This window comes from Streptomyces sp. NPDC005774 (assembly GCF_042871645.1).
In the GTDB taxonomy this organism is placed as follows: Bacteria; Actinomycetota; Actinomycetes; order Streptomycetales; family Streptomycetaceae; genus Streptomyces; species Streptomyces pratens.
This window is the reverse complement of the sequence record NZ_JBIAIV010000041.1, coordinates 1-55,609: the sequence shown is the minus strand read 5'-3', so window position 1 is coordinate 55,609 and position 55,609 is coordinate 1. Positions and strand designations below refer to the sequence as shown.

General features: G+C 71.3%; 48 protein-coding genes, 3 tRNA genes, 5 pseudogenes and 1 riboswitch. Of the genes and pseudogenes, 22 read left to right on the top strand and 34 right to left on the bottom strand.

Translation table 11 applies throughout. From position 1 onward, the window contains the following. The first annotated feature begins 17 nt into the window (after nucleotides 1–17). Both ACFYQA_RS29195 and ACFYQA_RS29190 read left to right on the top strand, forming a co-directional pair. Nucleotides 18–977, top strand: a complete 960-nt coding sequence (locus ACFYQA_RS29195; RefSeq protein WP_388923949.1) for an AraC family transcriptional regulator — start codon at nucleotides 18–20, stop codon at nucleotides 975–977. A 99-nt stretch (nucleotides 978–1,076) separates the two neighbouring features. Next, nucleotides 1,077–1,796, top strand: coding sequence for a transposase (locus ACFYQA_RS29190; RefSeq protein WP_388923946.1), 720 nt, complete (start codon nucleotides 1,077–1,079; stop codon nucleotides 1,794–1,796). Nucleotides 1,797–1,800: 4 nt separating this feature from the next. On the opposite strand, the pseudogene ACFYQA_RS29185 reads toward ACFYQA_RS29190, so the two are convergent. After that, nucleotides 1,801–2,265 (bottom strand): annotated as a pseudogene (locus tag ACFYQA_RS29185) (IS3 family transposase); the annotation flags it as partial. A 172-nt stretch (nucleotides 2,266–2,437) separates the two neighbouring features. After that, on the bottom strand, nucleotides 2,438–2,710 hold the full coding sequence (locus tag ACFYQA_RS29180; protein WP_388923943.1) for a transposase: 273 nt from the start codon (nucleotides 2,708–2,710) through the stop codon (nucleotides 2,438–2,440). 105 nt (nucleotides 2,711–2,815) lie between these two features. Between ACFYQA_RS29180 and ACFYQA_RS29175 the strand changes: the two are divergent. Further along, nucleotides 2,816–3,148: pseudogene (locus ACFYQA_RS29175) on the top strand (tyrosine-type recombinase/integrase); the annotation flags it as partial. 99 nt (nucleotides 3,149–3,247) lie between these two features. On the opposite strand, the gene ACFYQA_RS29170 reads toward ACFYQA_RS29175, so the two are convergent. The 3 genes and pseudogenes from ACFYQA_RS29170 to ACFYQA_RS29160 form a co-directional block, all read right to left on the bottom strand. Beyond that, nucleotides 3,248–3,321 (bottom strand) — tRNA-Pro (locus ACFYQA_RS29170). 160 nt (nucleotides 3,322–3,481) lie between these two features. Then, a pseudogene (locus ACFYQA_RS29165) lies at nucleotides 3,482–4,484 on the bottom strand (VOC family protein). A gap of 49 nt (nucleotides 4,485–4,533) precedes the next feature. Further along, nucleotides 4,534–5,175 carry a GntR family transcriptional regulator gene (locus ACFYQA_RS29160; protein WP_388923940.1) on the bottom strand — a complete coding sequence of 214 codons (642 nt, stop codon included), beginning with the start codon at nucleotides 5,173–5,175 and terminating at the stop codon, nucleotides 4,534–4,536. Nucleotides 5,176–5,383: 208 nt separating this feature from the next. Here ACFYQA_RS29160 and ACFYQA_RS29155 point away from each other — a divergent pair, with 208 nt between their 5' ends. Next, the gene (locus ACFYQA_RS29155) at nucleotides 5,384–6,547 is read left to right on the top strand and encodes a Gfo/Idh/MocA family protein (protein WP_388923937.1); all 1,164 of its coding nucleotides are present in this window, start codon (nucleotides 5,384–5,386) and stop codon (nucleotides 6,545–6,547) included. A 4-nt stretch (nucleotides 6,548–6,551) separates the two neighbouring features. Here the strand turns inward: ACFYQA_RS29155 and ACFYQA_RS29150 are convergent, their stop codons facing one another. Together ACFYQA_RS29150 and ACFYQA_RS29145 are read right to left on the bottom strand one after the other, a co-directional pair. Continuing rightward, nucleotides 6,552–7,163 (bottom strand): TMEM175 family protein, encoded by a 612-nt coding sequence (locus ACFYQA_RS29150; RefSeq protein ID WP_388923934.1) that lies wholly within the window; start codon nucleotides 7,161–7,163, stop codon nucleotides 6,552–6,554. 239 nt (nucleotides 7,164–7,402) lie between these two features. Then, nucleotides 7,403–8,437, bottom strand: coding sequence for a LacI family DNA-binding transcriptional regulator (locus tag ACFYQA_RS29145; protein ID WP_388923931.1), 1,035 nt, complete (start codon nucleotides 8,435–8,437; stop codon nucleotides 7,403–7,405). Nucleotides 8,438–8,553: 116 nt separating this feature from the next. Here ACFYQA_RS29145 and ACFYQA_RS29140 point away from each other — a divergent pair, with 116 nt between their 5' ends. From ACFYQA_RS29140 to ACFYQA_RS29130, 3 genes are all read left to right on the top strand, one after another. After that, nucleotides 8,554–9,741: a phytanoyl-CoA dioxygenase family protein gene (locus ACFYQA_RS29140; protein WP_388923928.1), complete on the top strand. Its 1,188-nt coding sequence runs from the start codon at nucleotides 8,554–8,556 to the stop codon at nucleotides 9,739–9,741. Nucleotides 9,742–9,818: 77 nt separating this feature from the next. Continuing rightward, nucleotides 9,819–10,595 carry an SDR family oxidoreductase gene (locus ACFYQA_RS29135; protein ID WP_388923925.1) on the top strand — a complete coding sequence of 259 codons (777 nt, stop codon included), beginning with the start codon at nucleotides 9,819–9,821 and terminating at the stop codon, nucleotides 10,593–10,595. A 78-nt stretch (nucleotides 10,596–10,673) separates the two neighbouring features. Beyond that, nucleotides 10,674–11,678, top strand: a complete 1,005-nt coding sequence (locus tag ACFYQA_RS29130; RefSeq protein ID WP_388923922.1) for a Gfo/Idh/MocA family oxidoreductase — start codon at nucleotides 10,674–10,676, stop codon at nucleotides 11,676–11,678. Nucleotides 11,679–11,768: 90 nt separating this feature from the next. On the opposite strand, the gene ACFYQA_RS29125 is transcribed toward ACFYQA_RS29130, so the two are convergent. From ACFYQA_RS29125 to ACFYQA_RS29105, 5 genes are read right to left on the bottom strand one after another with little or no spacing between them, the layout of a single operon-like run. Continuing rightward, entirely contained in the window at nucleotides 11,769–12,788 is a 1,020-nt protein-coding gene (locus tag ACFYQA_RS29125) for a Gfo/Idh/MocA family protein (RefSeq protein WP_388923919.1), read from the bottom strand. A gap of 38 nt (nucleotides 12,789–12,826) precedes the next feature. Next, on the bottom strand, nucleotides 12,827–13,729 hold the full coding sequence (locus ACFYQA_RS29120; RefSeq protein ID WP_055626128.1) for a sugar phosphate isomerase/epimerase: 903 nt from the start codon (nucleotides 13,727–13,729) through the stop codon (nucleotides 12,827–12,829). 1 nt (nucleotide 13,730) lies between these two features. Beyond that, entirely contained in the window at nucleotides 13,731–14,642 is a 912-nt protein-coding gene (locus ACFYQA_RS29115; protein WP_388923916.1) for an ATP-binding cassette domain-containing protein, read from the bottom strand. A 5-nt stretch (nucleotides 14,643–14,647) separates the two neighbouring features. Further along, complete coding sequence (locus ACFYQA_RS29110) at nucleotides 14,648–15,724, bottom strand: ABC transporter permease (RefSeq protein ID WP_388923913.1); 1,077 nt, start codon at nucleotides 15,722–15,724, stop codon at nucleotides 14,648–14,650. Further along, nucleotides 15,724–16,746 carry a sugar ABC transporter substrate-binding protein gene (locus tag ACFYQA_RS29105; protein WP_388923910.1) on the bottom strand — a complete coding sequence of 341 codons (1,023 nt, stop codon included), beginning with the start codon at nucleotides 16,744–16,746 and terminating at the stop codon, nucleotides 15,724–15,726. The genes ACFYQA_RS29110 and ACFYQA_RS29105 overlap by 1 nt, the downstream gene beginning before the upstream one ends. 318 nt (nucleotides 16,747–17,064) lie before the next feature. On the opposite strand from ACFYQA_RS29105, the gene iolC reads away from it, so the two are divergent. From iolC to ACFYQA_RS29075, 6 genes are all read left to right on the top strand, one after another. Then, nucleotides 17,065–18,063, top strand: a complete 999-nt coding sequence (gene iolC / locus ACFYQA_RS29100) for a 5-dehydro-2-deoxygluconokinase (RefSeq protein ID WP_388923907.1) — start codon at nucleotides 17,065–17,067, stop codon at nucleotides 18,061–18,063. A 13-nt stretch (nucleotides 18,064–18,076) separates the two neighbouring features. After that, entirely contained in the window at nucleotides 18,077–18,952 is an 876-nt protein-coding gene (locus ACFYQA_RS29095) for a deoxyribose-phosphate aldolase (RefSeq protein ID WP_388923904.1), read from the top strand. Between the two features lie 14 nt (nucleotides 18,953–18,966). Then, nucleotides 18,967–19,884, top strand: a complete 918-nt coding sequence (gene iolB / locus ACFYQA_RS29090; protein ID WP_388923901.1) for a 5-deoxy-glucuronate isomerase — start codon at nucleotides 18,967–18,969, stop codon at nucleotides 19,882–19,884. Continuing rightward, entirely contained in the window at nucleotides 19,881–21,752 is a 1,872-nt protein-coding gene (iolD, locus tag ACFYQA_RS29085; RefSeq protein WP_388923898.1) for a 3D-(3,5/4)-trihydroxycyclohexane-1,2-dione acylhydrolase (decyclizing), read from the top strand. The genes iolB and iolD overlap by 4 nt, the downstream gene beginning before the upstream one ends. Before the next feature lie 87 nt (nucleotides 21,753–21,839). After that, nucleotides 21,840–23,333: a CoA-acylating methylmalonate-semialdehyde dehydrogenase gene (locus tag ACFYQA_RS29080; RefSeq protein ID WP_388923895.1), complete on the top strand. Its 1,494-nt coding sequence runs from the start codon at nucleotides 21,840–21,842 to the stop codon at nucleotides 23,331–23,333. A gap of 122 nt (nucleotides 23,334–23,455) precedes the next feature. Further along, on the top strand, nucleotides 23,456–24,241 hold the full coding sequence (locus tag ACFYQA_RS29075; protein ID WP_388923892.1) for a GntR family transcriptional regulator: 786 nt from the start codon (nucleotides 23,456–23,458) through the stop codon (nucleotides 24,239–24,241). 98 nt (nucleotides 24,242–24,339) lie between these two features. On the opposite strand, the gene ACFYQA_RS29070 is transcribed toward ACFYQA_RS29075, so the two are convergent. Continuing rightward, nucleotides 24,340–25,491, bottom strand: a complete 1,152-nt coding sequence (locus ACFYQA_RS29070) for a hypothetical protein (protein WP_388923889.1) — start codon at nucleotides 25,489–25,491, stop codon at nucleotides 24,340–24,342. 1,405 nt (nucleotides 25,492–26,896) lie between these two features. Here ACFYQA_RS29070 and ACFYQA_RS29065 point away from each other — a divergent pair. Continuing rightward, nucleotides 26,897–28,213, top strand: a complete 1,317-nt coding sequence (locus ACFYQA_RS29065; protein WP_388923886.1) for a hypothetical protein — start codon at nucleotides 26,897–26,899, stop codon at nucleotides 28,211–28,213. A gap of 11 nt (nucleotides 28,214–28,224) precedes the next feature. On the opposite strand, the gene ACFYQA_RS29060 is transcribed toward ACFYQA_RS29065, so the two are convergent. Next, nucleotides 28,225–28,298, bottom strand: a tRNA-Pro gene (locus tag ACFYQA_RS29060). 108 nt (nucleotides 28,299–28,406) lie between these two features. On the opposite strand from ACFYQA_RS29060, the gene ACFYQA_RS29055 reads away from it, so the two are divergent. Next, nucleotides 28,407–28,970 (top strand): DUF309 domain-containing protein, encoded by a 564-nt coding sequence (locus ACFYQA_RS29055; RefSeq protein WP_388924010.1) that lies wholly within the window; start codon nucleotides 28,407–28,409, stop codon nucleotides 28,968–28,970. Nucleotides 28,971–29,665: 695 nt separating this feature from the next. Further along, on the top strand, nucleotides 29,666–31,069 hold the full coding sequence (locus tag ACFYQA_RS29050; RefSeq protein ID WP_388923883.1) for a diacylglycerol/lipid kinase family protein: 1,404 nt from the start codon (nucleotides 29,666–29,668) through the stop codon (nucleotides 31,067–31,069). A 29-nt stretch (nucleotides 31,070–31,098) separates the two neighbouring features. Here the strand turns inward: ACFYQA_RS29050 and ACFYQA_RS29045 are convergent, their stop codons facing one another. Continuing rightward, a complete protein-coding gene (locus tag ACFYQA_RS29045; protein ID WP_388924007.1) occupies nucleotides 31,099–31,914 on the bottom strand; it encodes a sulfite exporter TauE/SafE family protein in 816 nt (271 codons plus the stop codon). A gap of 242 nt (nucleotides 31,915–32,156) precedes the next feature. Here ACFYQA_RS29045 and ACFYQA_RS29040 point away from each other — a divergent pair, with 242 nt between their 5' ends. The 3 genes and pseudogenes from ACFYQA_RS29040 to ACFYQA_RS29030 all read left to right on the top strand — a co-directional run bounded on the left by ACFYQA_RS29040 (nucleotide 32,157) and on the right by ACFYQA_RS29030 (nucleotide 34,043). Then, nucleotides 32,157–32,639, top strand: coding sequence for a Dps family protein (locus tag ACFYQA_RS29040; RefSeq protein WP_388923880.1), 483 nt, complete (start codon nucleotides 32,157–32,159; stop codon nucleotides 32,637–32,639). Nucleotides 32,640–32,807: 168 nt separating this feature from the next. Continuing rightward, nucleotides 32,808–33,394 (top strand): annotated as a pseudogene (locus ACFYQA_RS29035) (SAM-dependent methyltransferase). 112 nt (nucleotides 33,395–33,506) lie between these two features. After that, nucleotides 33,507–34,043 carry an NUDIX hydrolase family protein gene (locus ACFYQA_RS29030; RefSeq protein WP_386392885.1) on the top strand — a complete coding sequence of 179 codons (537 nt, stop codon included), beginning with the start codon at nucleotides 33,507–33,509 and terminating at the stop codon, nucleotides 34,041–34,043. 84 nt (nucleotides 34,044–34,127) lie between these two features. Here the strand turns inward: ACFYQA_RS29030 and ACFYQA_RS29025 are convergent, their stop codons facing one another. The 3 genes from ACFYQA_RS29025 to ACFYQA_RS29015 all read right to left on the bottom strand — a co-directional run bounded on the left by ACFYQA_RS29025 (nucleotide 34,128) and on the right by ACFYQA_RS29015 (nucleotide 35,839). Continuing rightward, entirely contained in the window at nucleotides 34,128–34,820 is a 693-nt protein-coding gene (locus ACFYQA_RS29025) for a GPP34 family phosphoprotein (RefSeq protein ID WP_388923877.1), read from the bottom strand. Nucleotides 34,821–35,000: 180 nt separating this feature from the next. Continuing rightward, a complete protein-coding gene (locus ACFYQA_RS29020) occupies nucleotides 35,001–35,624 on the bottom strand; it encodes a GyrI-like domain-containing protein (protein WP_388923875.1) in 624 nt (207 codons plus the stop codon). Nucleotides 35,625–35,765: 141 nt separating this feature from the next. Beyond that, a tRNA-Pro gene (locus tag ACFYQA_RS29015) sits at nucleotides 35,766–35,839 on the bottom strand. A 143-nt stretch (nucleotides 35,840–35,982) separates the two neighbouring features. Here ACFYQA_RS29015 and ACFYQA_RS29010 point away from each other — a divergent pair. Then, nucleotides 35,983–36,702, top strand: a complete 720-nt coding sequence (locus ACFYQA_RS29010; RefSeq protein WP_388923872.1) for a transketolase — start codon at nucleotides 35,983–35,985, stop codon at nucleotides 36,700–36,702. Between the two features lie 68 nt (nucleotides 36,703–36,770). After that, entirely contained in the window at nucleotides 36,771–37,718 is a 948-nt protein-coding gene (locus ACFYQA_RS29005; protein WP_388923869.1) for a transketolase family protein, read from the top strand. A gap of 22 nt (nucleotides 37,719–37,740) precedes the next feature. On the opposite strand, the gene ACFYQA_RS29000 is transcribed toward ACFYQA_RS29005, so the two are convergent. The 12 genes from ACFYQA_RS29000 to ACFYQA_RS28945 all read right to left on the bottom strand — a co-directional run bounded on the left by ACFYQA_RS29000 (nucleotide 37,741) and on the right by ACFYQA_RS28945 (nucleotide 50,846). Beyond that, entirely contained in the window at nucleotides 37,741–38,100 is a 360-nt protein-coding gene (locus ACFYQA_RS29000) for an MmcQ/YjbR family DNA-binding protein (RefSeq protein ID WP_388923866.1), read from the bottom strand. Between the two features lie 175 nt (nucleotides 38,101–38,275). After that, nucleotides 38,276–39,181 carry a LysR family transcriptional regulator gene (locus tag ACFYQA_RS28995; RefSeq protein ID WP_388923863.1) on the bottom strand — a complete coding sequence of 302 codons (906 nt, stop codon included), beginning with the start codon at nucleotides 39,179–39,181 and terminating at the stop codon, nucleotides 38,276–38,278. Between the two features lie 87 nt (nucleotides 39,182–39,268). Beyond that, entirely contained in the window at nucleotides 39,269–40,468 is a 1,200-nt protein-coding gene (locus ACFYQA_RS28990; protein ID WP_388923860.1) for a glycine C-acetyltransferase, read from the bottom strand. 97 nt (nucleotides 40,469–40,565) lie between these two features. After that, nucleotides 40,566–41,594, bottom strand: a complete 1,029-nt coding sequence (tdh, locus tag ACFYQA_RS28985; RefSeq protein WP_386392926.1) for an L-threonine 3-dehydrogenase — start codon at nucleotides 41,592–41,594, stop codon at nucleotides 40,566–40,568. 187 nt (nucleotides 41,595–41,781) lie between these two features. Then, entirely contained in the window at nucleotides 41,782–42,357 is a 576-nt protein-coding gene (locus tag ACFYQA_RS28980) for a GAF domain-containing protein (RefSeq protein ID WP_388923857.1), read from the bottom strand. Nucleotides 42,358–42,419: 62 nt separating this feature from the next. Further along, a complete protein-coding gene (locus tag ACFYQA_RS28975; RefSeq protein ID WP_388923854.1) occupies nucleotides 42,420–43,037 on the bottom strand; it encodes an ATP/GTP-binding protein in 618 nt (205 codons plus the stop codon). After that, a complete protein-coding gene (locus ACFYQA_RS28970; RefSeq protein ID WP_332433092.1) occupies nucleotides 43,015–43,386 on the bottom strand; it encodes a DUF742 domain-containing protein in 372 nt (123 codons plus the stop codon). Before ACFYQA_RS28970 ends, ACFYQA_RS28975 begins: the two co-directional genes overlap by 23 nt. A 2-nt stretch (nucleotides 43,387–43,388) precedes the next feature. Then, on the bottom strand, nucleotides 43,389–43,823 hold the full coding sequence (locus tag ACFYQA_RS28965) for a roadblock/LC7 domain-containing protein (RefSeq protein ID WP_332432067.1): 435 nt from the start codon (nucleotides 43,821–43,823) through the stop codon (nucleotides 43,389–43,391). A 98-nt stretch (nucleotides 43,824–43,921) separates the two neighbouring features. Further along, entirely contained in the window at nucleotides 43,922–46,342 is a 2,421-nt protein-coding gene (locus tag ACFYQA_RS28960; RefSeq protein WP_388923849.1) for an ATP-binding protein, read from the bottom strand. 751 nt (nucleotides 46,343–47,093) lie between these two features. Beyond that, nucleotides 47,094–48,320 carry an MBL fold metallo-hydrolase gene (locus tag ACFYQA_RS28955; RefSeq protein WP_388923846.1) on the bottom strand — a complete coding sequence of 409 codons (1,227 nt, stop codon included), beginning with the start codon at nucleotides 48,318–48,320 and terminating at the stop codon, nucleotides 47,094–47,096. Nucleotides 48,321–48,774: 454 nt separating this feature from the next. Next, nucleotides 48,775–49,560, bottom strand: a complete 786-nt coding sequence (locus tag ACFYQA_RS28950; RefSeq protein ID WP_388924002.1) for an SGNH/GDSL hydrolase family protein — start codon at nucleotides 49,558–49,560, stop codon at nucleotides 48,775–48,777. A 311-nt stretch (nucleotides 49,561–49,871) separates the two neighbouring features. Beyond that, nucleotides 49,872–50,846, bottom strand: coding sequence for a peptidoglycan DD-metalloendopeptidase family protein (locus ACFYQA_RS28945; protein WP_388923843.1), 975 nt, complete (start codon nucleotides 50,844–50,846; stop codon nucleotides 49,872–49,874). A 4-nt stretch (nucleotides 50,847–50,850) separates the two neighbouring features. Continuing rightward, a riboswitch (cyclic di-AMP (ydaO/yuaA leader) is annotated at nucleotides 50,851–51,013 on the bottom strand. A gap of 505 nt (nucleotides 51,014–51,518) precedes the next feature. Between ACFYQA_RS28945 and ACFYQA_RS28940 the strand changes: the two genes are divergently transcribed. Continuing rightward, nucleotides 51,519–52,316 carry a tyrosine-protein phosphatase gene (locus ACFYQA_RS28940; RefSeq protein WP_388923840.1) on the top strand — a complete coding sequence of 266 codons (798 nt, stop codon included), beginning with the start codon at nucleotides 51,519–51,521 and terminating at the stop codon, nucleotides 52,314–52,316. A gap of 75 nt (nucleotides 52,317–52,391) precedes the next feature. Here ACFYQA_RS28940 and ACFYQA_RS28935 read toward each other — a convergent pair whose 3' ends face one another. The 4 genes and pseudogenes from ACFYQA_RS28935 to ACFYQA_RS28920 form a co-directional block, all read right to left on the bottom strand. Then, nucleotides 52,392–52,514, bottom strand: coding sequence for a DUF6126 family protein (locus ACFYQA_RS28935; RefSeq protein ID WP_055595265.1), 123 nt, complete (start codon nucleotides 52,512–52,514; stop codon nucleotides 52,392–52,394). Further along, a complete protein-coding gene (locus ACFYQA_RS28930; protein ID WP_388923837.1) occupies nucleotides 52,511–53,134 on the bottom strand; it encodes a helix-turn-helix domain-containing protein in 624 nt (207 codons plus the stop codon). The genes ACFYQA_RS28935 and ACFYQA_RS28930 overlap by 4 nt, the downstream gene beginning before the upstream one ends. Before the next feature lie 85 nt (nucleotides 53,135–53,219). Next, nucleotides 53,220–54,635: an aspartate aminotransferase family protein gene (locus ACFYQA_RS28925; protein WP_388923834.1), complete on the bottom strand. Its 1,416-nt coding sequence runs from the start codon at nucleotides 54,633–54,635 to the stop codon at nucleotides 53,220–53,222. Further along, nucleotides 54,632–55,309: pseudogene (locus ACFYQA_RS28920) on the bottom strand (transketolase C-terminal domain-containing protein); the annotation flags it as partial. The pseudogene ACFYQA_RS28920 and the gene ACFYQA_RS28925, both read right to left, overlap by 4 nt. Between the last annotated feature and the right edge of the window lie 300 nt (nucleotides 55,310–55,609).

Sequence of the window (55,609 nt, the reverse complement as noted above, 5' to 3'; positions counted from 1 at the left end):
TACGTATCGTCCAGGAGGTGTCGTCGGTGCTCGGATTTCGCGATCCAGTGGCTGATGCGATCGGCCTGCTCCGGCCCCGCACGGTGGTCGGGCCCAATCTCCGGGCCGCGGGAGAGTGGGCTTTGCGCTTCGACACGTTCTTGCACGTGCGGGTCGGGGGCCTCGTGCGCGGCACGTGCTGGTTGATCCTCGAAGGGCACGAGCCGGTGCTCCTGCAGGAGGGTGACACCTTCATGCTGGGCAACCCGCCGCCTTACGTGCTGGCCAGCACGCTCGACGCAAGCCCGCGCCCTGCGGAGCCGGTGTGGGCGGGTGCCGAAGACGGGTTCGTGCGGATCGGCCCGGAGTCCGAGGAGGACCTCTACCTCTGCGTCGGGCACATCGCGTTCGACGACAGGAACGCGGCCCTCCTGACCGATCTTCTGCCGCCGCTCGTGATCGTCCGCGTGGCCGATCCTCACGGCAGGCGGCTCGCGCAGCTGATCGATCTCCTGGCCACCGAGGTCGGGGGCGCCGCCGCCGGCGGCCCGCTGGTGCAGAACCACCTCGCACAGATCCTGCTCGTGTACATGCTGCGTGCTCACGCCGGTCAGACAGACCGGCCCACCGGCTGGATGGGCGCCCTGAACGAGGACGGCATCGGTGCCGCCCTGCGTGCCGTGCACGCGGACGTGGCCCACTCCTGGAGCCTCAAGGAGCTCGCCGAGATCAGCCACATGTCGCGTTCCGCGTTCGCCCGGGCCTTCAAGAGCCACGTCAGGGTCCCTCCGTTGGAGTACCTGATCCAATGGCGCATGAGCCTCGCGCGCGACGCCCTCGCCCGCGACACTCTGTCGATCTCCGAGCTCGCACGGGCCACGGGCTACCTGTCCGAGAGCGCGTTCAGCACCGCGTTCCGCCGTGTGGTCGGCTCATCGCCCGCACAGTTCCGGAAACAGGCACGGCAGCCACCGCGCTCGGCCGCGAACGGAAGCTGAAGGAGGCGTCCTGTGCTCAGCTTGACTCTGTCGGGGACCTTGGAGTTTCGCGGCGCGACAGCATGATCAACGGGCATGCTCGGGTGGTTCCGATAACCGATGCAGCCGTCGAGGTGCCCGCTGTCCCTCCGTCCCCGTTCCGGTGAGCAAGTCCCACCTCTGACCGCGCAGATCGCGCGGGCGAGCAACCCGGATGGCACGACGGCGATATGGGTGCGCGACCGGCTCGATGGGCTGTGGCGCGACGAGGACTTCGCCGACTGGTACCCGCGCGACGGGCGCCCCGGCCTCCCGCCCGCCCAGCCGGCCACCGTCTGCGTGCTGCAGTTCCTGCTGAACCTGTCGGACCGGCAGGCCACCGAGGCGGTCCACTGCCGCATCGACTCCAAGTACGCCCTGGCCATAGAGCTGGACGACCCCGGCCTCCACCACAGCGTGCCGGCCGACTTCCGTGACCGTCTCACCGAGGGCGACCGCGCCGACCGCCTCCTCGACCTCGCGCCGGCCCGTCTCAAGGAGGCCGGGCTGGTGCGTGAGCGCACCACACAGCGCACCGACTCCACCCACGTCCTGGCCGCGGTCCGCGACCTGACCCGCCTGGAGCTGATCACCGAGACGGTCCGCGCGGCGCTGGAAGAAGTCGCCGGCACCGCCGGGCACCTGCTGGACGATCTGGTCGATGTCAATCCCCTCGGACTGTGGAGATCTTCCGAGCGGCCGGCTCCAAGGTGGAGTTGGCGCGATGGTCGTACTCGTAGTCGGTCGGACTCCGGTATCCACACACGCTGTGTAGTCGGTGCGTGTGGTAGAAGCCGGTGATCCAGGTCGCGATCCGCAGTCGGGCCTCGGTGCGGGTGGCGAACGTGTGCCGGTGGACGTACTCGACCTCGAGCACGCTGTTGAACGCCTCGCTGACGGCGTTGCCGAAACACGACCCGACACGGCCCATGGCCTGCGTGACGCCCAGGCGCCGGCGGGCGCGGCGGAAGCGCCGGGAGTGGTATTCGCTGCCGCGGTCGCTGTGGAAGATCACGCCGCTGACGTCGCCGCACCACACCTGGTCCGGAGCGTCCGCGGTGAAGTCCCGCCGCACGAAGTCCGGGGCTGCGGGGCGCTTGCCGGGCCGGGTCAGCCCGCGCCGTCGGCGGATCTTCCGTCCGGCCCGGCCGAGTTCGGCCATCAGCCGGGCCACGGTGTTCACCGAGACGCGCCGGCCCTGGCGGACCAGGACGAGCCAGACCTTCGGAGATCCGTAGGTGCCGCCGGAGTCCTCGAAGACCTGCCGTATCGCGTCAACCGGCTGCCCCGCCGGACCTGCCGGGCAGTGGTGGGCTTGTCACGCCACTTGTAGAACCAGGACTCCGACACCCTCAGAACCCGGCAGGCCAGACGGTGCGGGACCTTGTGCCCGGTCCTCTGGTTACCGATGAACGCGGCCACGGCGGCCGGGTCCGTCTCGGTCACTTCACCCAGAGGACCATGCATCGCTTGAGGACATCACGCTCCATCTCCAGCTCGCGTATCCGCTTGTTCTTCTCGCTCATCTCCCGCCGCGGCCGCCCCAGCTCGGCGCGCTCTGCCTCGCGCATCCGCCCGCCCGGCGCGGGCTCGGCCGGCCGGTCGGACGACGCCGACCCGTTGCGCCGCCACCGCGACACCCAGCTGTGCAGCGTTCCGGAGTGGACACCGAGCTCCTCGGCGACCTCCGGGATCGGCCTGCCCGTCTCGATCACGATGCGTACAGCACCCTCGCGAAACTCAGGCGTGTACGTCCGTTGCTTGGACCCCATGAACCCCAACTTCCCCTGCAATCAAGGACTCCACGCTACGAGGGGAAGGACGCCCGCCTGTTCACCGGCCCGCGTGGCGGACGCATCTCCACCGCCGTCCTGCGCGACGCCACGCACTGGGACGACGTGGTCACCAAGCTCGGCTACGAGCACCTGCGCCGCCACGACCTCCGGCACACCGGACTGACCTGGTTCGCCGACGCCGGAGTCCAAGTACACGTCCTGCGCAGGATCGCCGGCCACGGATCACTGACCACCACCCAGCGCTACCTGCACCCGGACGTACACAAGATCACCGCCGTCGGGGCGGCGCTCTCCGCCCATCTCAGCGTGCTGCGCGCACCGCGCTCGCTGCCGAAACCGATCGTCATGACACGCTGAGGCCGGTCAAGCACGCCGGTCCCCAACTGGTCTCCGACAATGATCAAGGGCCGGTTTCGGATTGCTCCGAAACCGGCCCTGATCTGCGACTCTCACGAGTCGGGACGACAGGATTTGAACCTGCGACCCCTTGACCCCCAGTCAAGTGCGCTACCAAGCTGCGCCACGTCCCGATGCGTTCCGCGCGGCGTACCGCGTGATCACGCAGGTCAACCCTACCGCATACGGAAGGCGGTCCAGGGACGGAGGGCGCGGGGGCCTATGGCCGCGGCTCGGGCGGCGTGATTCCCGGCCCGGCCGCACTCTCCGTCGGCTCGCGCCGCACCTTTGATGTCACCGGCACTCCCCGTTCTCCGCGCCCGGCGGCCGTAGCGGCACGCCGTCGGTGTCGACCGGTGGGGTGCCGTGCGTGTGGAAGGACGCGATGGTGCGCAGTCCCCACGCCTGGCCCTTGGCCCGCTCGGCCTCCGTCCAGGTGATCAGCGGCCAGTCGGGCGCGAGCACCAGGCGGGTGAGGGGGTTGCACAACTCGACGCGGTTGCCGCCCGGTTCGTAGACGTAGAGGAAGAACGTCTGCTGGATCGCGTGCTTGTGGGGCCCCTTCTCGATGAACACCCCGGTGTCGACGGCGAGGTCGGCGGCGCGCAGGATGTCCTCGCGGGTGTCGGTGGCGAAGGCGACGTGGTGCAGCCGCCCGTTCGAACCTGTCCAGTCCTCGGTGTGGACGACGTCGTACGACTTGTGCGTGTACGTCAGCCGGCGGGCCGTGATCCGGCCGTTGTCGAGCCGGACCTGTTCGGTGGGGCGTGCCCCGAGGACCCGCTGCTGGAACTCCGCGTCGGCGAGGACGTCGGCGGCGAGGAAGTTGACGTGGTCGAGCCGCCGGACGCCCACGCCCCGGCCGGCGTTTGGCCTGCGGCTGGTTCTTCAGCGCGGGTTTCAGGTCGTCGGGGGCGCGGTAGTGCTCGCTCTCCCAGTACAGGGCGTGTTCGTGGCCGTCCGGATCGGTCGTGACGTACAGATTGCCGAGGCCCGGTTCGTCCTCGGTCCAGCGGCCGGAGCCGCCCGCCTCCTCGATCGCCCGGACCCGGCGGTGCAGGGCCTGTTCGCCGGAGGTCCGCAGGGCGAGCCGGCCGAGGCCGGGCCGCTCGCGTGCGGTGAGCACCAGGCTGTGCCGTTCGTAGTCGTCGAAGGTGCGCAGCCGGACCGTGTCGCCGTCCTGGCCGTTGACCGTGAGGCCCGGTCAGTCGGTGAAGAAGGCGACGCCGGCGTCCAGGTCCGGGGTGAAGAGCTGTACGTGTCCGAGGTGGGCGATGTCGCCGAGCGGCGGGGCCATCAAGGACCTCCAAGGGCAAGGGCTTGGACGGGGACTCGGGGACGTCCGGTCAGCCACGCAGGGCCTCGATCACGCTGGTGAGGTGGGCGCGCACGGCCGCCTCGGGGTCCCTGGCCCTGATCGCTTCGATCATGGCCAGATGCTCGACCAGGGAGTGCTGCGAGCGTCCCGGCCTGAGTGCCGACTGGAATCGGTGGCGGACCAGTTGGCCGTTGATGCGGTCCAGCAGGGCCACAGCCGTCCGCTGACCGGAGAATTCCTGGATACGGGTGTGGAGTTCCTGGTTGAGCTGGGAGTAGGTGAGGGGGTCGCCGTCGGCCACGGCCTTGGTCATCACCGTGCCCAGTTCGGTGAGCCGGTCCAGTTGCGCGTCGTCGGCCGTGGCGGCGGTCTTGGCGGCGCACAGTCCTTCGAGCGCCATCCGGCATTCGGTGATGGCGACCGCTTCCTCCACGGTCACCACCCGTACCCGTGAGTCGCGGTTGCGGATCCGCTCGACCAGGCCCTGGGCCTCCAGGTCGATGAGCGCGGCCCGGATGCCGGCCCGGGTCACCCCGGACTGCTCGGCGAGCTCGTTCTCCACCAGCCGCTGGGCCGGCGCCATGTCACCGCGCAGGATCGCTTGTCGCAGCTGCGCGAAGGCATGCCGCTTGGCCTGCTCTCCGGTGCTCGGGCGGCCTTGGTCGGGCATCGTCGCTCTCCCCCTGAGCGGGTGCCTGGTGACCCTGAGCCTGTCCAAACATAATAGTCAACAATTTCGTTCGCTCCATTGCGGACAAGTACTGCCCACCCGGCCCGCTCCTTGACACCCTCACCCGTGCACACTCAAGGTTTGTCTGGACAAGGATGGACGGAACAGGGAACGATCCGGGTACGGAACGGTCCGAGGAAGGGCTCTCATGGTGGATACGCTCGGTGTCGCCGTCATCGGATTCGGCTGGATGGGGCGGGTGCACACCCAGGCGTACGCGCGGGTGCCGCACCACTATCCGCAGCTCGCCCTGCGCCCGGAACTGATCACGGTCGCAGAGGAGGTGCCGGGCCGGGCCGAGGAGGCCGCCGCGCAGTTCGGGTTCGCCCGCACCACCCGCGACTGGCGCGACGTGGCCGCCGACCCGCGCATCCAGGCGGTCAGCATCACGGCCCCGAACTTCCTGCACCGTGAGATCGGCGTCGCGATGGCCGAGGCCGGCAAGCACATCTGGATCGAGAAGCCGGTCGGTCTCACCGCCGACGACGCCCGCGCGGTGGCGGACGCCGTCGAGAAGGCCGGCGTCCGCAGCGCGGTCGGCTTCAACTACCGCAACGCACCCGCCGTCGAGGCGGCCCGCGCGCTGATCGCCGCCGGCGACATCGGGACCGTCACCCATGTCCGCATCCGTCTGTTCAGCGACTATGCCGCCCACCCCGAGTCCGCCCTGACCTGGCGCTACGAGCGGGAGCGCGGCGGCAGCGGAGTGCTCGGCGACCTGGCCTCGCACGGCGCCGACCTGGCCCGCTTCCTGCTCGGCGACATCGCCTCGCTGACCGCCGACACGGCGATCTTCCTGCCCGAGCGGGCCCGCCCGGCCGGCGCCACGGCCGGCCACTCCCGCGCCGCCGGCGGCGAACTCGGCCCGGTGGAGAACGAGGACTACGTCAACTGCCTGCTGCGCTTCGCCTCCGGTGCGCGCGGGGTACTGGAGGCCTGCCGGGTCTCGGTCGGCGAGCAGAACAACTACGGCTTCGAGGTGCACGGCACCAAGGGCGCCGTGTTCTGGGACTTCCGGCGGATGAACGAACTCGGCGTCAGCCGCGGCACCGCCTACCAGGACCAGCCGGTGAGCACGGTTCATGTCGGTCCGGGCGACGGCGAGTTCGGCGCGTTCCAGCCGGGCGCGGCGAACGCGATGGGATACGACGACCTGAAGGTCATCGAGGCCCACCGCTTCCTGCGCTCCGTCGCCGAGGACACCGCGTACGGCGCCACGCTCACCGACGCCGTGCGCAGCGCGGCCGTACTGGACGCGATGGTGCGCTCGGCCGGGAGCGGGTCCTGGGTGACGGTGGACGCCTCCTCGTGACGCTTCAGCGGGCCGCGCTCTCCCGGCGGCCCAGCCAGACCTTCAGCGGCACCAGCACCAGCCACCACCACATGGCGGCGGGCCCGACGACCAGGGCCAGCGGGATGGTCACGAGGAACACCACCACCGTCGAGCCCAGGTCGGCGATGGAGAGCTTCTCGTCCCGCGCCGGGGCCGCGTCGCCGCGCAGCCAGGGGCGTCTGGCGAGGAGGACGGCCAGCGTGAGATGGACCCCGCCGAGTGCGGCGACCGCCGCCGAGTAGATGACCGCCGAGACGCGCTCGTCGCCGTACTCCGAGATCAGCGCGGTCGGGAACGGCAGCAGTGCCGCGATGCCCAGGCCGAGCACGGTCAGCGAGATCACCTGTCCGTCCACCTGCCGGACGGTGCGGAAGATCGCGCGGTGCTCGCGCCAGAAACCGGCCAGCACCACCAGGCTGACCGCGTAGGCGCCCAGGTTGGGCAGCAGCTCGCGCAGGGCGTCGTGGTACTCCTCGGGGCTCAGTCCCTGCGGCACGGAGAGGTCCAGGACAAGCAGGGTGATGGCGATGGCGAACACGCCGTCGGCGAGGGTCACCAGCCGCTCGGGCCCGCCTTCCGGGGTCGGTTTCCTCATGCGCACGACGGTAGGGGCTGTCCCGTAATCCGTGGTGGACCAGCGCGCGGCGTCGGATGCGGTGCATCGCAAGGCGGAGGGGCGTCCGCACACTGGATGTATGTGGACGTTCCGACAACGCGGCGAGGTGCCGTAGCCGGCGTCGCGCGCCCGCCAGGGATTACGGGACAGCCCTTAGGCAGCCCCGGCCCGCCGGACGGGGATACACGCCCGGGCCGCGGCTCCTTCACCGCGAGCCGTCACCCGGCCACCGTGCCGGGCGGCATGTTGTAGGGGGTGACCACCTGGATCGCGGAGGGGAGGGTGGGGCCGGCCGGCGGCAGGGCGCCGTGCGCGCGCATCACGATGTGGCAGGCCTCGCGCAGGTCCTGGCGCAGGTCGTGGTGGAGCACCGCGGACAGCCGGTGCTCGCGCAGCAGCCGGGCATTGTCGTGGTCGAGGTCGTGGGCCACGAACACGGCGCACTCCCGCCCGGCGTCCTCGAAGGCACGCAGGGTCGCGATGTTGCCGCCGCCGATCGAGTAGACGGCACTGATGTCCGGGTCATGGTCCAGAGCGGCCCGGACGAGGTCGTACTGGGTCGTGTCCAGGCCCTGGCCCTCGGCGATCTCGACGAGGGTGCGCCGGGGGTGGCGGGCGCGCATGGTGCTGCGGAAACCCATCTCGCGCTCCTCCTCGTTGCGGAAGGATCCGCTGCTGAGGCTGGTGAGCACATTGCCGGGCCGCTCCCCCAGCCACTGGCCCACGAGGTACGCGGCGGTCGCGCCGGCCGCCCGGTTGTCGCTGCCGACGCAGCCGACGCGGGCGCTGGTGGGCAGGTCGGTCACCAGGGTCACCACCGGGATGCCCGCGGCGGCGAGCCGTCCGACGGCCTCGGTGACCCCGGGGACGTCCGGCGCCTTGAGGATCACCCCCTGCGAACCGCGCCGGGCGATCCGGTCGAGGACGCCGGTCAGTCCGTCGGCCGGGCCGGTCTCGCGGAAGTGGAAGCGGGAGCGGACCACCGCCGGGTGCAGCGCGGGCAGTTCGGCCTCCAGAGCGGCCCGCACGGCGGTGGAGAACCGCTCGGGCGACTGCATCACGATGTCCACCATGAACGTACGGCCGACCAGCCGGACCTGGGTGCGCTGCCGGTCCAGGTCGGCGATCGCCCGGCGCACCTCCTGCGCGGTGCTGTCCCGTACTCCGCCCCGGCCGTTGAGCACCCGGTCGACGGTGGCCTCGCTCAACCCTGCCTGACGTGCGATTTCCCTGATCGGGAAGGGATGGCCCATACGACCGGCTCCTGAGAATCCTGAGGGGTTTTTGATGGCTGGCTGCTGGTTGCCCGAAGGCTTTGTACTGACAAGAATGACAGAGCCGAGTCCCCCCGTGACCCGAAAGGACGACCATGTCCTTCTCCACCGCTTCCACCCCGGTCCAGCCGTCCGCCGAGCAGCGGTCCTGGCTGTCCGAGCAGGACTGTGACCTGGACGCCTTCCGTGCCCTGGTCGAGCGGACCACGGACCGTGCCGCCCACCCGCTCGCGGCCGCCGTGGAACGGAACGTGCTGCTCTACGACGCCGACCGGCTCGCCCTCGCGGACCGCCGCGAGGCTCAGGCCGAGCTGGTGCGCGCCCTCACCGACGGCCCCGGCATCGTGGTCGTCCGGGGTGCCTTCCCCGACCCGGCGGTCGTGGACCGGGCCACCGCCGTGTTCGACGCCCTGATCGTCCAGCAGCGTGCCACGGGTGCCACCGCCGGCGACCACTTCGCCAAGCCCGGCGCCAACGACCGGGTGTGGAACGCCCTGGAGAAGGCCGCCCTCCACGACCCGCAGGCCTTCGCCGACTACTACGCCAACGACGTGATCGCCCTGGTGTCCGCGGCCTGGCTCGGCCCCGGCTACCAGGTCACCTCCCAGGTGAACGTGGTCAACCCGGGCGGCGCCGCCCAGACCGTGCACCGCGACTACCACCTCGGGTTCCTCTCCAACGAGGTCGCCGCCGCCTACCCGGCGCACGTGCACCACCTCTCCCCCGTGCTCACCCTGCAGGGCGCGGTCGCGCACTGCGACATGCCCGTCGAGTCCGGTCCCACGCTGTACCTGCCGCACTCGCAGAAGTACGGGCCCGGCTACCTCGCCTGGCGGCTCCCCGAGTTCCAGGAGCACTTCGAGGAACACCACGTGCAGCTGCCGCTCGCCAAGGGCGACGCGGTCTTCTTCAACCCGGCCCTGTTCCACGCCGCCGGCGCCAACCGCTCGGCGGACATCCGGCGCATGGCCAACCTGCTCCAGGTGTCCTCCGCGTTCGGGCGTGCCATGGAGACGGTGGACCGCGAGACCGTGACGGCGGCCGTCTACCCGGTGCTGCTCAAGGCGCGGGCCGAGGGCGCCGACGAGCAGTGGCAGGAGAACGTGATCGCGGCGAGCGCCGAGGGCTACCCCTTCCCCACCAACCTGGACAACGACCCGCCGGTCGACGGCATGGCCCCGCCCTCGCAGGCGGACCTCGTCCGGCGGGCGCTGCGCGAGGGCTGGACCGTGCGGACCCTGCGGGAGGCACTGCGGGCCGGCACCGGGCGGCGCGAGAGCTGACACCACGCTCCCCCACCCACCTTCCCACCCCACTCTCCCGCGCGACCGGCTCAGGAACGGAAAGGACCCCGAACGGCATGGGACTTCTCGACGACAGGATCGTCCTCGTCAACGGCGGCAGCCAGGGCGTCGGTGCCGCCGTCGCGCGGGCCGCGGTGCGCGAGGGAGCGGTGGTGGCCGTCACCGGGCGCCGCCCCGCGCCCGGTGAGGCCCTGGTGGCGGAGCTGGCCGCCACGGGCGGCAGGGCGATGTTCGTCCGCGCCGACCTGGCCGACGCCGGACAGGCCAAGGACTCCGTCGCCGAGGTGGTCCGGGCGTACGGCCGGGTCGACTGCCTGGTCAACTCGGCGGGGCTGACCTCGCGCGGAACGCTGCTGGACACCACCCCGGAACTGTTCGACCAGCACATCGCGATCAACCTCAAGGCCCCGTTCTTCGCCATGCAGGCCGCCGTGGCGGACATGGTGCGGCGTGAGGAGCCCGGCACGATCGTCAACATCATCACCTCGTCGGCACACGGCGGGCAGCCCTTCCTGGCCCCCTACGTCGCCGCGAAGGCCGGACTCGTCGGCCTGACCCGCAACGCCGCACACGCCCACCGCTGGGACCGGATCCGGATCAACGGGCTGAACATCGGCTGGACCGCCACCGAGGGCGAGGACGCCACCCAGCGCACCTTCCACGGCGCGGGCGACGACTGGCGCGAGCGGGCCGCCGCCCGGCTGCCGATGGGCAGACTCGGCCGGCCGGACGAGATCGCCGACTTCGTGGTCCTGCTGCTGTCCGACCGGTCCGGCGTGGTGACCGGCTCCGTGATCGACTGGGACCAGAACGTCCTCGGCGGCCTCGACTGACCGCCTCCCCCGCTCGTACGCCCCCCCCCACACGCCCCATACACCCCGCACACCCCGCACCCAAGGAGCACCACCCCCATGCGCATCGGAATCCTCGGCCTCGGCCGCATCGGCGCCTTCCACGCCGAGACCCTCTCCGGGCTCGACGCCGTCGAGTCGCTCGTCGTCTCCGACCCGTTCGCGGACGCCGCGAAGACCGCCGCCGAGCGGTTCGACGCCGAGGTCGCGGACTCCCCCGAGGCCGTGCTCGCGGCCGGCGTGGACGGCGTGGTGATCGCCGCGGCGACCGATGCCCACCTGGGGCTGATCCTCGCCTGTGTCGAGGCGGGCGTCCCCGTGTTCTGCGAGAAGCCGGTGGCCCGCACGATGGCCGAGGGCGTGCAGGTGCTGAAGGCGGTCGAGGGCCGGGACGTGCCGATCCAGATCGGCTACAACCGTCGCTTCGACGCCGGCTTCGTCGCCGCGCGGGAGGCCGTGCGGGGTGGGGAGCTGGGCAAGCTCCACACTGTGCGCTCGACCACGCTGGACCCCGCGCCGCCGCCGGCCGCGTACATCGCCGCCTCCGGTGGCATCTTCCGTGACTGCTCCGTGCACGACTTCGACATCATCCGCTGGGTGACCGGCCGCGAGGTGACCGAGGTGTACGCGGTCGGCGGCAACCGGGGCGCCGACTACATCAAGGAGGCGGGCGACGCCGACACCACCGGCGCGATCCTCACCCTGGACGACGGCACCATCGCCGTCGTCTCCAACAGCCGCCACAACGCCCGTGGTTACGACGTCCGCATGGAGATCCACGGCTTCACCGACTCCATCGCGGTCGGTCTGGAGGACAAGCTTCCGCTGCGGTCGGTGGAGCCCGGGGTGACCTTCCCTGCGGGCACTCCCCACGACTTCTTCATGGACCGCTTCACCGCCGCCTACCGCGCCGAACTCACCGCGTTCACCGAGGTCGTGGCCGGCTCCCGGCCGTCCCCGTGCACGGTGGCGGACGCCCTGGAGGCGGGCTGGATCGCCGAGGCGTGCACCCTGTCCCTGCACGAGCACCGCCCCGTCACCATCGAGGAGGTACGGCAGGCGTGAGCGGTGGTACGCGCTCCTCGACCCGGGTGACGTGAACAACGCGTGTGGGGCCGCCCTTCCGGAGGGCGGCCCCACACGCATCACGTCGTCTCACCCGTACAGCACGGGTTTCTCCGCCAGTTCGACCTCCACCCGGCCGCCCTCCTCCAGGGCCCGGACTCCGGCCTCGCAGACGGCGGCCGCCGCGTAACCGTCCCAGGTGCTGGGGCCGCCGACCTCGCCCCGGCGGGTGGTGTCGACCCAGGCCCGGAGCTCGTCGTCGTAGGCCTGGTCGAAGCGTTCGGTCCAGTCCTGGGTGATGGTGCCGCCCCAGCGGCCGGCCATGTGGGCGACCAGGTGGTGGTCGTCGCCGACGCGGGCGGTGCCGCGTTCGCAGACGATCTCGGCCTGGACCTGGTAGCCGAAGCCGCAGTTGACGAAGATCTCGACGTCGCTGAGCGCGCCGCCGTCGGTCTCCAGGACGACGAACTGCGGGTCGCGCAGCCCGTCGGGCGCCCCGGGGGAGGATCCGGGGGCGTGCACCGTGACCGCCGTGATCTCCTGGCCCAACAGCCAGCGGGTGACGTCCACTTCGTGGGAGACGGAGTCGGTGATCAGCATGGAGCTCGTGAAGAAGGGTGAACTGGCCACATTCCGGTGCCTGTTGTGCAGCATCAGGGGCCGGCCCAACTGCCCCGTCTCCAGCAGCGTCTTGAGGCGGACGTACTCGGCGTCGTAGCGGCGCATGAAGCCGACCTGGACGCGGCGGTGGCCGAGTGCCTGTTCGGCTTCGACGACGCGCAGCGCGGAAGCGGCGTCGGGGGTGAGCGGTTTCTCGCACAGGACGGGCAGGTCCCGCTCGAACGCGGCGAGCAGGGCGGCCTCGTGGGCCGGTCCCGGGGAGGCGATGAGTACGGCGTCGACGCCGGCCGCCGCCATCGCGGCGGCCGGGTCGGTGTGTACGGTGCAGCCGTCGATGCCGGCGGCCACCGTCTTGGCCCGTTCCGCGTCGGTGTCGGCGACGGCGGAGACCCGCGCGCCGCTGATGACCCGGTCGATCCGGCGCACGTGGTCCGCGCCCATGCGACCCGTACCGATGACGGCGATTCCCAGGGGTTCGTTCCCGTGCACGGTTCTCGCCTCCCTTTCCAGGGGGTCGGGCGCCGGGGTCAGGCGCCGCAGGAACGGAGGAACTTGCGGGTGCGCACCGCGATCGGCAGCGGCTTGTCCGGCTCGCAGGGGTACATGTCCTGCTCGACGATCGCGAACAGGTCCACGTCCAGCTTCTGGGCAGCGGTCAGGACCGCGCCCAGCTCCGGTACTCCGGCGGGCGGTTCGCACATCACGCCGCGCTGGACGGCGGGGCCGAACGGGATCTCGTTCGCGACCACGTCGGCGAGGATGTCCGGGTCGACCTGCTTGAGGTGCAGGTAGCCGATGCGTTCGCCGTAGGTCTCGATCAGTTTGACGCTGTCGCCGCCGCAGTAGGCGTAGTGCCCGGTGTCGAGGCAGAGGTTGACCAGGGAGGAGTCGGTGGAGTCGAGGAAGCGCTCGACGTGCTCCTCGGTGTCGATGTGGGTGTCGGCGTGCGGGTGGACGACGATGTCGAGACCGTAGGTGTCCCGTACCTCCCGGCCGAGGCGTTCCATGCCCTTGGCGAGGTGGCCCCACTGCTCGGTGGTGAGCTCCGGGGACTCCAGGATCTCGGCGGTCTTGTCGTCGCGCCAGAAGGACGGGATGACGACGAGGTGCTTGGCGTCCATGGCCCGGGTGAGCGAGGCGACCCGGCTGACCTGCTCCCAGGTGGACTCCCACTCGGAGGGGCCGCGGTGCAGTCCGCAGAAGATGGTGCCGGCGGAGACCTTGAGGTCCCGCTTCTTCACCTCGTCGGTCAGGCGGGCCGGGTCGGTCGGGAGGTAGCCGTAGGGGCCGAGTTCGATCCAGGAGTAGCCGGCTTCGGCGACCTCGTCGAGGAAGCGCTGCCAGGGCACCTGCTGCGGGTCGTCGGGGAACCAGACGCCCCAGGAGTCGGGGGCGGAGCCCACTCTGATGCGGTCGAGCGCGACTGCCATGTCAGGACTTTCCTTCCGGGGATGCCACTACGGGGGCCTGGAGGTCTCCCTCCTCGGGGAGCTCCTCGACGTCGACGCCGCGTACCTGTGCCAGCTCGTGCTTGAGGGCCGCGAGTTCGGTGCCGCCGGCCATGTGGTTGGTGAGTTCCTCCAGGGAGACCTCGCTGCGGGCGGCGGAGAGCTCCATGGTGCCCAGGCGCAGGACGCTGAAGTGGTCGCCCACCATGTAGGCGTGGTGCGGGTTGTGGGTGATGAAGATGACGCCGAGGCCGCGGTCGCGGGCGGCGGCGATGTACTTCAGCACCACACCGGACTGCTTGACGCCGAGCGCGGCGGTGGGCTCGTCCAGGATGAGGACGCGGGCGCCGAAGTAGACGGCGCGGGCGATGGCCACGCACTGGCGCTGGCCGCCGGAGAGGGTGCCGATGGGCTGATCGAGATCGTCGAGGACGATGCCCATGTTGCGCAGTTCCTCGTCCGCGGTCCTCTTCATCCGCTCGATGTCGAGACGGCGCAGCGGCCAGGTGCCCTTGGTCATCTCGGAGCCGAGGAAGAAGTTGCGCCACACCGGCATCAGGGGGACGACGGCGAGGTCCTGGTAGACGGTGGCGATGCCCTTGCCGAGGGCATCGCGCGGGGTGGAGAACCGCACCGGGGTGCCGTCGACGAGGAATTCGCCCTCGGTGTGCTGGTGCAGCCCGGAGATGATCTTGATGAGGGTGGACTTGCCGGCGCCGTTGTCGCCGAGCACGCAGGTCACCCGGCCGGGGTGGACGCTCAGGTCGACCCCGTGCAGGGCGCGGATGTTTCCGTAGGACTTGCCTGCCCCGCGGAGTTCGACCAGGGGGTGCTCCCCGTCCGGGGCGGTGTCCTGCAGGACGGCACCGTGGGTGCCGGTCGTGTCGTCGGTCATTGCGGTCACCTCCGGGTCGCCGTGCGCTGGACCCACAGATTGATGAGGACGGCGCCGAGGAGCATCACGCCGAGGAAGGCCTTGAACCAGTCCGGGTTCCAGCCGGCGTAGACGATGCCCTGCTGCACCATGCCGAACATGAAGGCGCCGAAGACCGGGCCGATCGCGGAGCCGTAGCCGCCGGTCATCAGGCAGCCGCCGATCACCGCGGCGGCGATGTAGATGAGCTCCTGGCCCACGCCCTCGCCGGACTGCACGGTGTTGAAGGAGAACAGCTGGTGCATGCCGACGAACCAGGCGCCGAAGCCGACCAGCATGTACAGGGAGATCTTGGTGAACGTCACCGGCACGCCGACGGCGCGGGCGCTCTCCTTGTTGCCGCCGACCGCGAAGATCCAGTTGCCGTACTTGGTGCGGAGCAGCACCCAGGCGGCGAGGGCGGCGAAGACGAGCCACCACACGATGGTGATCTTCACCTGGACGCCGCCCAGCTCGAAGCTGGAGGCGAAGAGGGCCTTGGCCTGGTCGAAGCCGTCCATGTCGCTGATGTCGTCGGTCGCGACGTTCCCGGTGACCGTCTTGGTCACGGCCAGGTTGATGCCCTGGAGGATCAGGAAGGTGCCGAGGGTGACGAGGAAGCTGGGCAGGCCCGTCTTCATCAGGAACCAGCCGTTGAACATGCCGATGGCGAGGGACACCGCGAGGGCGGCGATGACGCCCACCCAGATGTTCATGGACAGCTGGTAGGCGAGCATGCTCGCGGTGAGGGCCGAGGTGACCACGGCGACGCCGGCCGAGAGGTCGACCTCGCCGCCGATCATCAGCAGGGCCACCGGCAGGGCCATGATGCCGATGGTCGAGGACTGGTACAGGATGTTCGCCATCGAGCCGCTGTCCCGCATCGGCGGGGCCGCGATCAGGAAGAACACCAGAACGACCACGACGCCGAGGAAGACGCCGACCTCGGGACGGGCCAGCAGCCTCCGTACGGGTGTGCGCAGCGTGGTGCGGCCGTCGTTCGCCTTCGGGCCGGGGGCCGGCGGTGGGGTCACCGCCGGCTCAGCCTGTCGGGTCATGCTCATCACCGAGTGCCCTTCGCGGCGTACTCGGAGACCGCGTCGACGTTGGACTTGTCGACGAACGCGGGGCCGGTCAGCACCGGCTGCTCACCTCCGCCGCTGTAGTTGCCGTTGTTCTCGTAGAGCCACAGGCCGTCGATGGCCAGGTAGCCCTGGAGGTAGGGCTGCTGGTCCACGGCGAACTCGATGTCGCCGGCCTTGATCGCCTTGGTCAGGTCCTTGTTGAGGTCGAAGGTGGCGACCTTCGCCTTGCTGCCGGCGTCGCCCACCGACTGCACCGCGGTCGGCGCGAAGGGTGCGCCGAGGGTGGCGACGTAGTCGACGGAGGAGTCCTGCTTGAGCTTGGCGGTGATCGTCGACTTCACCGACGGCATGTCGATGCCGTTCACGTTGAGGATCTGGGTGTTGCCCTCGAAGGTCTTCTTCAGGCCGTCGCAGCGCTGGGTCAGGCCGACGTTGCCCTGCTCGTGGATGACGCAGACGGTGTTCTTGGCGCCGGCCTCGTTGAGCTTCTTGCCGAAGGCCTCGCCGGCCACGGACTCGTCCTGGCCGAAGAACTCCAGCAGGCCGAGGTCCTTCCAGTCGCTCAGTCCGGAGTTGATTCCGACGACGGGTATGCCCGCCTTCTCCGCCTTGCCGAGGACGCTCTTGAGCGCGTCCGGCTTGGCGAGGGTGACGGCGATGCCGTCGACCTTCTGGTCGATCGCGTTCTGCACCAGGTTGGCCTGGTTGCCGGCGTTCGGGTCGGCGGAGTAGATGAGCTTGACGTTGTCCTTGGCCGCGGCGGCCTCGGCGCCCTTGCGGACGATGTCCCAGAACGTGTCGCCGGGCCCCTGGTGGGTCACGAGGGCGACCGTCATCTGCGGCGTGTTCGCCTTGCCGGCCGACGCGCCGTCGCCACCGCTTTCGTCGGCCTTCTTGCCACCGGAGCCACTGGAGCAGCCGGCCAGGGTCAGGGCGGCCGCCGCGGCCACCGCGACGAAGGGCGCGATTCTGCGGGGGCGGTTGTGAGAAGAGCGGTCCATCTTTACCTGCACCTCACTGTGCTACGCGGAAAAAGGGCGGGGGTCCGAGGATCCTCCCCGGAGCCTCGGACGTCCGGGTCTGTGTCATCGTGCGAAACGACTGTCGTGTTGGGACGGGATCAAATCCCCTGGCACGCACTCTGTCAATACTTTGTTAAGACATCAGTTCACCAGCTAGTCCGAATGTAAGTACAAACTATTGACAGCACCGCCCTCCGAGACCTACACCTGAGAGGCGACAGGTCCCTGGATTCCAGTCCCCACCGTGGCAGGGCACCCCGGGACCCGCATCCCCAGCAGTTCGAGGAGCTTCGCTCGATGACCGACTCAGACGCACCACAGTATTTCGACCTGATCACCATGGGACGCATCGGGGTCGACCTTTACCCACTGGAGACCGGCGTTCCGCTGGCAAAGGTCGAAACATTCGGAAAGTTCCTCGGTGGTTCGGCCGCGAACGTCGCGGTCGCCGCCGCCCGGCTCGGCCGCTCGACGGCCGTGATCACCCGTACGGGAGACGATCCCTTCGGCACCTACCTGCACGAGGCCCTGAAGGACTTCGGCGTCGACGACCGGTGGGTCACCCCGGTCGCCGCGTATCCGACGCCGGTCACCTTCTGCGAGATCTTCCCGCCGGACGACTTCCCGCTGTACTTCTACCGCCGGCCCAAGGCTCCCGACCTGGAGATCCACACCGCCGAGCTGGACCTCGCCGCCGTACGCGAGGCCGGGATCTTCTGGATCACCGGCACCGGTCTGAGCGAGGAGCCGAGCCGCTCGGCGACGCTCGACGCGCTCGAGGCACGCGCCAAGGCGGGCACCACCGTGTTCGACCTGGACTGGCGTCCGATGTTCTGGCGCGACCCCGACGAGGCCCGCCCCTACTACCGCCAGGCCCTGCGGCACGCCACGGTCGCGGTCGGCAATCTCGACGAGTGCGAGGTCGCCACCGGAGTGCGCGAGCCCGAGGCCTGCGCCGAGGCGCTGCTGGCGGCCGGCGTGGAACTCGCCGTCGTCAAGCAGGGCCCCCGGGGCGTGCTCGCCGTGCACCGCGACGGCACCCGTGCCGAGGTGCCACCGGTCCCGGTCGACGTGGTCAACGGCCTCGGCGCGGGCGACGCCTTCGGCGGGTCGCTCTGCCACGGTCTGCTCTCGGGCTGGAACCTGGAGCGGACCATGCGCCACGCCAACGCCGCCGGCGCCCTCGTCGCCTCACGCCTGGCCTGTTCGTCCGCCATGCCCACCGAAGCCGAGGTGGCGGACCTCCTCGCGGGGGTCGTGCCGCCGGGCGGCACGAGCCTGCCGAGCCAGTCCTGAACGGAGTCCTTCCTTGAACCTCAGCATCTCCGACCTTCCCACGGTCCGGGCCCGGAATCCGCAGGCCGTCGCCGAGGCGGCGGCCCGCCGGGCCCGCCGTCCGCTGATCGGCGACAGCGGACGGCTGATGATCGTGGCCGCCGACCACCCCGCGCGGGGTGCGCTCGGCATCGGCGACCGGCGCCTGGCCATGGCCGACCGTGCCGGTCTGCTGGAACGGCTGTGCGTCGCACTGTCCCGGCCCGGCGTCGACGGGGTGCTGGCCACCGCCGACATCCTCGAGGACCTGCTGCTGCTCGGCGCGCTCGAGAACAAGGTCGTCATGGGGTCGATGAACCGCGGCGGTCTGGCCGGCTCGGCCTTCGAGATGGACGACCGCTTCACGGGGCACCGCCCCGAGGACATCGAGCGCTTCGGCTTCGACGCGGGCAAGCTGCTGGTCCGCATCGACTACGACGACCCGGGCTCCCTGAACACCCTGGAGTCCACCGCCCGCGCCGTCGACGCCATGGCCGAACGCCGGCTCCCGGTGTTCGTGGAGCCGTTCATCTCGCGCCGGGTCGACGGCAAGGTCCGCAACGACCTGTCCGCCGAGGCCGTCACCCGCTCCATCGCCATAGCCTCCGGCCTCGGCGGCACCTCCGCCTACACCTGGCTGAAACTCCCCGTCACCGAGAACGCCGACGACATGGCGGAGGTCCTGCGCGCCTCCACGCTGCCCGTCGTCCTGCTCGGCGGGGAGGTCGGCGACCAGGAGGCGGCGTACGAGCGGTGGGGCAAGGCGCTGAAGCTGCCCTCCGTACAGGGCATGGTCGTCGGCCGCTCACTGCTCTACCCGGCCGGGGGCAGTGTGGAGGAAGCGGTGGACACGGCCGTGAGCCTGCTGTGACCGGAAAGGCTGCCATGACACATCATCTTCCCGCGGACCGTGCCCCGGCCGGCCCGTACCTCGTCGACGTGACCCCCGAGTCGGCCGGCTGGGCACATTCCAGCCTGCGCGTGCTGGAACTGCCGCCGGGCGGTACGCACGCCTTCGACACCGGCGACAGCGAGTGGATCGTCCTGCCGCTCAGCGGCGGCTGCACGGTCTCCTCCGCCGACGACTTCGGCCACGACACGTTCGATCTCGCCGGCCGCACGAGCGTGTTCGACGGCGTCAGCGACTTCGCCTACGTACCGCGCGATGCCCGCGCGACCCTCACGTCGACGGGCGGCGGACGGTTCGCGCTCACCGGCGCCCGCTGCGACCGGCGGCTGCCCGCCCGCTACGGACCGGCGTCCGGCGTTCCCGTGGAACTGCGCGGCACCGGCAACTGCTCCCGCCAGGTCAACAACTTCGGGGCCGCGGCCCCCGCCGGAGGCGGTGACGGACAGGGCTTCGAGTGCGACAAGCTGATCGCGGTCGAGGTGATCACCCCGGGCGGCAACTGGTCGTCGTTCCCGCCGCACAAGCACGACGAGCACCGGCCGGGCGAGGAGTCCGTGCTGGAGGAGATCTACTACTTCGAGTTCGCGGACCACGACGGCATCCCCGGCCTCGGCTACCAGCGGGTCTCCCCGTCCGGGCCGGGCCGGGACACGGACGTACTGGCCGAGGTTCGCGACGGCGACGTGGTACTCATCCCGGACGGCTGGCACGGGCCGTCCATGGCCGTGCCCGGCCACCACATGTACTACCTCAACGTCATGGCGGGTCCCGGGGACGAACGCGCCTGGCTGATCTGCGACCACCCCGAGCACGCCTGGATCCGCTCCACCTGGCCGGACCAGCCCGTCGACCCCCGTCTGCCCCTCTACACCGCCCCCGAGAGGTCCGTATGAGCGCCGCCACCCGCCGACTGACGACCGCCCAGGCACTCGTGCGGTTCCTGGCCGCCCAGTACACCGAGCGGGACGGCGTACGGCACCGGCTGATCGCGGGCACCTGGGGCATCTTCGGCCACGGCAACGTGGCGGGCGTCGGGCAGGCGCTCGTCGAGTACGCCGATGTCATGCCGTACCACCAGGGCCGCAACGAGCAGTCCATGGTGCACGCGGCCGTCGCCCACGCCCGCCAGCTCAACCGGCTGTCGGCGCAGGCCGTGACCACGTCGATCGGCCCCGGCGCGACCAACCTGGTCACCGGCGCCGCGCTCGCCACCGTCAACCGGCTGCCGGTGCTGCTGCTCCCCGGCGACTACTTCGCCTCGCACGCGGCGGACCCGCTGCTCCAGCAGCTGGAGCACCCGGTCGAGGCGGACGTGTCCGTCAACGACACGCTGCGCCCGGTCTCCCGCTACTTCGACCGGATCAACCGCCCCGAGGCGCTGATCGCGTCCGCGCTGAACGCGATGCGGGTACTCGCCGACCCGGCCGAGACCGGCGCCGTCACCCTCGCCCTGCCGCAGGACGTACAGGCCGAGGCGTACGACTGGCCGGAGGAGTTCTTCGCCGACCGCGTCTGGCGGGTACGGCGTCCAGCACCGGACCCGGTCGAGCTGGAGGCGGCGGTCCGGGCCGTACGGGCCGCCCGGCGTCCGCTGATCGTCGCGGGCGGCGGGGTCCACCACAGCGAGGCCGAGGGGGCGCTCCGTGCCCTCGTGGACGCCACCGGCATCCCGGTCGCCTCCACCCAGGCCGGCAAGGGCTCCCTGCGCCACGACCACCCGGCCGACCTGGGAGGCATCGGCCACACCGGCACGGCGGTGAGCGACGGACTGGCCCGCACCGCCGACCTGGTGATCGGTGTCGGCACCCGCTACTCCGATTTCACCACCGCCTCCGGCACCCTCTTCACCGACCCGGACGTGCGCTTCCTCAACCTCAACATCACCGGCTTCGACGCCCACAAGCTGGCGGCGCGCACTCTGGTGTGCGACGCGCGGGCCGGTCTGGAGGCGCTGGCCGGGGCTCTCGCCGGGCACCGCGTGGACGCGGCGTACGAAGAGGAGTACCGCATCGGCAAGGAGCGCTGGGAGCGGGTCGTCGAGGCCGCCTACCGCGCCGACGACGAGAGCGCCGTACCGACGCAGACCCAGGTGCTCGGCGCGCTGGACGCGGTCGTGGGCGACGCCGACGTGGTGATCAACGCGGCCGGCTCGCTCCCCGGCGACCTGCACAAGCTGTGGCGCGCGCGCAGCCCGCGCCAGTACCACCTCGAGTACGGCTACTCCTGTATGGGCTACGAGATCCCGGCCGCGATCGGCGTCCAGCAGGCCGCGCCCGGCACGCCCGTGTGGGCGCTGGTCGGCGACGGCACGTATCTGATGATGCCGACCGAGATCGTCACGGCCGTCCAGGAGCGGCTGCCCGTGAAGATGGTGCTGATCCAGAACCACGGGTACGCCTCCATCGGCGGCCTGTCCGAGGAGACCGGCGGCGAGCGCTTCGGCACCGCCTACCGGTACCGGGCCGAGGACGGCACCTTCACCGGTGCCCCGCTGCCCGTGGACCTCGCGGCGAACGCGGCCAGCCTGGGCATGGACGTGCTGCGCGCCAAGACCGTGCGGGAGCTGCGCCATGCCCTGGCCGAGGCCCGCACCGCCGAGCGTCCGACCTGCGTGTACGTCGAGACGGACCCGGCGCCCACCGCTCCCCCGGCCGAGGCCTGGTGGGACGTTCCGGTGGCCGAGGTCGCCTCCCGCGAGGCCGCCGTCCGGGCGCGCGAACGGTACGACGCCCAGGTCGCCGGCCGCCGCCGGCACCTCTGAACCGCTTCCGGCCGGTTCCCCGGACTCCTCGCGAGCCTCTTCAAAACCCCTCCTCAACTCTCCGCGCACGAAAGGTCGTCCGCTCTCATGAAGACCATCAGCCACTGGATCGGCGGCAAGTCCGTCGAAGGCACCTCCGGCCGTTTCGGCCCTGTCTGGAACCCGGCCACCGGCGCCCAGGAGAAGCAGGTCGCGTTCGCGGACACCACCGAGGTGGACGCCGCCGTCGCCGCCGCGAAGGACGCCTTCGAGAGTTGGGGCACCTCGTCGCTGGCCAGGCGCACGGCGATCCTGTTCAAGTACCGCGAACTGCTGGACGCCCACCGCGACGAGATCGCGGAGCTGATCACCGCCGAGCACGGCAAGGTGCACTCCGACGCCCTCGGCGAGGTCGCGCGGGGCATGGAGATCGTGGAACTGGCCTGCGGGATCAGCGTGCAGCTGAAGGGCGAACTGTCCACGCAGGTCTCCACCCGCGTCGACGTCGCCTCGATCCGCCAGCCACTGGGCGTGGTCGCCGGCATCACTCCGTTCAACTTCCCGGCCATGGTGCCGATGTGGATGTTCCCGCTGGCCATCGCGTGCGGCAACACGTTCGTGCTGAAGCCGTCCGAGAAGGACCCCTCGGCCTCCGTCCGCCTCGCGGAACTGGCCACCGAGGCGGGCCTGCCGGACGGTGTGCTGAACGTCGTGCAGGGCGACCGGGAGGCCGTGGACCGCATCCTGGAGCACCCCGACATCGAGGCCGTCTCCTTCGTCGGCTCCACCCCGATCGCCCGCCACATCCAGCTGAAGGCGACCGAGCACGGCAAGCGGGTCCAGGCCCTGGGCGGCGCCAAGAACCACATGCTGGTCCTGCCCGACGCCGACCTGGACCTGGCCGCCGACCAGGCGATCAACGCGGCGTACGGTTCGGCCGGCGAGCGCTGCATGGCCGTGTCGGTCGTGGTCGCGGTCGGTGACATCGGCGACGACCTGGTCGGCCGGATCACCGAGCGGGCCAAGAAGCTCCGCATCGGTCCGGGCAACGACCCCGCCTCGGAGATGGGCCCGCTGATCACCCGCGAGCACCGCGACAAGGTGGCTTCGTACGTGGCGGGCGCGGCGGCACAGGGCGCCGAGGTCGTGCTCGACGGCACGGGCCTGACGGTCGACGGGCACGAGGACGGCTTCTTCGTCGGTGTCTCGCTGCTCGACCGGGTGCCGTTGACCGCGGACGCCTACCAGGACGAGATCTTCGGCCCGGTGCTGTGCGTGGTCCGCGCGGAGACCTACGACGAGGCCATCGCGCTGATCAACGACTCCCGCTGGGGCAACGGCACCGCGATCTTCACCCGGGACGGCGGCGCCGCCCGCCGCTTCCAGCTCGAGGTGAAGGCGGGCATGGTCGGCGTCAACGTGCCGATCCCGGTCCCGGTGGGCTACCACTCCTTCGGCGGCTGGAAGGACTCCCTCTTCGGCGGCCACCACATCTACGGCAACGACGGCGTCGCCTTCTACACACAGGGCAAGGTCATCACCACGCGCTGGCCGGACCCGTCCGACGGAGGCATCAACCTCGGCTTCCCGAGCAACTCCTGACCCTCCGTCTCCCGAGCCAGGGTCTTTCGCTCGGACGATGCCGGACCCCGCGGACCCGGCATGATCCGAGCGAGAGGCCCTGGCCCTGCCCTCGACAGCGCCCTCAACAGGAAGGTACGCCCATGGCGAAGACCGGTGACCGGGCCCGTGCCGTGACCGAACCCGCGCTCAGCTCACTGGACTTCGCCCTGGACCGGGGCAGTCCGGTGCCGTTGTACCACCAGCTCGCCCAGCAGCTGGAGGCGGCGATCACGCACGGCGACCTCGCCCCGGGCAACCTTCTGGGCAACGAGGTCGATCTCTCGGTACGCCTCGGGCTGTCCCGCCCCACGGTCCGCCAGGCCATCCAGTCCCTCGTCGACAAGGGACTGCTGGTCCGGCGGCGCGGGGTGGGCACCCAGGTGGTGCACAGCCAGGTCAGGCGCCCCCTGGAGCTCAGCAGCCTCTACGACGACCTGGAGGCGGCCGGGCAGGGCCCGAGTACGCAGGTCGTCCGCCACGAGACGGTCCCGGCACCCCCCGGCGTGGCGGCGGCCCTGGGCCTGCCCGAGGGCGAAGAAACGGTCCTCCTCGAACGCCTGCGCCGCACCCACGGCCGGCCCGTCGCCCTCCTCTGCAACTACCTCCCGCCGGACCTGCTGGAACTGGACGACGCCCGGCTGGAGTCGACCGGCCTGTACCGCATGATGCGCGCGGCGGGCATCACCCTGCACAGCGCCCGGCAGACCGTCGGCGCCCGCTCGGCCACCGCCGGGGAGGCGTCCCGTCTGGACGAGCAGGAGGGCGCCGCCCTGCTCACCATGCACCGCACCGCCTACGACGACACAGGCCGCGCGGTGGAGTACGCGGCCCACGTCTACCGCGCCTCTCGCTACTCGTTCGACTTCCAGCTGCTGGTCAGGTCCTGAGCCGGTGCCGTGCCGTGTCCGGGGCACGGCACGGGTCACGTGGCGGACCGGCAAAGAGGCTCCGGAGACGGGGAGCCGGGCGCCGACGTGAGTACGGCCTACTTGTTCGTGCCCCGGAAGCGGCCGAACGCCTTCGTCAGCGGGCCCAGCAGCGTGCCGTCCTCCCCGGCCGGCCCCGGCGCGGGCGGCCGGGGTGCGCCGTCGCCACCGGTCACCTCGGCGAGTGCGGCCTGCGCGGCCTCGGCCGCCTCCCGGTACAGGTCACGGGACTCCGTCATGACGTCGAGCGCGTGGGCGTACCTGGCGACCATGTCCTGGGCGTGCGCCAGCTCCTCTTCCGGGCTGAGCAGGTGCCAGCCCCGGCGCAGCCGCGTCAGAGCCTGCTCGGCCTCGGCCGGAAGGGGCCGCGGCAGTGCGGCGAACTCAATGATCCTGCCGAGGAATTCGACCGGTTCCGAGCCGTCCAGGAAGATGCTGCGCACCGTGAAGTGCTCCGGGTCGTAGTCCGGTCCCGGCGGCACCGTGGGCAGGACGACGGCGCCGCCGCGCGGCATCCGCAACTTCAGCTCCCGCTGCAGCGCGAAGTCGGCGATCCGGGCCTGCTCGGGGGTACCCCGGTGCTCGACCACCCGGTGCCGCAGGCTCGGCGGCAGGAACTCCGCGACCGGCCGCTGCCCCCGCGCGTCCGGCGTCATCGCCTCGTGCACCACGACATGGACGAACCAGCTGCTGCGGGCGCAGTCCCGCAGTCGGCGGCGTACCTCGTCGTCGTCCTTCGGCAGGTGGTTCACCGTCCGCAGGCGTACGCCCGGCACCGTGTCGTGGTCCCACTCGACCCGGCTGCTGTCGGGCCAGAACATGGTGGCGGGCGACGGCCAGCGAGCGTCCCACGCACGCTCCGCCTCGGCGGCGAGGAGCCAGGTGGCGCCTTCGGCCTCGTCCCCGCGGGCCTGGGGATCGTACGTGGTCAGCTGGGCGCGCACCGTGACGTCCTCGGCCACCCGCCAGCGGGCCTCGAAGAGGCGGCGGGCCGACGGGCCGGGGTCGACGGAGGCGTCCCGGGGGTACAGGACGGTGGACCGGACCGCCTCGACGGGGTCGAGCTCCAGGAAGTCGTCGAGACCCCCGGCCGCCTTGAGGGCGATGAGGTTGCGCCGGACGTCGAGTTCGGGCTCGGGGCCCGGATGGCGTCCGCGCGCCAGCCATACGGTGTCGGGGACGGTGGGCGTGGAAGTGCTGTTTTTGACCATGGAGTCGTTCTGTGAGTGGTCAGGGGCCTGATCAGTATGGTCTGTGGACCGGCGCACCGTCCACGACCTGCGGCATCTCACGGCCATCGGCCCTGTCACGACTGGACGGGGCGCTCCCGGCCCGGGAGCGCCGCGGACCGGATTTCGCGCCGCCTCCTCCGGCCGGAACCACGCGAGCAGGCCGAACGTCTCCTCGATCTCGTCCTGGACGGACTGAAACCTGTGGCCTGTGGCCTGTGGCCTGTGGCAGCGCACCCTGTCGGAGACTGACGGCCCTTACCCCTCACAGGGGGGTGGCGTCCTGACCCGGCTCCATCCGATGTCCGGTGGCGCGCTGCCCGCCGGTCCGTCCACGGGCGACCGGCCCCGCGCACGGACCACCGATCTTCCCGTCTGGTTGTACAGCAATCAACGGATTGTCCCCCGAAGGGAGTTGGGCTTGGATCAGGATGCCCCGGTGAGGGCCTGAGACGGATGAATCAGGGGGATTCATGCGCCGGACGTTCGGATCCGTCATGTTCGAGAGCACCGCCCCGACGAGCGCCACGAGGCTTCTGGCGCCCACGGGCGCTCTCGCGTCGCCGTACGGGCAGAAGAAGATCAAGGACTCGTCCGTTCAGCGCGTCACCGAAGGTGCGAACGGTCCCTCCGGGGACGCCTCCGTCAGCGCCGGCGGCAGGTACGTCCCGTTCACCGGACGGCCGGCCCGGACCGGCCGTCCGGGCCGCCGCACCGCCGTCCGGGACCATGGCACCGGCGAGTCGCCGATTCCGGAGTCCGCCTGGGCGGGCGAAGCCCGTCTCAGCGACGACGGTCACCGGCTCGTCCACGGAAAGAGCGTTACCGCTCCCGTCCGGAATTTGCCGAGCCGGGGCACCGCCTTCGCCTCCCGGCCGACCGGCCTGGTGCCCGGCCAGGCTCCCAACGGCACGGGAGACGACGTGTTCGTCACCGGCCTGCGCACAGGGGCGATCCGGCGTGGTGACGCCCCTCCCCCGCAGGACAGGAACACCAGCCCGTCCCTGAGCCGCGACGGCCGGTCCGTCCTCTTCGGATTCACGCCCCCGGCACCGCCCGGGGCGCGGCCCGCCCGTGCCGGACGGACCTGCGCACAGGACACACCACCGCGGTCGGCCACACCCCGGACGGGACGCCTGCCACCACCGGCGAGCGACCGGCCGACGCCCGCGGCCGCATCATCGTTCCCGTGTCCGCCGATGGCGGCCCGGCACCCGGTACGACCGGCCCGGGCGGTGACGTGTACGTCCGGGCGATGCGCTGACACTCCCGGCGCCTCGCGTCGGCCCACCTCGCCCGGCTGTCGCGAGGACTGCGGGCCGGCCCCGTCCGATCACACTCCGAAGGGGGAACCGTATTCATGCGAAGCGGACTTGGAAGGACAGCCGTGACCGCCGCGGCCGCGTGTGTCGCGGTACTGCTGACGCCTGCGGGGGTACAGGCCGCACCGCACGACGCACACCACGGACAGCCGGGGAAGAAACCGAGGGCCCCGCACACCCTCCGTCTCACCCAGGGCTCCGACGGACGGTCGGACGCCCCGTCGCTCAGCGCCGACGGCCGCTACGCGGTGTTCACGTCGTCGGCCACCAATCTGGTCCCCGGTGACACCAACGGCGCCTCCGACGTCTTCCTGCGGGACCTGAGGACCGGCCGTACCCAGCGCGTCGGCACCGACGCCGCCGGAGGCCAGTCCGGGTTCGGCGCGACCGCCGGGGCGATCAGCGCGAGCGGCCGGTACGCGGTCTTCGTGTCGGCCTCGACCGACCTGATACCGGGCGAGGTCCACGACGGGCCGGCGGTCTACCGGCGGGACCTGCGGAGCGGGGAGGTGCGGTACGTCGGCAGAGACCTCGGCGGTTCCGTGCGGTGGGCCCTGCACGCGTCCGTCAGCGCCGACGGCCGGTACGTCGCGTTCGCCTCGAGCGAGGCTGTTCCCCGGCCGGGCGCGGTGGTGGCCGTGCGGGACATGCGCACCGGGGAGCTGACGAAGATGCCGCTCCGTCTGCACCGGTCCACCAACCCGCTACTCAGCGACGACGGCAGCGTCCTGGTGTACACCTGCAGCAGCTACTGGCCCATCGACAACTCGGCTTCCGACGCCATGGTGGCGGACCCGCAGGCCGGCACCCACCGGTCGCTGCACACCACGCCCGACGGCGTCCGCGGCAACGGCAGGGTGTCCCAGGCCGGCGTCAGCGGTGACGGCCGGTACGCGTCCTTCACCTCGACAGCCACCGACCTCGGTCCCGAGGACACCAACGGCGCCGGTGCCAACGTGTTCGTCCGCAACCTGCGCACCGACGCCCTGCGCATCGTCGAGGCGCCCGACCCCGCCCTCTCGACCGCCGACGGAGCACTGAGCGGCAACGGCCGATACCTGCTCTTCCGGGCGTTCGCCACCGGGTCGGACGCGGGCACCTGGTACCTGCGTGACCTGCGCAACGGCCGCACCAGGGTGGCAATCGCGGACGCCGACGGTGCGCCGGTCCAGGTGGACACCGGGGACCGGCCGCTCGACGCCCGGGCACGGACGGTGGCCTTCTCCTCGGTTGCGGACAACCTGGCCCCCGGTCCGCACAGCCCCGAGGCGGACGCCTACGTACGGCGCCTGCCCCGACCGAACGCGCTGGTTCCCCACTGGTCCCCGAAAAATGATCGAGGGCCGGTTTCGGATATTTCCGAAACCGGCCCTGACCTGTGACTCTTACCAAGTCGGGACGACAGGATTTGAACCTGCGACCCCTTGACCCCCAGTCAAGTGCGCTACCAAGCTGCGCCACGTCCCGGTGCGCTCACATGCGGTGAACCGCGTGATCGCGCGATCAGCACTTTACCCCACGGCCCCGGCCGGGCCTAAAGCGGTCCGGGCACGGGACAATCGGGGTATGGGAAGCATGGACAGCACCTCATGGGACCAGGAGGACAGGTCCGCCTCCGGCCGGGCGGGCGATGTGCGCGACCGGGACGGTGACGGGCGTGCGCGCAGCGCGCGGCCTCGGGACGGGCTGGGTCGACCACTGTCCTACGGGACACGGGGGGTGCCCCGGCAGCCGGAGGGGGTGGTCCGGCCGCCGCTGGAGAGCGTCGCCGAGGCACAACGCCTGCTGGACGAGGGGAAGCCGTTCCACGCGCACGAGGTGTTCGAGGACGCCTGGAAGTCGGGGCCCGAGGAGGAGCGGGAGCTGTGGCGGGGACTCGCCCAGCTCGCCGTCGGACTCACGCACGCGGCACGCGGGAACACGACCGGCGGAGCCCGGCTGCTGCGGCGCGGGGCGGGCTCGGCCGAGGAATGGGCGGCGGGCACCGAAGAGCCGCGTCCGTACGGGATCGACGTCGGCGGTGTCGTCGCCTGGGCCCGGGAGCTGGCGGCGGAGGTGGAGCGGGGGGACGGCGTTCCCGTGGACGCGGGGGCGCGGGCGCCGCGGCTGCGTGCGGGCGCCCGGGAGCAGGGCTCGTAGGCGGGAGGTTCCCGGACGACGACTCCCGGCAAAGGGAGCGGGGCGGCGTGCGGACGCGGTGCGCCCGGTGTCGGCGTCGCGCGGCAGGCTCGGGCGCGCGATCGGGGCGTGCGAGGGATTCACGGCATCGGCATCGGTGCGGGCGAGCCCGACCGGCCGGCCCTGCACCGGAAGGTGCGTACCGCGTCGTCGAGGCGTGGACAGCCACGCCCGGCTGATCGCGGGGGCCGGGCGAGGAGCGGGTCGGCGCGTTCCCGGTGCGGCCCGGCCCGGCGCTGTACGACAGCACGCTCGCGATTCCCGAGGAGGTTTTGGCACCGGGCTCGATCAGACCGCCCGCGCGGTCCGGGTCACCACTCGGCCGGCAGCTCTCGGAGGGCCCCGCAGAGGCGGAAGGAGGCCGCGTCCCGGATCGGGTCGCTGCACGCCGGGGCCCGCGGGCGCAAGGACTGGATCATGGTCACCCGTCTGCCGCGCCGGAACCCCGGGGACAGGTAAACGGGAAAGGGCGCGGCTGAACGGGAAAGGGCGCGGCGAGGGCCGGAACGAGTCGCGGTGAGGGCCGGGAGGGATCGAGGCAGGTACGGGAACGGGGCAGGCCCGCGGATGTCGGACACGCGCCGCGATCAGGACGCGGAAGCCGACGTCTCCCATGGTCCGTACGGCCTACGATGACGCCGGCGACTGGAGGAGTCATGGCCGTGGACTTGAGCAGGCGGGCCTACCGGGCCCAGCGATGGGCCGCGCGGGTGGCCCTGGTCGCCGCCGCGCTCGCGGTGGTGGTCCCGCTCCTCTACGGGAGCCTCCAGGGCCTGGTGCTGCTGCTCTGCGGCGCGGTGGGGCTCGCCCTCAGTGCCGCCGCGCTGTGGTGGACGCTCACGCTGCGGGGACCGCTGCGCTGGGTGGCCGCGCTGGTGGCCGTGTGTGTGCCCGTGGCCGTCATCGCCCTGTACGCGGCCCTCCTGTTCTGGGCTCTTCCGGTGTCACTGGCGCTGTGGGCGCTGGCTGTGTGGAGCGGGCGGTTCGCGCTGCGCGGGACGGAGAGCGAACGGCTGCGGGAACGGCAGAGGGAACGGCGGGCGCCGTCGCCCCGACGGGCGGTGCTCATCATGAATCCGCGGTCGGGTGGCGGCAAAGTGGGCCGCTACCGGCTGCGGGAGAAGGCGGAACGGCTGGGTGCCCGCGTCCTCCTGCTCGATCCGGAGAAGGAGAACGACGTGACCGCGATGGCCCGGGAGGCCGTCGCGGGCGGCGCGGATCTGCTGGGCGCCGCGGGCGGTGACGGCACGCAGGCGCTGGTCGCGGCCGTGGCCGCCGAACACGACATCCCGTTCCTGGTCATCAGCGCCGGGACCCGCAACCACTTCGCCCTGGACCTGGGCCTGGACCGCGGCGATCCGGCGGCCTGCCTGGCCGCGCTCACCGACGGGGTGGAACTGCGCGTCGATCTGGGTTTCGCCGGTGACCAGCCCTTCGTGAACAACGCGTCCTTCGGCGCGTACGCGTCGATCGTGCAGAGCCCGGCCTACCGGGACGACAAGATCGGCACCAGTCTGGAGATGCTGCCCGACCTGCTCACCGGCCAGCAGGGGGCCCGACTGGTCGCCCGTGCCGGGGACACGACGCTCGACGCGCCGCAGGCCCTACTGGTCAGCAACAACCCCTACCGCACCGACGACCCCTTCGGCCTCGGCCGGCGGGAGCGGCTCGACTCGGGCCTGCTCGGTGTCCTCGGCGTCAAGGTGGAAGGCCCGGTCGACGCCGCCGCGCTGCTGCTGGACCCCTCGCGGGGCCGGCTCACCATCCTGACCTCCCCCGAGGTCCTCATCGAGAGCGACCGCGTGGAAATCGAGGCCGGGGTCGACGGGGAGGCCCTGCTGCTGCCCGCGCCCGTCCGCTGCCGTATCGCGCCCGGCGCGCTCCGCGTCCGCGTCCCGCGCAAACGGCCCGGCGTGACCCAGGCGCCCCCGCGCCTGAACTGGCGGCGGCTGCGCAAACTGGCGGCGACGGTCGGCCGTACGGCGGCTCCGAGCCGGTTCCGGCACCATCCGGAGATCCCTGACGTCCCGGGAGGGCAGGGGCCCTTCCTCGGAAGGTAGACCCGGCGCGCACAGCAGCGGCTCCCGGCTCAGCGCACCAGCAGCTGTACGCCGCCCACCACCGTCGCCGCGATCACCAGGTGCTCGAACAGCCGCTGGTTGATCCGGCTCACGGCCCATTTCCCGAGCAGCGCGCCGGGCACGACGAACAGCACGAGCGCCGCGTCGAGCAGCAGGGATTCCGCGTCGATCAGTCCGAGACCCACGCTGAACGGCACCTTGGACGTGTTGACGATCAGGAAGAAGAACGCCGATGTCCCCAGAAAGCCCAGCTTCCTAAAGCCGGCGGAGAGCAGGTACAGGGACATCACCGGCCCGCCCGCGTTGGCGACCATGGTGGTGAAGCCGCCGAGGACGCCGTACGAGCGGGCCTTGATCCGGCCGGCCCTCGAAGGGACCTCCTCGGGTCCGCTCCGTTCGCGCGGTTCCCCTTCGCCGTCGACGGCGGCTTGCGCGGCCCGGTCCGCCGCTCGCCGCCGCCACACCGTCACTGCGGCCATCAGCAGCAGGATCGCCCCGATCGACGTCCCCACGGCCTCGTCGTCCGCCCGCATCAGGAAGAAGGTGCCGACGACGACACCGGCCGCGACCGCCGGGAACAGCCGCCACAGGGTGGGCCAGTGGGCGTGCCGCCGGTAGGTGAGGACGGCGAGCACGTCCCCGGCGATCAGGATGGGCAGCAGTACGCCGGTGGAGGCGCGGGCGGGCAGCATCGCCGCGAAGATGGCGAGGCTGACCGTGTTGGCCCCGCTGACGGCGGTCTTGGAGAAGCCCACGAGCAGGGCTGCGAAGGCGAGGGCGGCGAATTCCCAGCCGGTGAGGTGCCAGAGCGTCATCATGTCCATTGCGGAGACCGATGGTATGTCCACCCAACGGTCGCCGTAAGCACCGTCTCGTCTGTCGGCTCCCCGCACCTCGCACGGCGTTTTCTGCCGCCGCCCGCGCACGCCGTGCCGCGAACCCGAGCCCGGGGCGGGCTCGGGGCGGGCTCGGGGCGGGCTCGGGGCGGGCTCGGGTTTGTACCGGGGCAACGAGGGCACCCGCGCGTTCGCGGAGCATCCAAGGATTCGAGAAGGAGCGACACCCCATGACCGTTGTGCGGAGCACCCTGCCCGACGAGGCCCGACGGGTCGCCGGCAAGGCACTCCAGGAGACCCTGGTGGATCTCCTCGGTCTCTCACTGATCGGCAAGCAGGCCCACTGGAACATCGTGGGTCCGAGGTTCCGCTCGGTCCATCTCCAGCTGGACGAAGTGGTCTCGACCGCGCGCACCCAGGCCGACACGGTCGCGGAGCGGGCCGCGACGCTCGGCGTGCCGCCGGACGGCCGCCCGGAGACCATCGCCAAGGTCTTCGCCCTGCCCGTCCCCGAGGAGGGCCTGCTGCGCGACGCGGACGTCGTGCGGCTGATGGCGGAGGCGCTGGGGGCCGCGATCGTACGGCTGCGCGAGCGTGTCGACGCCACCGAGAAGGCGGACCCGGTCACCCAGGACCTGCTGATCTCCGTCACCGCCGATCTGGAGAAGCAGCGCTGGATGTTCGAGGCGGAGAACACCCCCACCGAGGCGTGACGGAGCCCGCCGACGGACCCCGACGCTGCCCGTCTCCCCTTGACATTCCCTCTGTCCTCCCGCCCGCGCCCGCTCCCCCAATTCCCGGGACAACGTGATCACCACGCAGGCACAATGGCCGCGACGGCCGGATCCGGTCGACGGAAAGGGCCGGAGAGGGAGGGGGACATGGGTGAGAGCCACACCCCGCCGCGCGGCTCGACGCGGCCGGCCACCTCGGTGGCGCACAACGCACGCGTGTGGAACCACCGGATCGGCGGCAAGGACACCTACGAGGTCGGCCGGCAGGCCGGCGACCGGGTCGCCTCGATCATCCCCGTCATCCGGGACATCGCCCGCGCGAACCGGGAGTTCCTGGAGCGGGCCGTCACGTACCCGGCCGGTGAGCGTGGTGTGCGGCAGTTCCTCGACGTCGGCACCGACTGTGTCGAAGCCGACGTGCACGACTCGGACGCCATACTCGAACGGGCCCCCGGCACCCTCGGCTTCGACCGCCCGGTCGCGGTGATGACGCCGGACACCCTCACCTTCGTCCTCGACACCGAGGTGGGCGGCGAGGACCGGATCTCCGCGATGGAGTTCTGGAACGAGAACGGCGCTCCCCCGATCACGGCCCGCGGTGCCGAGGACATCTCCGTGTTACTCGAAGGGCTGAACCCGGTCGAACCCTGGCCGGTGTCCTGCTCACAGGGGCACGCTCTGGCCGGCTCGCCCCGGTGGTACCGCAGTACGGCACGGTGGCCGTGAAGCCCTGACGCGTCCCGGACCCCCGATCTCCGCCGGCCCGGCCGAACCCGTCGTGGAGGACAACACCACCGCGGAGCGGCCATCCTCGTCAGCTCGAACCGTCGAAAGTATGATCAAGCAATGTCTGACACGACCGAAACCACGCCGGGATGGCTGTCCTCCGACGAACTGGAGATGACACGTGCCCGCATGCCGATCCTGTACGTCGAGTCCGTCCCCGTACGTGTCGACGAGAGCGGCGAAGTCACCAGCGTAGGCCTGCTGCTGCGCATCGGACCGGACGGCACGGTCAGCCGGACGCTGGTCTCCGGCCGGGTGCTGCACCACGAGCGCATCCGGGACGCCCTGCTGCGTCACCTGGAGAAGGACCTCGGTCCGGTGGCGCTGCCCCATGTCCCGGCGTCGCTCCAGCCGTTCACGGTCGCCGAGTACTTCCCCACGCACGGGGTCACGCCGTACCACGACCCGCGTCAGCACGCGGTGTCCCTCGCCTACATCGTGCCGGTGACGGGTGACTGCCGGCCCCGGCAGGACGCCCTCGACCTGGTGTGGTTCAGCCCGCAGGAGGCGCTGTCGGAGGCGGTGCAGAGCGAGATGCCGGGCGGGCACGGGGTACTGCTGAGGCAGGCCCTGGCACACGCCGGCTGCCTGAGCTGACGCGGCGCAGGGGGCGCGCATCCGCCGTACGGCAAAGGTCACGCCCCCTGCCGTTCGCCGGCCCCGTGTCCCTTCACAGCCGGGTCAGACGGCACGCCAGATGTTGTCGAAGGCCGCCGTCTCGACGGCCCGCCGTTGCCGCACACCGGCCAGTTCGACGACGGCTTCGTTGACCGCGGCCAGCACGGTCACGACCCGGTCGTCACCGAGCTCCGTGAGATCGTCCCGGCCCTCGGAGCCGTCGCCCGGGTCGCTGTCACCCGGGTCGCTGTCACCCGGGTCGCCGTCGTACCGGGCGTCGACGCCCGCGGCGGCGGCGAGGGCGGTGAGCACGGGTTCGTGCGCCGCCCAGCGGTCGTTCGCATGGCGGCGCGCCGGTGAGTCGGCCAGTGCCGCCGGGTCGATGCTCAGCGTCGGCTTCCGGGCGCGCCAACGGGCGGCAGCCGAACCCGTGGTCTCCAACTCCGCGAGATACGCGGCCCCCAGGTCGCGGCCCCGGCGCCACAGCCAGTCCTCGACCGGCTCGTGAGGCTCCTGCCGGACCAGCGAGGACGCGGCCTGCCGCAGCAGGGGATCGTCGACGACCGACTCCGCGGCAGCCCCTTCCGTCCGCTCTGTGCCCGGCACCACCCGGTCTCCGTCGAGGTCGGCGGCCCCGGCGTCGATGAGGTCGATCAGCTCCGCTCCCGCGAGTGCCAGCGACAGATCGCCCTGTTCGACGGACGTACCGGAACGTGTGTCGATGACGGCGACGAGCAGGTCGTGCGCTGTGGTCATGAGCGGCTCCACATCAGGAGGGGCGGCGGCGAACGAACGGTAACGGGTCTCGTCAGCAGCGCACCCGTTGCCCCCAGAACGACGAAGGCCGTCCCGTCGTTCCCGCTGCCCCACCGAGGACCGGGGCGCGCGGGGGCACAAGGAGCAAAGGAAGCAGGGGCGCTTCAGTCGCGTGTGAGGTCAGACAGGGGCCGGGCCGACCGGTTGGCGGAGAATGGTGCGCAGTCGGCCCGGTTGCGTCCTGCGGGCATCGGAGAGGTAGATCTCGTGGTGATGCCCGCGGGGGACCAGTTTCTCGGCGGGCATGAACTCCTCGTGCATCCTCGCGATCGTGGGGGCCTCCTCGTCGTACGGTCCGACGTGAAGGATCTGCACGCACTGCCCCTCGGTGCGGTCCTCGAACCTCACGCGGTGCCCGGCGCTGAGGTCCTTCGTCCTCCTTACCCGGTCCCTCGCCTCGTCCACCAGGGCGGAGCCGACCCAGCCCGGCTGAACGATCATGAGCGTCCAGTTCCACTCGTCATGGTCACGAGTCGTGAAGACGCTGAGGTCGTCCGCGGTCCACAGCCCTTCCAGCGGGCCGACGGTGTGGGTCCGAGCCAGTTCCTTCTTGGCGATCGCACGCACGGCGTAGGCGGTCGTGTACAGAGCCTCGACCACCGCGCGGTAGTCGGCCGACGTGTTGGGATCGCCACGGCCGTCCACCATCAGGAAGCCCATGCGCGGCACATCGACGATCTCGAACCGGTCGCGCCTGGCCGAGTAGAGGTCTCGGCGCTCCTTCTTGATGTCATAGTTCTGCACCCGGCGGACTGTAGACCGTCGTCCTGCCCGTCGCCCACCGACGCCGGTGAGGGCCCCTGGCCCTCACCGGATCCCTGAAAACGGTCAAGGGGTGGTTTCGGATTTCTCCGAAACCACCCCTTGATCCGCGACTTCGTTAAGTCGGGACGACAGGATTTGAACCTGCGACCCCTTGACCCCCAGTCAAGTGCGCTACCAAGCTGCGCCACGTCCCGTTGCCCGTCTGACCTGGTGATTTCCCGGCGTCGACGTGCACGGAAACAATACCGCACCCAGGGCGGTGATCGCGCACCCCTTTGTCCGGGGCCACGGGGGCGGCCCTTGACCTCAAGTTCGGTTGAGGTCGCACGATCGCCATATGACGATCACCGAGGACCACACCCGCAGGACGACGGCTGCGTACGGCTACGCGGATCTGCCCGCGCTGATGAGCAGGATGACCGGCGACGAGAAGCACGGGCCGGCGGCGACCTCCACCCTGGACGTGCTGTGGGTGCTCTACGACCGGGTCCTGCGTGTCTCGCCGGCGCGGAGGGACGACCGGGAGCGGGACAGGTTCCTGCTGTCGAAGGGGCACGGGCCGATGGCGTACTACGCCGTACTGGCCGCCAAGGGCTTCCTTCCGGTGGAGTGGCTGACCGGGTTCGGCTCGTACGACTCGCCGCTCGGCCATCACCCCGACCGGACGCTGGTGCCAGGCGCCGAGATCGGCAGCGGATCGCTGGGGCACGGGTTGCCGATCGCGGTCGGAACGGCGCTGGGGCTGCGCGCGCAGGGCCTCGACGGGCCGGCTGTGTGGGCGCTGATCGGGGACGCCGAGCTGGACGAGGGCAGCAACCACGAGGCGATCGCGTTCGCCGGTCCGACGGGGCTGGAACGGCTGCACACCGTCGTCGTGGACAACTCCTCCGCCACTCACGCCCGGCCCGGTGGGATCGCCGCACGCTTCGAGGCGGCGGGCTGGTCCGCGCTCACGGTCGACGGCCGTGACCACGAGGCGCTGCACACCGCGTTCACCGCGCCGCATCCGGGGCGGCCGCACGTGGTGGTGGCCCGGGTCGAGCCGAAGTACGCGTGAATCTTCCCTCTCCTGCTGCTTCTTCCTGCTGCTTCTTCCTGCTTCCCCTTCTGAAAGGGCCCTCTCCCGTGGAAACCATGCGTGACCGGTTCGCTCCCGTCGTCACCCGGCTGCTGGACGAGGACCCCCGGGTCGCCGTCGTCCTCGCCGAGATCGGAACGGACACCTTCACCGATGCCGTCCGCCGGCATCCGGACCGGGTCGTCAACGTCGGCATCCGGGAACAGCTCCTGGTGGGGGCCGCCGCCGGAATGGCACTCACCGGTCTGCGGCCCGTCGTGCACACGTTCGCCAGCTTCCTCGTCGAGCGCCCGTTCGAGCAGGTCAAACTGGACCTCGGTCATCAGGACGCGGGGGCGGTGCTGGTGAGCGCCGCCGCCTCCTTCGACTGGCCGGCCGGCGGCTACACGCACATGGCGCCGGGCGACGTGGCACTGCTGGACACCCTGGACGGCTGGACCGTGCACGTGCCGGGGCATCCGGACGAGGCCGAGACGCTGCTGCGGCACGCGGTGGCCGCCGGGGACGACAAGGTGTACGTGCGGCTGTCCCTGCAGGCCAACACGCGCCCGCTGCCGGTGGACGGCGAGCGATTCCGCACCGTCCGCGAGGGCCGCGCGGGCGTGGTGGTCGCTGTCGGTCCCGTGCTGGACGCGGTACTCACGGCCACGGAGGGGCTCGACGTCACCGTCCTGTACGCCACCACGGTCCGGCCCTTCGACGCGGCCGCCCTGCGCCGGGCCACCGAGGCCGCCGGGACGGATGTCGTCCTGGTCGAACCGTATCTGGCGGGTACGTCGGTGGCGGCGGCGAACGACGCGTTGGCCGCTGTGCCGCACCGGGTGCTGGGGCTGGGTGTGGGCCGGCGGGAGCTGCGACGGTACGGGCGGCTCGAGGAGCATGTCGCCGCGCACGGTCTCGACGCCCGCTCGCTGCGGGAACGCATCGGAGCGTTCACGGCAGCCGGAGTCCCCTCCGGCTCCGGCCGCCGTCCACGGTCCCGGATCGTGCCCTGACCCACTGGCAAGGCCCCGGAGGTCAGGCCCCGGTCGGCCGGCCGAGCCGGGGATACGCTTCGAGCAGCCGGGGCGGGGCCGCCTGACGCCAGGAGTCGGCGAGGATGTCGCGCAGCTCGTCCTCGTCCTCCAGGGCGGCGAGGCGGACCCGGACCCAGGCGAACTGCGCCTCGTGGCCCGCGATCCAGAACTTCTCCGGCTCGGCGAGGGCCAGTTCGTCGCGCTCCTCCTTGGGACAGCGCACGGCGATGGACGTCTCGTCCTCGGGCAGGGTGACGAACATCTTCCCCGCCACCCGGAACGTGGGCATGCTCCAGGCCACTTTCTCCGTCGTGTCCGGCAGGGACAGTGCGATCCGTCGTATGTCTTCGGCATCCGGCATGGCAGGCACCGTAGCGGCTGTCACTGACAATCACCTGGTGGCAGGGGCGAAGATCCACCCCGGGCTTCCTCGCCGCTCCGCATGCCCGTCACATGCCGCTCGGCGCCCCGCTCTTCTTCGACCCCTGAGCGTCAGCCCTACCCGGCGCCCTTCGCTTCTGGCCCTGCTTCGGGCCCTACGCCTCGTCGGCGGCCTCGCCGAGTGCGTCCAGGACCGGGCGGATCAGCGGATGTTCCTCGGCTCCCCTGCGTACGGCGGCGAAGACCCGGCGGGTCGGCGCGACACCGTCGACCGGGCGGACGACCACGCCGGTCAGGTCCATGCCGCGCAGCGCCGAACGGGGAACCAGCGCGACACCCACGTCCGCCGAGGCCAGGGCCACCACCGCGCGGAAGTCGTCCGAGGAGTGCTCGAGCAGGGGTTGGAATCCGGCGTTCTCACAGGCCAGGATGACGACATCATGGCAGGGGTTGCCGGGGTACGGGCCGATCCACGGGTCCTTGGCCAGCTCGGCGAGTGGCACCTCCACGGTGTCGGCCAGCCGGTGGGTGACGGGGACGACCGCGTCGAAGGGCTCCGCGTACAGCGGTACGTGGGACAGGCGGGGATCGTCGGCGGGCGGCGCCCCGCGGTATTCGACGGCCACGGCGACGTCGACCTGCCGGTCCAGCAGCATCGGCAGGCTGGCGTCGCCCTCGGCGTCCTGGACCCGGATGCGGATGCCGGGTGCCGTCGCGGCGAGGCGGACCACCGCGGGGACGACGACCTGGGCGATCCCGGTCGCGAAGGAGGCGACGGTGACGGTGCCGGCCGCGCCCGCACCGTACGCGGCGAGTTCGGCCGCGGCCCGCTCCAGCTGGGCGAGGACCACGTTGGTGTGGCCGAGCAGGATCTCACCGGCCGGGGTCAGCCGTACGCCCTTGGCGCCGCGCTCCACCAGCCGGTGGCCGGTTTCCTGCTCCAGCGCGGCGAGCTGCTGGGACACCGCCGACGGGGTGAGGTACAGCGCGGCGGCCGCCGCCGTGACCGTGCGGTGGTCGGCCACCGCACGAAGGATGTGGAGCCGCCGTGCCTCGATCATGGAGCCGATTCTCTCAAACGCCGCCGCGTGCCCCGCCCGGGCGACCCGCGCGGGCAGGGCACGCGGGCAGGGCACATCAGGCCCTGCTCAGGCGTCGAGCTCCGCCCGTGCCGCCACGAAGGCGTCCACCGCGCGGTGCACGTCCTCGGTGGAGTGCGCGGCGGACAGCTGGACGCGGATCCGGGCCTGTCCCTCGGGCACCACGGGGTAGGAGAAGCCGATCACGTACACACCGCGCTCCAGCAGCAGTTCCGCGAGACGTCCAGCGCGGGACGCGTCGCCGATCATCACCGGGGCGATGGGGTGGTCGCCGGGGAGGATGTCGAAGCCCTCCTCGGTCATCCGGCGGCGGAACAGGGCGGTGTTCTCTCCCAGCCGGACCCGCAGGTCGTCGGCGGACTCCAGCAGGTCGAGGACCTTCAGCGAGGCCGCGGCGATCACCGGGGCGAGCGTGTTCGAGAACAGGTACGGCCGGGAGCGCTGGCGCAGCAGGGCGACGATCTCCGCGCGGGCGGCGACATAGCCGCCGGAGGCACCGCCGAGCGCCTTGCCGAGGGTGCCGGTGAGGATGTCGACGCGGTCCATGACCCCGTGCAGTTCCGGTGTGCCGCGCCCGCCGGTTCCGACGAAGCCCACGGCGTGCGAGTCGTCGACCATGACCATGGCGCCGTGGCGGTCGGCGAGGTCGCAGATCTCGGCCAGCGGTGCGACATGGCCGTCCATGGAGAAGACGCCGTCGGTGACGATCAGCGTGCGCCGCGCCCCTCCCTCGGCGGCCTCCTTCAGCTGGCGTTCCAGGTCGGCCATGTCGCGGTTGGCGTAGCGGAAGCGCCGGGCCTTGGACAGCCGGATGCCGTCGATGATCGACGCGTGGTTCAGCGAGTCGGAGATCACCGCGTCCTGTGCGCCGAGCAGCGTCTCGAACACGCCGCCGTTGGCGTCGAAGCAGGACGAGTAGAGGATCGTGTCCTCCTGGCCGAGGAACGCCGACAGCCGCGCCTCCAGCTCCTTGTGCACCTCCTGCGTACCGCAGATGAAGCGCACCGAGGCCATGCCGTAGCCCCAGCGGTCGAGGGCCTCGTGGGCGGCGGCGAGCACTTCGGGGTGGTCGGCGAGGCCGAGGTAGTTGTTGGCGCAGAAGTTGAGGACCTCACCGGGCCGGCCGCCCGCGGTGACGTTCACGGTGGCGGACTGCGGGGTGCCGATCACGCGCTCGGGCTTGTGCAGTCCGGCGGCGCGGATCTCGTCGAGGGTGGTGCGGAGGTCGTCGCGCACGGAATCGAACATGGAGAAGCTCCTGAAGGTGCTCGCGGAAGAGAGAGGGGGGCCGAGGGAATGGTGGCGAGGGTGTCGGGAAGGGCGCCGAGGCGGGTACCGAGGAGGGCTATGTCGTCCAGTCGAGGATGATCTTCCCGCTGCGACCGCTCGCCGCGTCCTCGAAGGCCGCTTCGAAGTCGCGGTGGGAGTACCGGCCGGTGATCACGGGGGCGAGGTCCAGGCCGCCCTCGAGGAGCACCGACATGGCATACCAGGTCTCGAACATCTCACGGCCGTAGATGCCCTTGAGGGTGATCATCGAGGTGACGATCCGGGACCAGTCGACCGGGAACTCCTCGGCCGGCAGGCCGAGCATCGCGATCCGGCCGCCGTGGGTCATGTTGGCGATCATGTCGCGCAGTGCCTCGGGGCGGCCGGACATCTCGAGACCGATGTCGAAGCCCTCGCGCAGGCCGAGGATGTGCTGCCCGTCGGCGATCGCCGAGTCCCGCACATTCAGCGCCAGGCTCACGCCGATCTTGCGGGCGAGCTCCAGACGCTCCTCACTGACGTCGGTGATCATGACATGGCGGGCGCCGGCGTGCCGGGCCACCGCGGCGGCCATCAGGCCGATCGGTCCGGCGCCGGTGATCAGGACGTCCTCGCCCACGAGCGGGAAGGACAGGGCGGTGTGCACGGCGTTGCCGAACGGGTCGAAGATCGCGGCGACGTCGAGGTCGACGGGGACGCGGTGCACCCAGACGTTGGCCGCGGGCAGGGTGACGTACTCGGCGAACGCGCCGTCGCGGCCGACGCCGAGGCCGACGGTGGCACGGCACAGGTGCCGGCGTCCGGCCTGACAGTTGCGGCACTTGCCGCACACCAGGTGGCCCTCGCCGCTGACCCGGTCACCGGTCTTGATCTCGCTGACGTCCCGGCCCGTCCCGACGACCTCGCCGACGAACTCGTGCCCGACGATCAGCGGAGTGCTGATCGTCTGCCTGGCCCAGCCGTCCCAGGCTCGGATGTGCAGGTCGGTGCCGCAGATACCGGTGCGCAGCACCTTGATGAGCACGTCACCGGGGCCGACGGCCGGCTCCGGGACGTCCGCGAGCCACAGCCCGGGTTCGGCCTTGTCCTTGACGAGCGCCTTCAACGCCACGGCTCCTCGGGGTGAGTCCCGGCTCCGGGCATGCCGGAGCAGCCCTGACCGGGAGCGGGGTGGGATCGCACTGCAATCTGCCGTACGACACCCTCACCGGTCCATCGAGGATTTCTTAAGCACGGCCACAGCTTTCCTTCACGCCTCACCCCATCGGCGGCAGCACACCGTGTCCACGGGTTCAGAACGGCAGTCCGTCGCTCTCCCCGCGTTCGATCCGTACGACGAGATCCATGGCCTGGTCCTTGATGGCCACGAGCCCTTGCTGCCCCCAGGCCCGCGGCCGGGTGTCGGAGACGGACACGGTGCCCAGCACCATGCCGGTGCTGTCGATGAGCGGGGCACCCAGATAGGAGCGCACCCCGAACTCGTCCACGACCGGGTTGCCCGCGAACCGGGGATAGTCGCTCACGTCCCCCAGGACCAGCGCCTTGCGGCGGGCCACCACATGGGGGCAGAAGCCGTGGTCGCGGGGCAGCAACCGGCCCAGCAGTGCGCCGGTGCCGTCGCCGCGGACGAAGGGCGCGACCGCCGGTGTGTGCAGACCGGCGAAGAACTGCCCCTCCTGCCCCAGGAAGTTGACCATGGCGTACGCCGCCCCCGTGAGTTCGGAGAGGCCGTACGCGAAGGCGTCGAGTGCGGGCTCGGGGCGCTCGCCCAGTCCCAGTCGGCGCAGCCGCTCGGTGCGGGCCGGGGCCTCCTTGTCATCGGGGGTGAGCAGCAGACGACCGGCCGGACGCGGCGGGTCGTAGCTCATGGGCGGGCTCCCTGGATGTGGGCACATGTCATATACGGGCTCCGTGTTGGTGTGTGGGGATCTCACATGTGGGCGCCGTACCCCGTCGCGGTGGCCGGGGCGTGGGCGATGAGGTGGCGGACCAGGGTCAGCAGGGTCTGGACGCCCGAGCTGGAGATCCGGGCGTCGCAGCACACGACGGGGATCTCGTCCGGCAGATCCAGGGCGGCGCGTACCTCCTGGGGGTCGTAGCGGAAGGCGCCGTCGAACTCGTTGACGGCGATGATGAAGCCGAGGCCGCGTTGCTCGAAGAAGTCGACGGCGGCGAAGCACTCCTCCAGACGCCGGGTGTCGGCGATGATGACCGCGCCCAGGGCGCCCTCGCAGAGTTCGTCCCACATGAACCAGAACCGTTCCTGGCCCGGTGTGCCGAACAGGTACAAAACATGTTGCTGGTCCAGGGTGATGCGGCCGAAATCCATCGCCACGGTCGTCTCGACCTTGTTCTCGATGCCGTCGAGCCGGTCGGTGGCGGCGCTGACCGTGGTGAGCAGTTCCTCCGTGCTGAGCGGCGCGATCTCGCTGACCGCGCCGACGAAGGTGGTCTTGCCCACGCCGAACCCGCCCGCCACGAGGATCTTGAGCGCGGTGGGGAACACGTCGGCGCCGGCGCCGTGGTCAGAGCTGTCGTCGTAGTCCATCGAGCACTGCCTCCAGAAGGGCCCGGTCCGTCGGGTTGTGGTCGAACACGGGGGGTTTGGTGGTGAGGCCTCCGCTGTCGACGAGGTCCGCCAGCAGCACCTTGGTGACGGCCAGCGGCAGCTTGAGGTGGGCGGCCACCTCGGCGACCGGCAGCGGCGCGCGGCACAGTTCGAGTGCCTGCGCGTGCTCGGGGCCGAGGTAGCCGAAGGGGGTGGCCCCGGTGGCCATCACCTGTGACATCAGGTCGAGTTCGACAGTGGGGCGGGTGCGGCCGTCGTTGACGGTGAAGGGACGCACCAGGCGCCCGGCCGCGTCGTCCAGCCAGGGGCCGTCACCGGCCGCCGCCACGTTCAAGGCCTCATCGCCGGCGGTTCGACGGCGGGCTGCCGGGGGGCGGTCGCCAGGTACGGCCGGACGCTCTTGACCAGCATGGCCATCTCGTAGCCGAGCACCGCCGCGTCGGCCTCGCGGCCGGCCAGCACCGCGAGGCAGGTGCCGGAGCCGGCGGTGGAGACGAACAGCAGCATCGAGTCGAGTTCGACGACGACCTGGCGTACGTCGCCGCCCGCGCCGAAACGGACGCCGGCGCTGCGGCCGAGGGAGTAGAGGCCGGAGGCCAGGGCCGCCATGTGGTCGGCGCTGTCCGCGTCGAGGCCGTGCACGGACTTCACCAGTCCGTCGCAGGAGAGCAGTACGGCGCTGGAGGTGTGCGGCACCCGTTGCACGAGGCCGCTCATCAGCCAGTCGAGATCGGAAACGTGGGCGGTCGGCGCATCGCTCGCCATGGTGGATCGACTCCTTGGGGTACGAAGGTCTGGGGGAGCGCTGGGGGCGGGGACGGGCGGGGAGGTGGCCCGGTAGGAGGTGGAGGGTGCGGGCGTGCTCATCCGGCGGGTGCGCTCCCGTCGTGCCGTGCGGTGGGGTGGTCGGTGCGGGGCGCGGGTAGGCCGTCGTGGCCGCCGCGCGCCTCCTGGGGTGCCGTATGCGGGGGACGTGCGTCGGCGGTGTGGGGCTCCACCGTGGGGGACTCCATCGCGTGAGCCTTGATCGTGCGGTGCGGGTCCATGAGGTGGGCATCCGCATAGTCCGCATAGTCCGCATAGTCCGCATAGTGGGTATCCACTGGGTGGGCATCCACGGGGTGGGCGGCCGTGGGACGGGCGGTGGGACCGGGGGGATCGTCCAGGGGGGACGACGGCAGCATGGACACGGACGCCATGTGGCCCCCTGCCATGTGGTCGCCCACCATGTGGTCGTCGACCATGTCACCACGGCCTGTGTCGACACGCCTTATCTCGATACACCCCATGGCGCCTTGCCTCGTGTCGTCGGGGGCCAGGCCGTCACGGTCCGGGTCGTCGCCGCCCATGTGGCCCGTTTCCATGTCCTGTTGGGTTTCGGCGAGGCCGACGCCCCGCCGGAAGGCCGCCATCAGATGGGGGTCGTGCCCGACGACGTGCTCGGTGTCCTGACGCGGCGTGGGACCGTCGCGGAGCTGGGGCACCAAGTGTTCCTGGGCGCGGCGGCGGGGCAGTTGAGGCCTGCCCATGGTGCCGCGCACGGTGGGGCTGCGTGGGGTGAGGGGGGCGGTTCCGATCCCGCTCTCCTCGAGGGTCTGCCGGTCGTCCGGGGTGACGCCTGGCACCGCCTCGGCCGGATTGGGCCGCACCGCGCGGGCACCCCGCAGCGGCAGGGGCGGCGCCACGCGGCCGGGGCTCGTCGGGGCCGGGGCGTCGGCCTGATCGTGACGCCGCGCTGGCGGTACGACGGGGGGCGACGCCGGGGGGAAGGACGTCCCGCTCCCGGGCCCAGGCAGCGAGCCGGGGCCGGTCTGCTGTGCGAGTCCTGTCCCCGCATCGGGTCCCGTCCGCATATCGGGTCGGGTCTGCGGGCCGGGGCCGGCGTACGGCTCGGTGCCTGCCTGCGGCTCTTGCGGCCACGGTCCGTGCCCGGGCCCGGCGGGACCGGGCAGCGGGGCGCTCCCGGGCGCGGGTACGGCATGGACGGGCCGGCGCGGCGGCCCGCCGCCGTCCCCCGGTCCCGCGTTGCCCTCGGCCGGCCGGCCCACGCCCGGTCCCGAGGACCACTGCTCGGCACCGAGCAGTGCCTGCGGCACCACGAGCACGGCCTGGACTCCGCCGTAGATGTTGTTCTGGAGCCGGACTTGAATGCCGTGCCGCCGCGCGAGCTGCGAGACCACGTACAGGCCGATGCGCCCGTCGGCCAGGAGGCTGGCGACATTGACCTGGTCCGGGTCGGCGAGCAGGGCGTTCATCCGTTCCTGCTCGTCCACGGGCATGCCGAGCCCGCGGTCCTCGACCTCGACGGCGAGCCCGGAGGTGACGAGTCCGGCGCGCAGCAGCACCTGGGTGTGCGGCGCGGAGTACAGCGTGGCGTTCTCGACGAGTTCGGCGAGCAGGTGGATGACGTCGGCGACGGCGTGCCCGCGCAGGGTGCCGTCGATCGGCGGCACCAGCTTGACCCGTGAGTACTGCTCGACCTCGGCGATGGCCGAGCGCAGCACTTCGGTCATGGAGACCGGGTTGCTCCACTGCCGCCGGGAGACGGCCCCGCCGAGCACGGCGAGGTTCTCGGCGTGGCGGCGGATGCGGGTGGCGAGATGGTCGACGTGGAAGAGGCCCTTGAGCAGGTCCGGGTCCTCGATCTCGTTCTCCATCTCGTCGAGGATGGAGATCTCGCGGTGCACCAGGGACTGCAGACGCCGGGCCAGGTTGACGAACACCTCGAGCTTCTGCTCGCTGCCCGCCCGGCTGGAGAGCTGGGACGCCTGGACGACGGCGGTGACGGCGCTGTCATGGGCCCGGGACAGGTCGGCGGCGAGCCGGTCGAAGTCGTCGGCGTCCTTGGGCGTCCCGCCCGGTTGGGTGCGCGGTGGCGGGCCGTCGCCACGGCGCAGGGTGTCCACGAGGGCGCGCAGGTCGGCCTCGCGCCGAGCCGTGCTCCGGCGCAGGCTCTCGACGCGGTCGTGCACGGACCGGGCCGCACGGTCGGCGGCCACGGCGGCGATGACGATGCCGGCGAGGGTCACCGACACCGCGCCGCCGAGCACGCCCCACAGGGGCGCGCCCGGCCGTACTCCGGTGGAGCGGACGAGGAACAGCACGGCGGCGCCGGCGCTGAGGGCGACCGCCACGGGTGGCAGGACGGCGAGCCGCAGCAACTGGGGCCGTATCTGTGCCTCGGGGTGCGTGGGGGCGGGCCGGGCGGGCGGGCGTCCGTGCCGTCCGCCCTCCCGCCGGTCAGTACGGGAGGGCGGACCGGCGGAAGGGCGGAGATCGGGCATGGGTGTCCTCGAACTGGTCCGTCGGTCCTGGGTGCCGGGGGAACGCGTGGGGCCGCGGCCGCCGGGCGCATGGGACCGGTTCCGCGCCCCGCGCGGCTCGCCGCCGCGCGGGGCGGGCGGACGCCCGTTGCCGGCACCGGCGCGTGGGTCGACCGGCGGCTCGCCCGGGGCAGCCGCGGCCGCCTGTGACCCGCTGGACATGCCCGGCACACCGGTCACGCCCGAGGCGCCGACCGGGCCCGAGCGGCGGGGTGTGTCACCCCGTCCTCTCCCTCGTCCGCCTTCTGCCTGCACGTACCGGTCCCCGCTCCCTGATCCGATCCGATGGGGGCGACCCCGTGGCGCGATACGCCGAGCGACGGGTGTCGTCATGGTGTCGCCGTACCGGTCGGGGGCGCCTCGGAAGACCGAGGGCGTCGGCCATGCGTCACCCGACCGACACTCACCGTAGTCACCACCGCATCACGTGCGGTGGTCAGTTGACAAACTCACACGGACAGCGTCCCGCTCTGGTATGAGGCTTCGTACGACAGACCGATAAACCCGTCACTTATTCGTCAAAAAACGGTCGCCACTCGATCTGACCTGGTCAGAGATGCCCATCGGGAAACATCGAGGGCCGGGGAGCTCAAAGCTCCCCGGCCCTCGATGTTTCCGCTCGACCGCCCTACGGAAGGGTCCCTCGAAAACCCTCCACGCCCTGCACACCCCTCATAGAAATATCACTCAACGTAGCGATCAAGGCCAAGGCTCATTCCTCCCCCACCAGGTCCAGGCCCTCGCGGGAGGAGTCCGTGACGGGAGCGGGCAGGGGCCACTTGTGGCTCGGGACGTAACCCACGCCCCGCCACCACGGTTCGGCCGGCAGCTCCCCGGCGGGCTCGAACGGCAGGCCCGGAACGGGGAAGGCGGCGGGCTGCCCGACCGCCTCGGCCGCAGCCACCGTCCACTCGCCGGGCTCCGCCCACGGGTGCGGTGCCAGGTTGAAGGTGCCCCAGTGGATCGGCAGGAAGACCCCGTCCGGCCGTCCCTGCTGGAGGTCGAGGTGGGCCTGGAGACCCTCTGCGGGATTCATGTGGATCTCCGGCCAGGAGCCGGGTCCCGGAATCGGGTCCGGCTGCCCCTTGGGCCAGAAGTCCGAGTACGCGCCGATCTGGATCATCGTCGCGTCGAAGGGGCCGTGGGCGGTGCCGATGTCCTTGAAACCGTCGAAGTAGCCGGTGTCGCCACTGTGGTAGACGCGGTGCTCCTCGCCCGCGACGACCCATGAGGCCCACAGGGTGTGCTGGGTGTTGCGCAGGCCCCGGCCGCAGAAGTGGCGGGCCGGGGTGGCGGTGAGGGTGAGTCCGCCGACCCCGGTCGTCTCGTGCCAGTCCAGTTCGCGCAGCCGGTCGGCGGACACGCCCCAGTGCTCGAGATGGGCACCCACGCCGAGCGGCACGGCGAACAGCGTGTCCGTGCCGGCGAGCGCCTTGATGGTGGGCAGGTCCAGATGGTCGTAGTGGTCGTGCGAGATCACGACGACGTCGACCGGACCGAGCGCGGCCAGCGGCAGGGGTGCCGGGTGCAGCCGCTTCGGACCGGCGAAGGGGAACGGGGAGCAGCGCTCGCCCCACACGGGGTCGAACAGCACCCGTCGCCCGTCGATCTCCACGAGCACGCTGGAGTGGCCCATCCAGGTCAGGCGCAGTCCGGAGACAGGCGGGCGGGCCAGGTCGGCAAGGGTGGTGGCGTGCACCGGCAGGGCGCCGTGCGGGGCACGGCGGGACCGGGTGTCCTTGTCGAAGTAGGTCTTCGCAAGGTCCCGGGACGAGCCCGGGGGCCGGAGCCGAGTGGGGCCTTTGGGGTTCTGGAACACGCCGTCCCGGTAGTGCGGGGACCTGCGGATACGCGCCATGCGCTCACCGGTGGGGTCCGCGCCGAAGGCCGCGGGCCGTAGCGCACGGAGCCCGGAGCTCTGGGAACGGGTACCGGCCACAATGCCTCCAAACGGAGTCAGTCAGATATTCCATTATGTGTGGCCGGCCCGGCCTCGAGACGCCTCACCGACCGGAAAGCGCCCCGGAGCCGTGCCCGTGCCCCTCGCTTCTCGGCGAAGGAAAAGCCGGTGGCCGTCCTCTTCGCCCACGCGCCCGAGGCCGATCCCGCGCGGCTGCGCAAGCCGCGCGGTGGTACGCCCCCACGGGATGGCGGCTGTGGATCGAGAGGTGGGCGACGACGCTCACCCCGCTCGTCGGGGGCGTGGCCGTGAGCGAGTTCCGGTGTCCAAAGCCCGCCGGCCCAGGAAGCCGGGGCCGGAACAGGAAGAGCCGTCCGGGCGGGCCCGCTGTACTCGGGAACACGGACGCCCCGGGCGCGGGACCGTGCCCGCGCGCGCTCCCTTCCCCGCTCTCCCCGCCTCGTCCCCTCCCACCCGCGTCATGCCCCCCGCGTCATGCCACCGAGGCGATGCGCTCCTTGATGTCGTCCGGGGACAGCGCGCCCTTCGCCGTCACGTGGTCCCCCGACGACTCCCCGCGCAGCCTGCGCCCCATCCACGGCACCAGGTACTCGCGCGCCCAGTGGACGTTGTCCCGCCGGACGTCGAGGCTGCCGCGCGGCGGCAGCGGGGGCCAGGCCTGCTCCGGGTCGGCCGGGACGTCCAGGCCGAGAGCCTGTCCCGCGCGGAGCGCCACGCGTGTGTGCCCCTCGGGCGACAGGTGCAGCCGGTCGGTGTCCCAGGCCCTGCGGTCCTGGATGCTCCTGAGGGACCAGAGGTCGAGCACCGGACAGCCGTACCGGTCGGCGACGGCCCGCACATGCCCGTTGTAGGTGGCGATCTTGCCGCGCAGATGCCTGAGCAGGGGTACGCCACGGGTGTCGAACCCGGTCGTCACCAGAACCGTGCCGGAGACCGCCGTGAGCGCGGCGATCGCCCGCTCGAAACGCTCGGCCACCTCGTCCGGGTCGCTGCCGGGGCGCAGGATGTCGTTGCCGCCCGCACAGAAAGAAACCAGTGCGGGGGCCAGTTCGACGGCCCGCGGAAGCTGGTCGGCCATGATCTGGTCGAGCAGTTTTCCGCGCACCGCGAGATTTGCGTACCGGAAGTCGCCTTCGGGACGCCGGTCGGCGAGAAGCACCGCAAATCGGTCGGCCCAGCCGACGAATGCCCCGCCGGGGCCGGGGTCACCGACGCCCTCGGTGAAGCTGTCCCCCACCGCCACGTACGACCCGATCACTGCCTTGCTGTCATTCTTCGAATCGTCTGCCACACCCGGACATGATTCACCTTCGAATGTGACCTACGCGACCGTAGGAAGGCATTGACGGGCGGTGAGATAAGCCACTCGCGAAGTGTGGGCCAATTCGGAATAGCCCTCCGCGCGGGGACGTTGAGCGGCGAGCAACGTGACGCACGGAACATCCCCGGCGCTCCCGGAACTCCACCCCGCCGAATCCGCCGAGCCCACCGAACGCGCCAACGCGCCGAAGGCCGGACCCGGGGATCGGGGGTCCGGCCTTCGGCGCGTCAGGCAGGTTGCCTCGGGGGTCAGCCGATGGAGACGCCCTTGCCGCGGAGGTAGGAGACCGGGTCCAGGTCCGAGCCGTAGTCCGGCGTGGCGCGGATCTCGAAGTGCAGGTGCGGGCCGGTCGAGTTGCCGGTGGAGCCCGAGAGGCCGACCTGCTGGCCACCGCTCACGGCCTGGCCGGCCGAGACGGACAGCGAGGACAGGTGGGCGTACTGGGCGTAGCGGCCGTCGTTCAGCTTGATGACGACCTGGTTGCCGTACGAGCCGGCCCAGCCGGCGGAGACGACGGTGCCCGCGCCCACGGCCTTCAGGGAGGTGCCGGTCGGAATGGCGAAGTCGACACCGGTGTGGTAGCCGCTGGACCACATGCTGCCGGCCACCTTGTAGGCGGTGCCGAGACCGCTGCCGGGTACCGGCGAGCTGTAGCCGGAGGCGGTCGCGGCCTGGTTCGCGGTCGTCGAGCCGGAGGAGGACTTCGGCGCGGACTGCTCGGAGGCCTCGCCGGCCGTCGACGAATTCGAGGCGGAGGACGGAGCCGAGGGAGCGGCCGGAGCGGACGAAGAGGGCGCCTCGGAAGAGGAGGACTTCTTCGGCGCGCCGGTCGCGGCGGCCTTGCCGTCGACCGAGAGCTTCAGACCGGGGTGGATGAGCGACGGGTCGTCGCCCACGGTCTCGCGGTTGTCGGAGTAGAGCTGCTTCCAGCCGCCGTCGACGTTCTCGGACTCGGCGATCTTCGCCAGGTAGTCGCCGCCCTTCACGATGTACGTGCGGGTGTCGCCGTTCCTGTCGCCGTCGACCTTCACGCCGTCAGACGTCTTGCCGGCGACGGAATACGACTGGACGGCCTTTTCCGGGGCGGCCTGCGGAGTGGCGGCGTTCGCTCCCGTGGCACCGAGAAGCGGCAGGGCGAGTACGGCGCCACCGGTTCCGGCGACGGCGATGGAACGGGTGAGACGCGAAACGCTGGGACGACGGTGCTTACCCTTTGCGGGCATGACGAATTCCTCTCCGGCGCCTACGAGGTGAGCTGTCGGGTGCGGGCTGGAGATGCCCGGCCGCGTCGAAAACGCGACTTGACCCCAAGCCGTTCCGGAGACCGGAACAGGCAGTCGTACCTGTGGGTCCCCCGCTCCTGCCATACGCGGATCAGAGTGTGAAGGCTCCGGACAGCGGCAGGATTAGGCGTCCGTCCGGATCGATGGCGAACGTAGGCGACCGAGACGCAAAGGGACAAGCCCGATCTTCCGAGCGAAGGCGTTGTTTAGTGATCCATTGACCTGAAAACCGTCACTCGGAGTCGCCCCGAATTTTCGGCACCCCCCGAATCCCCTTGCGCAATACTGGAATTACGTGAACATGGCGACAACGCATCGTCACCTCTATGACGATGCTCACCACCCCATCCCCATCTCCCCGCCTATCGGAGCAAATTACGACTAAACCCCCCAAACGGACAGAACGACCCAATAAGGTAAATATGGATGGCTCGACCGGTCGGCCGCGGGTCCGGCGCGGATCCGTCCACGCCGGCGGCTCCACCGGGACAGTCCCGTCTCCACTCCGACGGCCCCGTCACCAACTCATTGCCCCTGTCAGGCATGTCGTATCGTCGGGTGACACCCGCCGACGCCGCCGCGTCGGCGGCGCAGAGTGGGAGAGGGGCCCCCGTGACGCAGCAGATCCCGTCGACCGAACCCGAGCTCACCGGGGTGCGCAATTTCCGTGATGTGGGAGGCCTGCCGACCGTCGACGGCCACCGGGTGCGGCACGGGGTGCTGTTCCGCAGCGGCCATCTCGCGCACGCCACCGAGGAGGACGCCGCCTTCCTGTCCTCCCTGGGACTGCACACCGTCTTCGACTTCCGTAACGCGGCCGACCACAAGCTGGACGGGCGGGACATCGAACTGCCCGGCGTGCGCAATGTGAATCTGCCGCTGAGCGACCCGGCCGACGGCGCCGAGTTCTGGAGGATGGTCCGCGACGGGGACCTGGACCAGCTCCGCTCGGTCCTCGCCGGCGACAAGGGGGCGAAGCGGATGATCGCCTCGTACCGCGTGACGGTGAGGCAACGCACCGCCGAGCACTCCCGGGTGCTGCTCTCGCTCGCCGAGGAGTGTGTGCCCGCGCTGATGCACTGCGCGGCGGGCAAGGACCGCGCGGGTCTGTCGGTGGCGGTGACACTGCTCGCGCTGGGCGTGGAACGGGACGCGATCTTCGACGACTACCTGAAGTCCAGCGCCGCGCACCGCCGCTACAAGGTGCGCCGCAGCGGCACCCCCGCCTCGGCCTACTCCCCCGAGGTCATGGAGCTGCTCGACCCCCTGTTCGACGCCCGCGCCGAGTATCTGTCGGCCGCGCTGGAGACGATCGAGGAGACCTGGGGCGGCGTGGACCCCTACCTCGAGCAGGCACTCGGACTCACCCCCGAGAACCGGGAGCGGCTGCGCGAGCGCATGCTGGACTGAGTGATCCCCCGGTCGAGCGGACGCTCGACCGGGGGATCACGGAGTCGCTCGGCTCCTGCCGTGTCCGTCCGGGGACTACTGCTTCGCGCCCAGCTCGAACAGCAGATAGATGAAGCCCGCGAAGAGGTGCCCCACCACCACGTAGACGAACAGCCTCACCCACAGGGCGCGGGGAAACTTCTCCTCCAGGTCTTTCATGACAGATCTCCTTGGGTGGGGCCCAGGCACAGGGCGGCCGTGGGACTCTGCAGCAGGGTGTGGACGAACAGCAGCTCGACCCCGTCGGGGTCCTCGGCGGCGATACGGTGCGGGGTCAGCGAGTCGAAGTGCGCGCTGTCACCCGGGGCGAGGCGGTGCAGGGCGTCCCCGAGGCGCAGCCGCAGCCGCCCCTTGAGGACGTACAGCCACTCCTCGCCCGGATGGACCCGCACGATGTCGCCCTGGGCCCCGTACGGGACCTGGACCCGCAGGGCCTGCATCCCGCGCCCGGGGGAACCGGCCTGCCGGTACGTCCAGCCGCCCGCGGAGGTCGGCTCCATGTCGCCGGCGCGCGTCACCGCCTCGCGGACGGCGGCCGTCTCGCCGAGCAGTTCGGAAACCGTCGTACCGTAGATACGGGCGAGGGAGAGCAGCATCGGCAGCGAGGGCTGGCGCTGTCCGGTCTCCAGCCGGGAGAGATGAGCGGGGGAGAGTCCCGCCTCGCGGGCGGCGGCCTCCAGCGTCAGGGAGGCCCGGCGCCTCAGGGCGCGCAGTTGCGGGGCGACCGCGGGGAGCGCGGCGGCCGGTCCGGCCGCCGGCTCGGCCTCGGGGGAACTCATGGCTCCATTCAGCCGTACTTTTGCCTGTGAGGCAAATCCCTTGCCTCACAGGCAAAAAGTGCCTGACCTGCGGAACATCACGGTCTCACCGGTCGGCGACCGCCTGTTTCACCAGTGTCCTGCCGAACTCCCACACCAGACCGCCGTCATGGGCGTCGTCCATGACCGCGGTGAAGGCATCCACGAACCGGTCCACCTCCTGCTCGCCGATGATCAGCGGCGGGATCAGCTTGATCACCTCCAGGTGGTCGCCGGAGACCTGGGTGAGGATCCTGTGCTTCTGCAGCAGCGGGACGACGACCATCTGCGCGAAGAGTCCCTTCCGCGCGGCCTGCAGCATGGCCCAGCGACCGCGCAGCTTCAGAGACCGCGGCCGGCCGAACTCGATGCCGATCATCAGGCCCCGGCCACGGACGTCGGCGAGCAGCTCGTACGTGTCGACGAGGGCCGCGAGCCGGGACCGCAGCAGCTCCCCGGTAGTCCGGACGTTCGCGACGATCTGCTCGTTCTCCATCACCGCCAGCACCGCGAGGCCGGCGGCCATGGCCTGGGCGTTGCCCCCGAAGCTGGCCGAGTGCACCAGCACCCGGTCCATCGACGAGTAGACCTTGCGGAAGATCCAGTCCTTGCCGAGCGTGGCCCCCACCGGCACATAGCCGCCGGAGAGCGCCTTGGCCACGCACACCAGGTCCGGTTCGACCCCTTCCTCGTGCTGGTAGGCGTAGAAGTCGCCGGTCCGTCCGAGGCCGGTCTGCACCTCGTCGGCGATCAGCAGTGCCTTGTGCCGGTGCAGCAGTTCCTGGGCGGCGCGCAGATAGCCGGGCGGGGCCGCGTGCACACCCTTGCCCTGGATGGGTTCCACGATGAGGGCGGCGACGTCGCCCTTGGCCAGCTCCCTCTCCAGCGCGTCCACATCACCCAGGGCTACGGCCGTGTCGGGCAGCAGCGGGGCGAATCCGTCCCGGAAGCCGGACTCGCCGTTGACGGACAGGGAGCCGATGGTCAGCCCGTGGAAAGCGTGCGTGCAGTACAGGACGCGGGACCTGCCGGTGGCGCGGCGGGCGAACTTCAGCGCGGTCTCGACCGCCTCCGTGCCGCTGTTGCCGAAGAACACCCGGTCCAGATGAGGGCTGTGGGTGAGTAGTTCCTCGGCCAGCAGTCCGGGCAGCGGCGGGCAGTCGAAGCGGGTGAGATCGGCGAGTGAGGCGTCGAGGACGTCGTGCAGCGCCTTGCGGACCACGGGGTGGTGGCGCCCCAGGCCCATCACCCCGAATCCGGCGAGCATGTCCAGGTGGTCGTTGCCGTCCGCGTCCCAGAAGTGGGCGCCCTCGGCGCGTTCGTAGACCTTGTCGAAGCCGATGGTGTGCAGCATGCGCGGGAGCTGGTGGTTGAGGTGTCTGGTGTGCAGCTCGTAGCGTTCGGCTCCGCGCTCGGCCAGCAGCGCGCCGAGGTCGAAGTCCCCGGCCCGAGAGGGCTCCGGGGCGGACTCCGCGGTGGTCATGACTGTTGCTCCCGTTGTTTCTCGGACGGCTCGCCAGGGGACTGCCGCTCCTGCCCCACGGCCCGGCTCGCGCCGATCCGGCCGGCGATCTCGACGGGTGTCAGGCCGGTGTCCGCCGGCACCTCCTCGCGCCTGGCGTGCGCGAGGAACTGCTCCGGAATGCCGAACCGCCGTACCGGTACATCGACATCCGCGTCGCCCAGCGCCGACGCCACGGCCGAACCCACGCCCGGCGCAAGGCTGTTGTCCTCGACGACGGCCGCGAGCCGGTGCCGCGCGGACAGTCCGACGAGTTCGGGGACGACGGGTTTGACCCAGCGCGGGTCGACCACGGTGCACCCGATGCCGCGTGCCTCGAGCAGTTCGGCGGCCTGGAGGCAGACGGGCGCCATGACGCCGACCGACACCAGCAGCACCTCGGGATCGTCGGCGCGGTGCAGCACGTCCGTGCCGCCGATCTGGTCGAGCGCCGGGACGGCCGGGCCCACGGACTCCTTGGGGAACCGCAGCGGCGTCGGAGCGTCGTCGACGGCGACCGCCTCCCGCAACCGGGCACGCAGCTGGTCGACGTCGCGTGGTGCGGCGATGCGCAGACCGGGCACGACCTGAAGCACCGACAGGTCCCCCATGCCGCTGTACGCAGGCCCGTCGACGCCGGTGACACCGACCCGTTCCGGGAACTCCCCGGTCTCTTCGGACAGTTCACCGAGTCGCGCCTCGGACAGCGCCTTCAGGTCGCGTGGTTGCCCGAGGCTCTCCAGTATCGTCACGTTCGGCCTCCTGTCGGTCCGTGCCTCGTCTCAACCCACCGTCACTGCCGGCTTTCCGGTGCCGGCCGGGGCGCCGGAGCCGGCGCCCTCCTGTCCCGTCCGCTCGGTTTCCATCTGTTCGGCGATCTTCATGGCTTCCTCGATGAGGGTCTCCACGATCTTCGACTCCGGGACGGTCTTGATGACCTCGCCCTTCACGAAGAT

Excerpts from the sequence above, each read along its gene's own strand:
- ACFYQA_RS28945 (WP_388923843.1), bottom strand. The coding sequence starts at position 50,846 with ATGCCCGCAAAGGGTAAGCACCGTCGTCCCAGCGTTTCGCGTCTCACC.
- ACFYQA_RS29025 (WP_388923877.1), bottom strand. The coding sequence starts at position 34,820 with ATGACCACAGCGCACGACCTGCTCGTCGCCGTCATCGACACACGTTCC.
- ACFYQA_RS29120 (WP_055626128.1), bottom strand. The coding sequence starts at position 13,729 with ATGGCAGTCGCGCTCGACCGCATCAGAGTGGGCTCCGCCCCCGACTCC.
- ACFYQA_RS28975 (WP_388923854.1), bottom strand. The coding sequence starts at position 43,037 with ATGGACTACGACGACAGCTCTGACCACGGCGCCGGCGCCGACGTGTTC.
- ACFYQA_RS29010 (WP_388923872.1), top strand. The coding sequence starts at position 35,983 with ATGACGATCACCGAGGACCACACCCGCAGGACGACGGCTGCGTACGGC.
- ACFYQA_RS29105 (WP_388923910.1), bottom strand. The coding sequence starts at position 16,746 with ATGGACCGCTCTTCTCACAACCGCCCCCGCAGAATCGCGCCCTTCGTC.
- ACFYQA_RS29075 (WP_388923892.1), top strand. The coding sequence starts at position 23,456 with ATGGCGAAGACCGGTGACCGGGCCCGTGCCGTGACCGAACCCGCGCTC.
- ACFYQA_RS29110 (WP_388923913.1), bottom strand. The coding sequence starts at position 15,724 with ATGAGCATGACCCGACAGGCTGAGCCGGCGGTGACCCCACCGCCGGCC.
- ACFYQA_RS28995 (WP_388923863.1), bottom strand. The coding sequence starts at position 39,181 with ATGATCGAGGCACGGCGGCTCCACATCCTTCGTGCGGTGGCCGACCAC.
- ACFYQA_RS29050 (WP_388923883.1), top strand. The coding sequence starts at position 29,666 with ATGGCCGTGGACTTGAGCAGGCGGGCCTACCGGGCCCAGCGATGGGCC.
- ACFYQA_RS29080 (WP_388923895.1), top strand. The coding sequence starts at position 21,840 with ATGAAGACCATCAGCCACTGGATCGGCGGCAAGTCCGTCGAAGGCACC.
- ACFYQA_RS29155 (WP_388923937.1), top strand. The coding sequence starts at position 5,384 with ATGGTGGATACGCTCGGTGTCGCCGTCATCGGATTCGGCTGGATGGGG.
- iolC (WP_388923907.1), top strand. The coding sequence starts at position 17,065 with ATGACCGACTCAGACGCACCACAGTATTTCGACCTGATCACCATGGGA.
- ACFYQA_RS28930 (WP_388923837.1), bottom strand. The coding sequence starts at position 53,134 with ATGAGTTCCCCCGAGGCCGAGCCGGCGGCCGGACCGGCCGCCGCGCTC.
- ACFYQA_RS29040 (WP_388923880.1), top strand. The coding sequence starts at position 32,157 with ATGACCGTTGTGCGGAGCACCCTGCCCGACGAGGCCCGACGGGTCGCC.
- ACFYQA_RS29145 (WP_388923931.1), bottom strand. The coding sequence starts at position 8,437 with ATGGGCCATCCCTTCCCGATCAGGGAAATCGCACGTCAGGCAGGGTTG.
- ACFYQA_RS28960 (WP_388923849.1), bottom strand. The coding sequence starts at position 46,342 with ATGCCCGATCTCCGCCCTTCCGCCGGTCCGCCCTCCCGTACTGACCGG.
- ACFYQA_RS29135 (WP_388923925.1), top strand. The coding sequence starts at position 9,819 with ATGGGACTTCTCGACGACAGGATCGTCCTCGTCAACGGCGGCAGCCAG.
- ACFYQA_RS29000 (WP_388923866.1), bottom strand. The coding sequence starts at position 38,100 with ATGCCGGATGCCGAAGACATACGACGGATCGCACTGTCCCTGCCGGAC.
- ACFYQA_RS28935 (WP_055595265.1), bottom strand. The coding sequence starts at position 52,514 with ATGAAAGACCTGGAGGAGAAGTTTCCCCGCGCCCTGTGGGTGAGGCTG.
- ACFYQA_RS28925 (WP_388923834.1), bottom strand. The coding sequence starts at position 54,635 with ATGACCACCGCGGAGTCCGCCCCGGAGCCCTCTCGGGCCGGGGACTTC.
- ACFYQA_RS29070 (WP_388923889.1), bottom strand. The coding sequence starts at position 25,491 with ATGGTCAAAAACAGCACTTCCACGCCCACCGTCCCCGACACCGTATGG.
- ACFYQA_RS28980 (WP_388923857.1), bottom strand. The coding sequence starts at position 42,357 with ATGAGCTACGACCCGCCGCGTCCGGCCGGTCGTCTGCTGCTCACCCCC.
- ACFYQA_RS29030 (WP_386392885.1), top strand. The coding sequence starts at position 33,507 with ATGTCTGACACGACCGAAACCACGCCGGGATGGCTGTCCTCCGACGAA.
- ACFYQA_RS29190 (WP_388923946.1), top strand. The coding sequence starts at position 1,077 with ATGCAGCCGTCGAGGTGCCCGCTGTCCCTCCGTCCCCGTTCCGGTGAG.
- ACFYQA_RS29130 (WP_388923922.1), top strand. The coding sequence starts at position 10,674 with ATGCGCATCGGAATCCTCGGCCTCGGCCGCATCGGCGCCTTCCACGCC.
- ACFYQA_RS29150 (WP_388923934.1), bottom strand. The coding sequence starts at position 7,163 with ATGAGGAAACCGACCCCGGAAGGCGGGCCCGAGCGGCTGGTGACCCTC.
- ACFYQA_RS29045 (WP_388924007.1), bottom strand. The coding sequence starts at position 31,914 with ATGGACATGATGACGCTCTGGCACCTCACCGGCTGGGAATTCGCCGCC.
- ACFYQA_RS29115 (WP_388923916.1), bottom strand. The coding sequence starts at position 14,642 with ATGACCGACGACACGACCGGCACCCACGGTGCCGTCCTGCAGGACACC.
- ACFYQA_RS29160 (WP_388923940.1), bottom strand. The coding sequence starts at position 5,175 with ATGCCCGACCAAGGCCGCCCGAGCACCGGAGAGCAGGCCAAGCGGCAT.
- ACFYQA_RS28965 (WP_332432067.1), bottom strand. The coding sequence starts at position 43,823 with ATGGCGAGCGATGCGCCGACCGCCCACGTTTCCGATCTCGACTGGCTG.
- ACFYQA_RS28990 (WP_388923860.1), bottom strand. The coding sequence starts at position 40,468 with ATGTTCGATTCCGTGCGCGACGACCTCCGCACCACCCTCGACGAGATC.
- ACFYQA_RS29140 (WP_388923928.1), top strand. The coding sequence starts at position 8,554 with ATGTCCTTCTCCACCGCTTCCACCCCGGTCCAGCCGTCCGCCGAGCAG.
- iolB (WP_388923901.1), top strand. The coding sequence starts at position 18,967 with ATGACACATCATCTTCCCGCGGACCGTGCCCCGGCCGGCCCGTACCTC.
- iolD (WP_388923898.1), top strand. The coding sequence starts at position 19,881 with ATGAGCGCCGCCACCCGCCGACTGACGACCGCCCAGGCACTCGTGCGG.
- ACFYQA_RS29055 (WP_388924010.1), top strand. The coding sequence starts at position 28,407 with ATGGACAGCACCTCATGGGACCAGGAGGACAGGTCCGCCTCCGGCCGG.